Raw genomic sequence first — 45,752 nt, forward strand, 5'->3', positions numbered from 1 at the left:
GGGCTATTTCCCCCCCCCCCCTCCCTCCTCTTCCGTTCTCACCCCCCCACACCCCCGGCCGCCGGGGGGGTTTTTGTTCCCCAAACCCCCCCCTCGCACCCCGGTTTTGCCCCTTACCCCGTTGGTGTCGGTGCGAGCGGCCTGCAAGGCTGGCAAAATAGGGGATCGTCCGTTTTGCGAAGCCCCCTGCCATGCGTCTTTCCCGCTTCCACCTGCACACCACCAAGGAAACTCCCGCCGACGCCGAGCTGGTCAGCCATCGGCTGATGCTGCGCGCGGGCATGATCCGCAAGCTGGCATCGGGCCTGTACACCTGGTCGCCGCTGGGCCTGCGGGTGCTGCGCAAGGTGGAAACCATCGTCCGCGAGGAAATGAACCGCGCCGGTGCAGTGGAGCTGCAGCTGCCGACCATCCAGCCCAAGGAACTGTGGGAAGAAACCGGTCGCTGGGAAAAGTTCGGCGGCCAGCTGCTGAAGATCAAGGACCGCAAGGAGCAGGAATACTGCTACAGCCCCACCGCCGAGGAAGCCATTACCGACTTCGCACGCCAGGAGCTGTCCAGCTACAAGCAGCTGCCGGTCAATTTCTACCAGGTGCAGACCAAGTTCCGCGACGAAATCCGTCCGCGTTTCGGGGTCATGCGCTCGCGCGAGTTTCTGATGAAGGATGCCTATTCCTTCCATCTGGACGACGCCAGCCTGGTCGCCGAATACGAGAACATGAAGGCGGCCTACACCCGCATCTTCACCCGTCTGGGCCTGGAGTTCCGCGCGGTGCAGGCCGATTCCGGCGCGATCGGCGGTGATGCCTCGCAGGAATTCCACGTGATTGCCGATTCCGGTGAAGACGCGCTGGTGTTTTCCACCGGCTCGGACTACGCCGCCAATGTGGAAGCCGCGATTGCCGCTGATCCGGCAGCGCGCGGCGCCGCCAACGAAGAACTGCGCAGGATCGATACCCCCACCCAGAAGACCTGCGAAGAAGTCGCCGCGCTGATGGGCATCGCCCTGTTGCGCACGGTGAAGTCGATTGCGGTAATGACCACTGAGAATGAATTCGTGCTGGCCCTGGTCCGTGGCGACCACGAAGTCAACGAAATCAAACTGGCCAAGGTGGCTGGCCTGGCGGATTACCGCATGGCCAGCGAGGCCGAGATTGCCGATTATCTGGGCAGCGAGCCGGGTTTCCTCGGCCCCTTGAATCCGCGCAAGGCGATCCGTGTTGTCGCTGACCGCGAAGTAGCGGCAATGGCCGATTTCGTGGTCGGTGCCAATGAGAAAGGCCTGCATATTGCCGGCGTCAACTGGGGCCGCGACCTGGCCGAGCCGGAAGTGGCCGATATCCGCAACGTCATGGCCGGCGACCGGGCCCAGGACGGCGGTGAACTGAAGATTGCCCGCGGCATCGAGGTTGGCCACGTATTCCAGCTCGGCCGCCAGTATGCGCAGGCACTGAAGGCCACGGTGCTGGACCAGAACGGCAAGGCTGCGGTGATGGCGATGGGGTGCTACGGCATTGGCGTATCGCGCATCGTCGCCGCCGCCATCGAACAGAACCACGATGACGCCGGCATTATCTGGCCGGTCAGCATGGCGCCGTGGCAGGCGGTGGTATGCATGATCAACCCGAAACAGGACCCGACGGTAACTGCCGCCGCCGAAGCGCTGCTCGCCGAACTGCAGGCCGCTGGCGTGGATGCTGCACTGGACGACCGCGGCCTGCGTCCGGGCCAGATGTTTGCCGATATGGAACTGATCGGTATTCCGCATCGCATCGTGGTGTCGGAGCGCGGGCTTGCCGCTGGCACGGTTGAATACCGCGCACGCAACGCCGCCGAGGCGGAGAATCTGGACCAGGGCACGGTGATCAGCAAGATCATCGGCTGACGTTGATCGCTTATAACGCCGGGACATTGTCCCGGCGTTTTCATTTCCGGATAACATCGAAAACGCTATTAATCTGTCATTACCGCGATCAGCCCGGTATGCTTTGTTGCGCTGCCACGGAATGGCATACACCCCCCAACCCATTATCCGGAGTAGTTATTCGATGAGTATCGATCTGTCCCAGCTGTCGGCCAAAGAACTGGCCGTTCTTATCCGTGACGCACAGAAGCGCAAAACCGTTGTAGCCAAGCGCCAGCCGATTGCCAAGGCCCGCGCCCTGGTTGCCGCTGCGGCAAAGAAGGCTGGTTATACCGTCGAAGAGCTGTTCGGCACCGGCGCCGCCGTTGCAGTGAAGGCCCCGCGTGGCGCCAAGACCAGCAAGGGCGCCGCCAAGACCGGCCGCAAGCTGCCCAAGGTTGAGCCGAAGTACCGCAACCCGGCCAATGCCGCTGAAACCTGGACCGGCCGCGGCAAGCAGCCGCGCTGGCTGGCCGAATACACCAAGGCAGGCCGCAAGGTTGAAGATTTCCTGATCCAGAAGTAATTATTCTGGAATATGGATTACAAAACGCCGGCAGATTGCCGGCGTTTTCTTATTGCATTTCTGTATTCACAGTCGCCACAAATTGTTTATTGCAGGTACTCGCTGGCCAAACGAACGACAAGGTAGCCCGGGTAAGCACAGCGCACCCGGGAGCTTTGGATTCCGGTGATCCTGCAGACAATCCGCGGACAGCCCCGGGTGCGCTGCGCTTACCCGGGCTACACAATCACCAGCATCCTGCAACGCGGCGCTGGCAGCGCCGCCTGATTACCCCTGGCAGCAACCGCCCCAGTTACAGATTCTTGCGCGCCGGCACCAGCAGGTTACCGAACAGCAGGCCGGCCACCAGCGCCATCACCACATTGACCACGGTCAGCAGCGCCGATTCGCCGGCGCTCACATTCTGCTGCTGGATCAAACTCAACACCCCACGCAGGCTGGTACTGCCGGGCACCAGCATGATGATGCCGGGCAGACGGATGATCGCCCCCGGGCGCTGGACGATGCGTCCAAACAGATTGCCGGCGGCAGTCACCGTCATCGCCGCCAGGAAGATGCCGGCCGGCGCGCCCCATTGCTGTCCGCCGTAGCGGGAAATCGCATAACCCGCAACCGAGGCGGCCATTACCCAGAGGTAATCGCGCCTGCTGGCGCGGAACAGCATGGCAAAGGCAAACGAGGCCACCAGCACCGAGCCCCATTCCACCCAATTGGATTGCGGCCGCGAGGCGCGGATGATCGGCTCCAGGCCGATGGAATTGGCGATGGTCACCGCGATCATCGCGCCCACCGTGAGTTTCATGATGGTGGTCAGCGCGCCGGCGAAGCGCGCCGTACCGGACACCCAATGCCCGCTGGCCAGTTCATTGACCGAGTTGGTCAACGCCATGCCGGGCAACAGCACCACCAGCGAGGCGATGATGGTGGAGTTCATGTTCAGCGGCCCAATGAAACTGGCCACCAACACCGCCACAAAGCCCGCCAGCAACGCCGCCAAGGCTTCGCCGGCCTCGCGTGTGGCAACGCGGCGGTCGGTATAGAACAGCATCAGGCCGATCAGCAGGCCGGTGATGCCGGCGGTGGCGATATCCAGCCACGGCAGCCGCCACAACCCCGCCACGCCCGCCGAGCCCAGGGTGAACGAGGCCAGCAGCTGGATCTTGCTGCGCATGCCGCCATCCTTGTCGAGCTGGCGCAGCGCGGTGTGGCCTTGGGCGATGGACATCTGCCCGGCCGCCACCGCATCGGCGATCTGGTCGGCCATTGCAAGTTTGTGCAGGTTGGTATCGCCCGGGCCCAGGCGGATGACACGGGTGATGTCGCTGGAGCCGATGGCACGGGTGGGGTCGCTGAAACTCAGAATCAGGCCGGTCGGGTTCGACCACGGCTCACAATCCAGATCCAACTGCTGCGCCAAGGCCACCACGGCCGCCTCCAGACGCTGCGCGGTCGTGCCATAACTGTGCAGGCGCCCGGCCATCTCCGAAACGAAGGCCACACGTTGCGCATAGGTAGCCCGATTGGAAGCGGTGGCCGGGGCAGCGGCAAGGGTTTCGGCAGACATGGCCGCTAGTATCACCTGAAGCGGATGAAATATTCATCCGGGTTGAAGGGCGGACAGGGTATTCTCCGCAGTCAATGGTCACCATGAAAGACATTCCCCCACCCGATTGCGTACTTCCTCCCGATGCGGATGGCCTGCTCAGGCTTTCCGGCAACTGGACCTTGTCCACCGCGCTGCGCTCGGGCGAGGTCTTGCACGCGCAGACCGGGCAGGTGACCGGTATCGACGCGCGCGCCATCGACCGGTTGGATTCGGCCGGGGTACTGCTGTTGCTGCGCTATGCGCACAAGCTGGGGCTGCCGGATGAAGCGCTGCAGTTCCGCGACGATCACCAGGCGCTGGTCTGCACCATCGAAGAAGTCGCCGACGAACGACCCAAGCCGCAACGCGATTACGGCGTGGCCGCCGCGCTGGAGCGCCTGGGCCGCTCGGTGTATGCCATTGCCGGCAACATTGTGGTGCTGGTCAACTTCCTCGGCGAAAACCTGAGCAAGCTGGCACGCCTGGTCCGCCAGCCACGTCGCTTCCGGCTGACCGCAGCGGTCAACCAGATGGAAGAAGTTGGCCTGAACGCTGTGCCGCTGGTGGCGCTGCTGTCCTATCTGGTGGGCGCGGTGATCGCCTTCCTCGGTTCCACCATCCTGCGCGACTTCGGTGCGGAGATCTATGTGGTGGAGTTGGTCTCGATTGCCTTCCTGCGCGAGTTCGCGGTGCTGCTTACCGCCATCGTGCTGGCCGGGCGTACCGCCAGCGCCTTCACCGCACAGATTGGTGCGATGAAGGCACGCGAGGAAATCGACGCCATCCAGACCCTGGGCCTGGACCCGATCGACCTGCTGGTACTGCCGCGGGTGGTCGCGCTGCTGATCATGCTGCCCCTGCTTACCTTCATCGCGATGATCGCCGGCCTGGCCGGTGGCGTCACCGTCGGTGCATTTGATCTGGGTATTCCGCCGCAGATGTACTTGGCGCGCATGCACGACACCATCGAGGTGCGGCACATGCTGGTCGGCCTGTCCAAGGCGCCGGTATTCGCGTTGATCATCGCGTTGATCGGCTGCCTGGAAGGCCTGAAGGTGGAAGGCACCGCACAATCGGTGGGCGAACGCACCACCTCCAGCGTGGTGCAGACCATCTCGCTGGTCATCATCCTCGACGCGCTGGCCGCGTTGTGGTTCATGCACATGGGCTGGTGAGCGAATGAACACCCCTGAAGCCACCACCGTTGAAGACACCGAACTGGCCATCCGCGTGCGCGGGCTGGTGAATCGTTTTGGCAGCCAGACCGTGCACGACAGCCTGGACCTGGACGTGCGGCGTGGCGAAATCCTCGGCGTGGTTGGCGGCTCGGGCACCGGTAAATCGGTGTTGATGCGCTCCATCCTCGGCCTGCGCACGCCCGATGCCGGGCAGATTGAAGTACTGGGCGTGGATGCGCGCTCGGGCAATCCGGCCGACCGCCTGCGCATCGAGCGCAACACCGGCGTGCTGTTCCAGGACGGCGCCCTGTTCTCCTCGCTGACGGTTGGCGAGAACGTGCAGGTGCCGCTCAAGGAACATCACCCCGAACTCAGCGAACGCTGGCATTACGAACTGGCCCTGCTGAAAGTGAAACTGGCCGGCCTGCCTGCCGACGCCATCAACAAGCTGCCCTCGCAGCTGTCCGGCGGCATGCGCAAACGCGCCGGCCTGGCCCGCGCGCTCGCGCTGGACCCACCCTTGCTGTTCCTGGATGAGCCCACCGCCGGGCTCGATCCGATCGGCGCGGCCGCCTTCGACCGCCTGATCAAGACCCTGCAGGAAGCACTGGGCCTGACCGTCTTCCTGATCACCCACGATCTGGACACGCTCTACGCCATCTGCGACCGCGTCGCGGTGCTGGCCGACCACAAGGTCATCGCCAACGCCCCCTTGCCCGAAATCGAACAACTCGACCATCCGTGGATACGCGAGTACTTCCACGGCCCCCGCGCCCGCGCAGCGCGCGGCCTCCAGCACGAGCCCGCTTGATATGGAAACCAAAGCCAACTACGTCCTGATCGGTGCCTTCACCCTGCTTGCCGGCATTGCCCTGTTGGCGTTCGGGTTGTGGGCCGCCAAATATTCCTCCGACCGCACCTGGCAGGAGTACCGGGTGGTGTTCACCGAAGCAGTGACCGGTTTGTCGGTGGGCAGCCCGGTGCAGTACAACGGCATCGCGGTGGGCTCGATCACCGAGCTGACCCTGGCCCCGGACGACCCGCGCAAGGTAGTGGCCAAACTGCGGCTCAACTCCACCACCCCGGTCAAGACCGATACCCGCGCCAAAATGGCCATCACCAGCCTGACCGGGCCGTCGATCATCCAGCTCAGCGGCGGCATGCCGCAGGCGGCCGCGCTCACCGCGGTCAGCAAGGAACCGGTGCCGACCATCGCCACCACGCCTTCGGCACTGCAGAACATCACCGACGTTGCCAACCGCGTGGTCGAACGCATGGACGAGCTGCTCAGCGACGACAACGTCAACAAGATCTCGGCCACGCTCGCCCATCTGGAAACCATCAGCAGCGGCCTGGCCGACCGTGACCAGGGCACGCAGGCATTATTGGTGGAAGCCCGCGATGCCGCACGCAACCTCAACGTCACCCTCGGCTCCGCCAATGGCGCGATCCAGAACCTGGACCAGAACGTACTGCGGCAGCTGCCGGCCACCCTGGACAAGCTCGACACCAGCCTTGGCAAGCTGGACTCGGCCGCCGGCAACGCCGACGCCATCCTTGGCGAGAACCGCGCGGCCATCAACAGTTTTGCCAACGATGGCCTGGCCCAGCTCGGCCCGACCCTCACCGAACTGCGCGGTCTCATCCGCGACCTGCGCCGGGTCAGTGACCGGCTGGAGAACAACCCGGCGCGCTACCTGCTCGGCCGCGACGCCCCGAAGGAGTTCGAACCCAAATGAAGCGCATTTCCCTGATCAAGCTGCTCGCCCCGGCCTGCCTGCTGGCTTTGGCCGGCTGCTCCGTATTGGCCGGCGGCGACCGCCAGTCCATCACCATCTATGCGCCTCAAGTCAGGGTGCAGGCCGATCCCGGCTGGCCGCAGGTCAGTTGGCAACTGGCCATCGCCAAACCCAGCGCCGCCCGCCTGATCGACAGCCCGCGCATCAACGTGCGGCCGACGCCGGGCGAACTGGAGGTCTATCGTGGCGCGACCTGGTCGCAGCCGGCCACCGATATCCTGGAAGACACCTTGCTGCGCGGTTTCGAGGACTCGGGAAAGATCGACGCCGTTGCGCGCATCGCCACTGGCATCCGCTCGGACTACAAACTGACCACCGACCTGCGCCGCTTCGAATCGGATTACCGTGGCGGCGAAGTGCCGGCGGCCACCATCGAACTCAATGCAAAGCTCATCCACAGCCTGGACCAGCGCGTGGTTGCTGCACGCACCTTCGTCGTTGCCGAACCGGCTACCAGCGCCGAGATCAGCAGTGTGGCTGCCGCCTTCGAAACCGCGTTGAACAAGACCAGCAGCGAGCTGATCGGCTGGACCCTGCTCAGCGGCCAGCGCGATGCGGCACAGCTGCGATCTGGCGGAAAGTGAGATTGATGCGTTCGCCCGACACCCGCGCGGTCTTGGGCAGCGCATGCTGATAGTCGCGCTGGCACTGCCCGCGCATCAGCAGCAGGTCGCCGTGGCCGAGCAGGTATTCGAGCTTCTGCGCAGGAGCATCCCGACGCCGCAGTAGAAAGCGCCGCGGCGCGCCAAGGCTCAACGACGCGATCAACGGCGTCGCCCCCAGTTCAGGCTCGTCATCGCTATGCCAGCCCATGCTGTCGCGGCCATCGCGGTAGCGGTTCAGCAGCACGCTGTTGAAGCTGCCAGCACAGGCTTGCTGCAGCTGCTCGCGCAGCTCCTGCACAACCGGCAGCCAAGGATGTGGAGCGAAATCCGCGCCCGAATAGCGATAGTGCGCGTCCGCATCGCCCATCCAGCAGCTCAAGCGCGGCGAATCCAACCAGCGCCCGAACATGCGGATGCGGTGGATTTCCCAAGGCACCTGCGTGTGCAGGGCAAGCAGCAAGGCATCGGCCTGCTCTGCCGGCAACCAGGCAGGCAGATGCTGGACATCAACTGGAAACGACTTCTCATCGTTCGACATCAGGAAACGCTACCACGTGACTGAATTTGCTGACGCGACGCCAACCGCAGAGAATACGAGGCGCAATCAACCGCCGGAATTCCGATGCCCATCCGACATCCTAACTTGCTGAACGACCACCGATGAGTGCGAACCGCCTACGCCAGGCCGTGTACCCGCTGCTCCGCACCTTGTTTCGCGCCCTGCCATTGTCTGAAGGGCAACGTGACAAGCTGCGCGGGCATTTGATGGGGCAGCTTGGTCACTGGGTGCCGCAACCAGCTCTTGGCCGCCAAACTGAAACGCCCGGTTTGCAACTGCGCTGGCGCGCCGATGAAGCAGCAATCGGGTACACAGCCCAGCAGTTGCTGCCACTGCCAGCAGCCTCACCGGCAACCTTGATTGCGTTCTATCTGCCTCAGTTCCATACCTTTGCAGAGAACGATGCCTGGTGGGGAAAAGGATTTACCGAGTGGCGGAATGTCACCCGAGCGTTGCCGCAGTTCCAAGGCCACGTGCAGCCACGCCTACCCGCAGATCTTGGTTTCTATGACCTGCGCAACCCGCAGGTGATGCGCGACCAGGCAAAGCTTGCAGCCGACTACGGCATAGGGGCCTTCTGTTTCTACTACTACTGGTTCAGCGGCCGCAGCTTGATGGAGACGCCGCTGCAGCAATGGCTGGCCGATGACAGCATCGACCTTCCGTTCTGCCTGTGCTGGGCGAATGAAAACTGGGCGCGGCGTTGGGATGGGCGCGACGATGACATCCTGATTGGCCAACAACACAGCGACGACGACGATCTGGCGTTCATTGCGCACATCGCGCCTTACCTGCGCGACCGGCGCGCACTAAAAGTCGACGGGCTGCCGATGCTGCTGGTCTACCGCCCCAACCTGTTGCCTGATGCAGCCGCAACCGCGCAGCGTTGGCGGCAATGGTGCCGCGACAACGATATCGGCGAGATTCACCTGGCCTATGTACAGGGCTTCGAGCGCCCCGACCCACGCGATATCGGTTTTGACGCAGCAGTTGAGTTCCCGCCGAACATGAGCAACCCACGTTCATTGTCCGCCGAACAATGGCTGCTGAACCCGGAATTCAATGGCGACGTGCGCGACTGGCGCGAACTGGCCAAGCAAGCCGCTGCCCGACCGATGCCGGAGTACACGCTCTATCCCGGCGTGAATCCTGGCTGGGACAATGAAGCGCGCCGCTCGGGCCGAGGCCGCGTCTATCTGCATGCCTCGCCACGCGGCTACCTCGACTGGTTGCGGCAGACCATCCATGTGCGTCTGGCACCCATCGCGCAGAAGCAGAAGTTTGTGTTCATCAATGCGTGGAACGAATGGGCCGAAGGTGCCGTACTGGAGCCGGATGCACGCTTGGGCCACGCTTGGCTTTGGGCTACCCGTCAAGCGCTGGAAGCGGCACCAACACCTCCTACCCGCCCCTGCATTGTGATTCATGCGTGGTATCTGGATGCCCTTGAAGAGCTGCTTGAAGTGATCGGCCGCAGCGGTTTGGACGCCCGTATCGTCATCACCACCACGGCCGAAAAGGCGGTTGGTGTCCGCGACCTGCTGGGCAAGCACAACCTCGACCAGCGAGGTGAAGTCACGGTTTTCGAAAACCGTGGTCGCGATATCCTGCCCTTCCTGCACGTCGCAGATCGGCTGCTGAATGAAGGTGAAGAACTGGTACTGAAACTCCATACCAAGCGATCAACGCATCTTGAAAATGGCGATCAGTGGCGGCGGGAAATGGTCGGCGCGCTACTGGCCAACGACGCAGCGCCGCGGATCGTCGACGCGTTCCGAACCAACCCCAAGTTGGGCTTGGTTGCACCAGCAGGGCATCTGCTGCCGGTTGCTGGATTCATCGGCGGCAACGGCCCGCTGTTGTCGCATCTACAGGTTCGGCTGGGCCTGGTAGACAGCATCAAAGACCAGATGTTCGCATCCGGCAGCATGTACTGGGTACGCCTGCAGGCTTTGCGCCCGCTGCTTGATGCGCACCTGTATCCCAGCGAGTTCGAGCCGGAACGTGGTCAGATCGACGCTACGCTGGCACATGCGGTCGAGCGCGTGACTGGCGCGGCGACCGACGCCATGGGCCTGCAGATTCGCGACACCTCGCAGATGGGTGCCACAGGCGCACCAACACCTAGCGAATACGCCTACGCAAACCGCAGCTGAAACCGAGGCAAACGGGCTGCAGTGCAGCCCGCTTCTTTCACTCAAGCACGCCGGAACGACACGCCGGTCTTTTCTTCCAACTCGTCATCACTGACACCCGGCGCGGCTTCCACCAGCACCAATCCATCAGCGGTCACATCGAAGATCGCCAGATCGGTGATGATGCGATCAACCACGGCAACGCCGGTCAACGGCAGGGTGCAATCCGGCAGGATCTTGTGCTCACCGTTCTTGGCGGTGTGCTCCATCAGCACCACCACGCGCTGCACGCCGGCCACCAGGTCCATCGCGCCGCCCATGCCCTTGACCATCTTGCCCGGCACCATCCAGTTGGCCAGGTCGCCCTTGTCGGTGACCTGCATCGCGCCCAGGATGGCCAGGTTGATGTGGCCCCCACGGATCATCGCGAACGAGTCGTGGCTGCCGAAATAACTGGCACCGGCACGCGCGGTGACGGTCTGCTTGCCCGCGTTGATCAGATCAGCATCTACTTCGGCTTCGGTCGGGAACGGGCCGATGCCGAGGAGGCCGTTTTCGGACTGCAGCCATACATCCACGCCTTCCGGGATGTGATTGGCCACCAGGGTCGGCAGACCGATGCCCAAGTTCACGTAGGCACCATCGGTCAGCTCGCGCGCGGCGCGCTGTGCCATTTCGTCACGGGTCCAGGCCATCTCAGTTCCCCTCCTGACGCACGGTGCGCTGCTCAATGCGCTTCTCCGGCGTTGCGTTCAATACGATGCGATCGACGTAGATACCGGGCAGATGGACCTGATCCGGATCGATGGCGCCCACCGCCACGATTTCCTCCACTTCCACCACGCAGACCTTGCCGGCCATGGCACAAGCCGGGTTGAAATTGCGCGCGGTCTTGCGGAACAGCAGGTTGCCGGCTTCATCGGCCTTCCATGCCTTGACCAGTGATACGTCGGCCTTGAGCGCGGTTTCCAGCACATAGTGCTTGCCGTCGATCTCGCGGGTTTCCTTGCCTTCGGCGACGATGGTGCCGTAGCCGGTGGCGGTGAAGAACGCCGGGATGCCGGCGCCGCCAGCACGCAGGCGCTCGGCCAGGGTGCCCTGCGGGTTGAATTCCAGTTCCAGCTCGCCGGCCAGGTACTGGCGCTCGAATTCCTTGTTCTCGCCCACGTAGGACGAAATCATCTTCTTGATCTGGCGGGTTTCCAACAGCTGGCCCAAGCCAAAGCCATCGACACCCGCGTTGTTGGAAATAGCGGTCAGGCCCTTGACCCCGCTGTCGCGCAGCGCGGCGATCAATGCCTCGGGAATGCCACACAGGCCAAAGCCACCTACGGCAAGGGTTTGCCCATCGGCCACGATGCCGGCCAGGGCCTCGGCGGCGCTGGCAAAAACCTTGCCGCGTTGCCGGGTCGGGGAGAGATCGCTCATCGCATCACACTCACAGTGCTGAAGATGCCCATATTCTAGCCATACCGCAGGGGCAACCCCCTTGGACCTTCGGCCAGCGTGTTTTGCGCGCCCTGGAACTTTCATCCAGCGTGCAGACAGCCTACGAACGCGTAGCCGACTAAACTAGGTGATCTTTCACCCAGCAGGATGCATGCATGCCCCTCCCCGCGTTCAAGGCCTACGACATCCGTGGCCGCGTGCCCGAAGAACTCAATGAAGACATTGCACGCAGGATCGGCAAGGCCTTGGCCGCCGAACTCGGCGCCGGTCCGGTGGTGCTGGGACATGACGTGCGCCTGACCAGTCCTGCGCTGCAGGACGCGCTGGCTGCCGGCTTGCGCGGGGAAGGTCGTGACGTCATCGATATCGGCCTGTGCGGCACCGAAGAGGTCTATTTCCAGACCGGCCACCTGCAGGCAGCCGGTGGCGTGATGGTCACCGCCAGCCACAACCCGATGGACTACAACGGCATGAAGCTGGTGCGCGAACAAGCGCGCCCGATCAGCTCGGATACCGGCCTGTTCACCATTTCCGATGCAGTGGCCGCAGACGACTCACAACCGCAGCCCGCGCGTGCCGGCCAGACCGACCAACATGACAAGACGGCCTACATCCAGCACCTGCTCAGCTACATCGATGCCAGCCAGCTCAAGCCGCTGAAGCTGGTGGTCAACGCTGGCAACGGCGGCGCCGGCTCCATCGTCGACCTGCTGGCAGCGCATCTGCCATTGGAGTTCGTGCGTATCTGCCACGAGCCCGATGGCAGCTTCCCCAATGGCATCCCCAACCCCTTGTTGCCGGAGAATCGCGACATCACCGCCAAGGCGGTGCGCGAGCACGGTGCCGATTTTGGCATCGCCTGGGATGGCGACTTCGATCGCTGCTTCTTCTTCGACCACAACGGCCGCTTCATCGAGGGCTATTACCTGGTCGGGCTGTTGGCGCAGGCAATTCTCGCCCGCAATCCCGGCGGCAAGATCATCCATGACCCGCGCCTGACCTGGAACACGGTCGAAATGGTGGAAGCCGCTGGCGGCGTGCCGGTGCTGTGCAAGAGCGGCCATGCCTTCATCAAGGAAAAGATGCGCGCTGAGAACGCCGTCTACGGCGGCGAGATGAGCGCGCACCACTACTTCCGTGAGTTCGCCTATGCCGACTCGGGAATGATCCCGTGGCTGTTGATTGCTGCACAGGTCTCCAGCAGCGGCTTGTCGCTGGCCGAACTGGTTGAAGACCGCATGGCACGCTTCCCGTGCAGTGGCGAAATCAACTTCAAGGTTGCCGACGCCAAGACCGCCGTTGCCCGGGTAATGGCACACTTCGCCGCGCAATCGCCGGCAGTGGATCACACCGACGGCATCAGTGCCGATTTCGGCAGCTGGCGTTTCAATCTACGCAGTTCCAACACCGAGCCATTGCTGCGATTGAATGTTGAAACCCGAGGTGATGCCGACCTGCTGGCTGAGCGCACCGCCGAAATTTCCACCTTGATCACCGCCTGAGAGTTCTCATGAGCCAGATCCTGCCCGTCATTCTTTCCGGTGGTTCAGGCACCCGCCTGTGGCCGCTGTCGCGCGAAGCCTATCCCAAGCAGTTCCTGCAGCTGGCCGGCGAGCACAGCATGCTGCAGTCCACCTGGCTGCGGGTGGCCGATGTCGCTACGCAGGCCCCGCTCGTGGTGGCCAACGAAGCACATCGTTTTGTCGCCGCCGAGCAACTGCAGCAGGTCGGGACCACGCCATCGGCCATTCTGCTTGAGCCGGTCGGCCGCAATACCGCACCTGCCATCGCAGCTGCGGCACTGGAGGCCTGTCGTGACGGTGCCGACCCGCTTTTGCTGGTGCTGCCCTCAGACCATCTGATTCGTGACACGGCGCATTTCCACAGCGCCATCCTGGCAGCTGCCGATATTGCTGAGCAGGGCAAGCTGGTTACCTTCGGCATCCAGCCGACTGCGCCGGAAACCGGCTACGGCTATATCAAGGCTGTCGCCGGTGAAGGCGCGCGCGCCATCGAGCGCTTCGTCGAAAAGCCCGACCTGGCAACTGCACAGGACTATGTCGCCTCGGGCGAGTACTACTGGAACAGCGGCATGTTCCTGTTCCGTGCCTCACGCTACCTGCAGGAGTTGGAGCGCCTGCAACCGCAGATTCTCGCAGCCTGCCGCAGTTCTTGGGAAAAGGCGCGGCGTGATGCCGACTTCATCCGCCTGGATGCAGAAGCATTCAAGACCAGTCCGTCCGATTCCATCGACTATGCGGTGATGGAAAAGACGGCCGATGCGGCTGTGGTCCCGTTGGACGCCGGTTGGAGCGATGTTGGCTCGTGGACCGCACTGCGCGATGTTTCCGAGCAGGACGCAAACGGCAACGCCCATCGCGGCGATGTCATCGCCATCGACTGCCATGACACCTTCGCTTACGGCGAGCGCCTGATCGCAATGGTCGGCCTGGACGATGTGATCGTGGTCGAAACCGACGATGCGGTATTGGTTGGCAAGTCCGACCGCATGCAGGAAGTGAAGGACGTCGTGGCGCGCCTGAAGGCCGATGGTCGTAGCGAGGCCACCTGGCACCGCAAGGTCTATCGCCCGTGGGGCGCCTATGACTCCATCGATCACGGCGACCGCTTCCAGGTGAAGCGCATCACCGTCAAACCCGGCGGCACCTTGAGCCTGCAGATGCACCACCACCGCGCCGAACACTGGATCGTGGTCAGCGGCACCGCAGAAGTCACCCGCGGCGATGAAGTGCTGTTGCTGGCTGAGAACCAGAGCACCTACATCCCGCTGGGTGTCACCCACCGCCTGCGCAATCCTGGCAAGCTGCCGCTGGAGTTGATCGAGGTGCAGTCGGGCAGCTATCTGGGTGAGGACGATATCGTGCGCTTCGAGGACACCTACGGGCGCACCTGAGGTCGTCAACAGGCTGTATACAAAAACCCCGGGGAAACCCGGGGTTTTTGTTCTATCGATGCTTATGCAGCACTGCCTGGTCCTGCATGAAGCCGCGCATCAGACCTTCGCGATTTCGCCCATCACCTGCCGCAAACCCTCCTGCCAAGCCGGCAGGGTGATACCGAAATCGTGCTGAAGCTTGCGGTTGTCCAGCACCGACCAGGCAGGCCGCTTCGCCGGTGTTGGGTACTCCTTGCTGGAGATCGCATGCACAACCGGAACCTTGGCGAGCACACCCGCAGCCAATGCCTCAGCAAAGATTGCCTCGGCAAAACCATGCCAGCTGGTCTGCCCTGACGCGGTCAGATGCCAGGTGCCCGACAGTTTGCCCGGGTGTTGCAACACCTGCGCGGTGACATCGGCAATCAAAGCCGCCGGTGTCGGCGTGCCCACCTGATCTGCCACTACCCGCAGTTCATCGCGCTCAGCGCCCACGCGTAACATCGTTCGCAGGAAGTTGCCGCCGTGCGCTGCATACACCCACGCGGTGCGGAAGATCAGATGACGGCCTCCAGCTGCACGCACCGCCTCTTCACCATCGCGCTTGCTGGTGCCGTAAACACCCAGCGGCTCAGTCGCCTCGTCTTCAGCATAGGGCGCCACGCCCTGACCATTGAACACGTAGTCGGTGGAGTAATGCACCATCGGCACGCCATGTGTCGCACACCACCGGGCAATCACGCCCGGTGCCTGTGCGTTGGCCCGGAATGCGGCTTCGGGCTCCTGTTCTGCCTTGTCCACTGCTGTGTAGGCAGCTGCGTTGACCACAGCCGAAGGCTGCAGCCGTTCCAACAACGGCGGCAAGCTCTCGGGGACGTCAAAGTCCGCGACCTCGCAGGAACTACCATCGGCCAGCTTGCCGCTGCGCGTGGTGGCCACAACCGGACCGAGCGGTGCCAGCGCGCGCAACAACTCCTGCCCCACCTGCCCGTTTCCGCCAAAAACCAGTACGGTCATGGCACGTAAACCGGCAGGCGGTCTTCAGCGATATCTTTGAGAAAAGGAGCGTTTTCATCTTTGGCGGACAACGTCGGATCGCTGATTGGCCAGTCGATGCCGATTTCGGCGTCATTCCAGCGAACGCCAGCATCAACCTCCTTCAGATAGACCTCAGTGCACAGATAACTGAACACCGCGCGTTCGGACAGCACTGCAAAGCCATGTGCGAAACCTTCCGGTATCCAGAACTGGCGTTTGTTCTCAGCACTCAGAACGACGGCCTCCCACTTGCCAAAGGTCGGCGAACCACGGCGGATATCCACCGCCACGTCATACACCTCGCCCTCCAGCACGCTGACCAACTTGCCCTGCGGGCGCGGCCACTGGTAGTGCAGTCCGCGCAACACACCTTTACTGGAAGCAGAAACATTGCTCTGCACGAACTTGTCAGGCAGACCAAGCCCTTTGAAGCGCTCAGCATTCCAGGTTTCAAAAAAGAAACCACGCTCATCACCGAACACCGCCGGTTCAATGACTACACAGCCGGGCATGGCGGTTTCAATTACTTTCACGGAACAATTCCTCGCTGAACGAGCTTCTGCAGGTATTGCCCATAACCGTTCTTGGACAGCGGCGCGGCCAATGCCAGAAGTTGCTCCGCCGTAATCCAGCCTTGGCCATAGGCAATCTCTTCAGGGCAGCAAACCTGCAGGCCCTGACGGGTCTGGATGGTCTCGATGAAGTTGGATGCCTCCAGCAGCGACTGATGCGTGCCTGTATCCAGCCACGCAAAGCCACGACCAAGAGGCTCCAGCTGAAGCTTTCCTTCGTCCAGATACACCTGATTGAGATCGGTGATCTCCAGCTCGCCGCGCGGCGATGGCTTCAATGCAGCGGCGTAGTCGCTGGCATTGCCGTCATAGAAGTACAGGCCGGTAACCGCATAGTTGGAGCGCGGGTTCTGTGGCTTTTCAACGAGTCCGACAACTTTGCCACTTCCATCAAATTCAGCAACACCATAACGTTCCGGGTCGTTAACCCAATAGCCAAATACCGTGGCTCCGCTGGCTTGTGCGTCGGCTCGATTCAGCACATCGCGCAACCCATGGCCATGGAATATGTTGTCACCGAGCACCAGGCAGCTGGGCTTGCCACCAACGAAATCGCGGCCAATCAAATACGCCTGCGCCAAGCCATCCGGGCTCGGCTGCACCGCGTACTGGATGTCCATTCCCCACTGCGAGCCATCGCCCAGCAGCTGCTGGAACAAGGCCTGCTCGTGTGGCGTGTTGATGATCAGCACTTCACGGATGCCCGCCAGCATCAACACGCTGAGCGGGTAATAGATCATCGGCTTGTCGTAGACCGGCAGCAATTGCTTGCTGACGCCCTTGGTGATCGGATACAGGCGCGTACCAGAACCGCCAGCCAGAATGATGCCTTTACGTTGCGTCATGGTTGTTTCCTTGTTGGCCCGCACATCCGCGCGGGCGCTGGATCATAGGTATCAGGCGTCGGTGCCGATGCGCTGCAGACGGTAGCTGCCGTCCAGCACGCCGTCTACCCATTGCTGGTTCTCCAGGTACCAGTCCACGGTGAAGCCGATGCCCTGCTCGAAAGTGTGCTTAGGCTCCCAGCCCAGTTCGTCCTTGAGCTTGGATGCGTCGATTGCGTAGCGGCGGTCATGACCGGGACGATCAGTGACGTAGGTGATCTGCTCGGTGCGTGGCTTGCCATCGGCACGCGGACGGCGCGCATCCAGCAATGCACAGATCGCCTGTACCACCTCGATGTTCTGCTTTTCGGAGTTGCCGCCAACGTTATAGGTTTCCCCTACTCGGCCCTTGGCCAAGACGGTGCGGATCGCCTCGCAATGATCGGCAACAAACAGCCAGTCACGTACCTGTTTGCCATCGCCATAAACCGGCAGAGCCTCACCAGCCAACGCCTTGGCGATCACCAGCGGGATGAGCTTTTCCGGGAAGTGGTACGGGCCGTAGTTGTTCGAGCAGTTGGTGGTCAGCACTGGCAGACCGTAGGTGTGGTGGAATGCACGCACCAGATGGTCGGAGGCCGCCTTGGAGGCCGAATACGGGGAGTTCGGGGCAAAGGGCGTGGTCTCAGTGAACTTGCCGGTCTCGCCGAGCGTGCCGTAAACCTCATCAGTGGACACATGCAGGAAGCGGAATGCATCGGCCTTGTCAGCAGGCAGTGCCTTCCAGTAATCGCGCACAGCTTCCAGTAGCCCCAGTGTTCCAACCACATTGGTCTGGATGAAGGCACCGGGCCCGTCGATCGAGCGATCCACATGGCTCTCGGCGGCAAAGTTCAGGACTGCGTCAGGGCGGTGCTCGGCCAACAGGCTTGCCACCAGCTCGCGGTCACCGATGTCTCCGTGCACGAACTTATGGTCAGGATTGCCCTCCAAGCTGTCCAGCGTCTTCAGGTTGCCTGCGTAAGTCAACGCATCCAGGTTGATGATACGGACGCCCCTCGCAGCAGCTTCCAATACAAAATTTCCGCCGATAAAACCGGCGCCGCCAGTCACAAGCCATGTGGTCACGCGTTGTATCTCCTGATTTACTGCTGCAAAAGCAGCGAACAATTCCTACAAGGATATAACGCCAGCGCCTGTTGAGCCGCACCATTGACAACTAAACCCTGTCCGTCAAACTTTGTCCGGACATTTGGCCGCCTACATAAGTCACCATACGCATTCGCACGGACCTATCAACCCGGCTAGAATCGAGAAAATTTGTCCCCGGCCCGCGCCGGCCCCCCATCAGCAACCGAAGGACCCCGCAGCACATGAAAATCCTCGTCGCGTACAAGCGCGTGGTGGACTACAACGTCCGCATTCAAGTCAAGCCGGATGGTTCCGGCGTGGTCACCGATGGCGTCAAGCTCTCGCCGAACCCGTTCGATGAAATCGCCCTGGAAGAAGCCCTGCGCCTGCGCGACAAGGGCATCGCCACTGAAGTGATCGTGGCCACCATCGCCCCGGCCGACGCCCAGGCACATCTGCGCAACGGTCTGGCGATGGGCGCCAACCGAGCCATCCACGTGGTCACCGACCAGGCCATCCAGCCGCTGACCGCCGCCCGCACCCTGCTCAAGCTTATTGAGAAAGAACAGCCGGACCTGGTCATCCTCGGCAAGCAGGCCATTGACGACGACGCCAACCAGACCGGCCAGATGCTGGCCACGCTGTGGGCGCGCCCGCAGGCGACCTTCGCCTCCAAGGTCGAGATCGCAGACGGCAAGGCCACGGTCACCCGTGAAGTCGACGCCGGCCTGGAAACGCTGGAAGTCGATCTGCCGGCGGTGATCACCACCGACCTGCGCCTGAACGAGCCGCGTTTCATCAAGCTTCCAGACATCATGAAGGCCAAAGCCAAGCCGCTGGAAACCCTGCAGCTAGCCGACCTCGGCGTTGAAGCCGCTGACACGTTCAAGACCACCCATTATGCCGCGCCGTCCAAGCGCAGCAAGGGCGTTATGGTGAAGGACGCTGCCGAACTGGTAGCCGCACTCAAGCAGAAGGGATTGCTGTAATGGCCAAGATTCTCGTCATCGCCGAACACCTGGACGGCAAGCTCAACAGCGCCGTCGCCAAGACTGTGTCGGCAGCAACCGCCGTGGGCGGCGACATCCACGTGCTGGTGCTGGCCGCCGACCCGGCCGCCATCGCCGCGGAAGCCACGCAGATTGCCGGCGTCAGCAAGGTGCTGACCATTACCAATCCGGCCAATGAACACGCACTTGCGCAGGTACAGGCCCCGCAGATCGCCAAGGCCGCTGCTGGCTACAGCCATGTGTTCGGCCCGTCGACCACCACCGGCAAGGATGTGATGCCGGCCGTAGCCGCCCTGCTTGGCGTAAACCAGGTCTCGGACCTGATGTCAGTGGAAGGTTCCCATACCTTCAAGCGTCCGATCTACGCCGGCAACGCCATCATCACCGTCGAAGCCCCGGCTGATCAGGTGGTCGTGGCTACCGTGCGCGCAGCCTCCTGGCAGGAAGCTGCCAAGGGCAACAGCGCCCCGGTCGAAGCGATCAGTGTTGATGCTGCCCTGCCGAGCCACACCCGTTTCATCGGTCTGGCTGCCGGCAAGAGCGATCGCCCGGACCTGCAGAGCGCCAAGCGCGTTGTCTCCGGTGGCCGTGGCGTGGGCTCGGAAGAGAACTTCAAGGTGATCTACGCGCTGGCCGACAAGCTCGGCGCCGGCGTCGGTGCCTCGCGTGCCGCGGTCGACGCAGGCTACGTGCCCAGCGACATGCAGGTCGGCCAGACCGGCAAGATCATCGCTCCGGAGCTGTATATCGCTGTCGGCATCTCCGGCGCAATCCAGCATCTGACCGGTATCAAGGACGCCGGCACCATCGTCGCGATCAACAAGGACGGTGATGCGCCGATCTTCGAGATCGCCGATATCGGACTGGTGGGGGATCTGTTTACGATCCTGCCGGAGCTGGAAACAGAGCTATAAAGATACTCAGTCGCCGGCCCAGCCAACGCGGGCCGGCAAAACACCAGATGCAGGACAAACAGGCCTTCTCACAGATGGCTATGCCACTCCACCTTCCAGACCTGTGCACCGAACGCGTGCGCTGCTGCCAGCCCAACCTCAGAGTCTTCCAGCACCAAACACTCGGAAGGCCTCAACCCCAGTACCTGAGCGGCGTGGAAATAGGGTTCCGGGTCTGGCTTCTGCTTGGTGACATCTTCACTGGTGACCACAAGATCGAACAATTCAGCCAGTCCTTTAGCTGCCAGCAACGGCTCCACGGAACCGCGTGATGCTGAAGTCACCAAAGCAATCGCTGCCGAAGGCTTAAGCAATCGCAGCAACCCTACAAGCTCTTCGTTTACCGGGACCTGAGGCGACAGATCCCGGTAAATTTCCCGCTTGCGCTGCGCCACCAACTCATGCACATGTGGGTGCTGAGGCAGTACGTGCTGCAGCATTGGTCGCCACGCCAGTCGCCCAACAGCAGAGCTAAGCAAGCCCTGATCGTAGACAATTCCGGTTTCGTCCAATGCCTGTCGATAGGCCATCAAGTTGGCTGCATGGGTGTCAACCAGCGTTCCATCCAAATCTACCAACATCGCCTTAACCACGTTCCGCCTCCGGATAAAGCCTGTCGTACTCGCGCACAAGAATGCAGAGACAGCCGAAAAAAGCCAACCCGGCATCACGGTTCGCGCGCAGTTGGTAGGGAATCAACCTGAGATAGTTGATCCATTCATGCAGGAAAATTTGGCGCATGACATCAGCACCAAAACGACTGGTAAGGCAATTAACTACACTGGTGTAAATGCACTCATATTGGAAGGAGCGGTGCAACCCTACGGTCAATCTCTTGCCCGATAGCGTGGCGCGCGGTGATTTGTGGAGCGCTTCGTATCCCAGGTGAAGCGACTGCAGCAGCTTCGCAAAGTCGATCAAAGGCGATTGGAAACCATTAACCGGATTCGGATCAATCAGGAACCAATGCCCGTCCCGAGCGGTACCGTTGAGCATGATGTTTTCAATGGTCAAGTCGCCGTGGATGCTTGCTTGCCGACGGTCGGTGAACTGCGTGACAAACCAATCGACGTCGAACATGACATCTAGACGACTCAGATCAAATAGCTCCCCGTTAAGCTCGATCTCGCCCAATTCAAAAATATCATCGAATTCCTGTCGAATCTGACGGAAATTCTCTAGCACCTTGGTTCTGACATAGTCGACCACGACAGCATTTACAGCGTCGGCCTGATAGGTCTTTTTGTGGAATTCCACCATCCGATCAATGACATCGGCTAGCAACCCGGTTGATACGTGGATCGGTTCGCTATGAATCCCCTCGTAAAGATCGCGACTACCACCTATATACGCCATATCGTAAAAGTAGTCGTCGGCCGCGGAATGGGTTTCGATCACCTGCACCAGTGGTAAAAGCGCACCATTGTCCTCCAGCCAGTCACGCTGGACGGAGAGCTTGGGAGCCAAGCCTCGTGTGGCGAACTTTCTCACCCGTAACGTGCCTTCCACCTCAACCAATGCTGTAATGGCGCCTGAGCCACCATGAAACACTCGGTATAACAGTACGTTGTCAATACCGCGCGTTTCAAACTCGGAAAGCATGCCGCCGTGGCCACCGTAATGGCGGTCGAGGTAAGCATGGTACTGGTCCAAAGATCTGAACGCCTGGTTGCGCGTCCTTTGATTCGCACCCGAATACACAGCCACTCGCGTTGCCGAACGCAGGATGCTTTTGATGCCAGCCAACGCGTTGAAGCCCGATAGGTAGGCGTAAACCAAGATCAATGGAATAGGCAGGGTCAGATAGACCGCCAGCCAAAGGTCATGGTAGCCCAGCACTGGCATGAGAGGGCCTTCCACAGCGCGCACATAGACAGTCAGGAAAGCGTCCAGCCACGCGTCACCGCTCGCCCGGGAAAACAACCAAAGCGACGTCAAATAGACACACCACATGCACGTCGTCAACAACCAGAAACGCGTACTGCGCAGCAACCAACGCGAAAACAGCATTTGTGCACTGGCATGACAGAAGTGCAGGATCGCAGCTTTCACACGGTCATTAAAGATAGCCGAGACGCGCCACAGCAAACGCCGACCCCATTCCGTTCGCGATACCAGGTACAAGATCGCTACCAAAACGGTCAAACCGCCGAAACTGGCCATTACCAAGCCACGACCATGCCCCGCACCGAACATCACGGCAACAAGTAAAACCACGACTGCCAGATCAATCAGACGTTCGACAAACACGGTCGCCAGAACCGTCGAGAAGCGCGCTCTCACTGTGTACGCCAGCAAGCCGGCACGCATCAGCTCACCGATACGCAACGGCAATAACGTATTGACCAAGTAGCCTATGCTCAACGCAGATAACGGCCGCAGATTGGACACATCCACACCGGAATGGGAAAGCAAAATCCGCCAGCGAACTGTACGCAACACATGCGCGAACAGTAGCGTCAAGACTGCGATAGCCAGCCACCATAGATTCATTTCATCGGCTCACTAAGCCCCAACAACTCCGCACCACGAGTAACAGCGCCCCTATACTCATCTGGCGTCCCGAAGGGTATATGACTATCCAGATCGAAGCCACGCACTTTCCCGCCCTGATGCACGATCTCGTTGTACAGGCCGCTCACGAATAATTCCGGATAAGGACAGTCACGGGCGTATGCCTCGGCAGCGGATTCTATTAACGCCATGTCGCGGAACCCATAAATACCAGCAATCGCACGATCACTAATTGCGACCTTTTCCATCGTACGCTCCAGCAGATCATCCTCGCCATAAGCGGCGAAAGAGAAATGCGGAATAGTGGAGCGGAAATGCGAAAGAAAGCCCTCATTGCCGGCCGCGAGGGATGTCACGGCTTCACCAAGCCGCGAATAGTAGAACGCATGATCGCAATCATTGACGATAATGCTGCCCTTGCCTACCAACGGCCGGGCCTTCAGCACGGTTTCAAGCGCCCCAGAGGTCACCTCGGGAACCTCCACTATCTTTGCGCTTGGAAAATACTCCTTCACCCTAGAACCGATGTCGAATTCTTGAACATGTTCTTGCAGCACCACGTAAACCAGGTGCACCTGAGGCAACTCCCTGAGAATACCGAGTGTCGCCCAGTAGAAGAAAGGTTTACCTGCGAGCTCGATCAAAGGTTTGGGCAGGATCTGGCCATCTTTGCCGAAACGCGAGCCACGCCCTGCCATCGGCATCACCATGGAAACGGCATCAGACATCAGCCACCCTCCAGGAATATCCAACGACCGGGACCTGCCTGTACTCAGCCTCGGGAAACTTACGACGCCTGAACAAGGCAGACAGTGCGATTCCCAACGTCTGGAAGGATTGACGGAACAGTTTTACATTTGACACCTGATCATCTTCTCGCCAAGTGATCGGCACAAATTCCAATTTACTACCACGAATTATTTGCGAACACAACATGACACAATTGAATGTCAGATTATCGGGGTACTTTAGAACCTCCGGAATCCGGACGCTCGCCATGCGGTAAAAATTCAAACCCGCGCCCAAATCATGAACAGCCTTACCCAAGCACATCGAATAAATAGAGTTAAATACAAAGTTTCCAAAAATACGGAAGCGCGAATAACCAGGAGTATTCGATCCACGCATGAAACGACTTCCCAGATAGGCATCAACATCGCTGTTCTGCGCACGTTCGATCACTTCACGAAAATCAGCGATCGTCCCCTGATCGTCGCCATGCAGGACGACAAGCCAATCGAAGCCCTCCCTGAGAGCATATTGAAACGCGACTTTGTGCGAGCCGCCCAACCCGTAATTAGCATCATTGAGCAATAGTTTGAAGCGCCCATCGCCTCGCCCACGGATATGCTCGGCTACAACCTCGCGCGTTCTGTCAGAACTGCCATTGTCAACGACGATTACCTGCTCGATACTGGACAACGTCCAACCCGCCTCCAACTGCGCCAACACCCGCGGAACCTGTCGTTCACAGTTATAGGCTGGCACGAATACGAGAACCCGACCATTCATATTTTACTTCCCTGAAATCCAACGTGACACGAAGTAGTTACAGATGAGCGATGCCGGTGTCACCAAAATTTTGGCAATCAAACCAACAACGGCCATTTCCATGCCGATCAGCCCGCTACTCAGCCGTGAAAGCCATTCGATCACCAATGCCCAGAAAACAATATTGACTTCTGTGTATGCAAAATAACCGAGCAACCCTCGCAGATCGCGATCCTCATCAGAAAAAATGAATTTGCGTGAAACCATAAAAACTAACATCGCAGCAATACTGGCACTGATGAAGTTAGCAAATCCTGGCAGCAACCCTGCACACCGTACCAGGAGGTAAAACAGGCACATATCCAAGCACCACCCCAGCCCAGAGACAGCCACGAACTGCAGGGGTTTGGAACTCAATGGCAACATCCGCCGTCGCAAAATCACTGAGACTCCACTCTGCCATCCCCGTCCCGCTGCGACCCAAGCAACAGGGGAAGCTCACTGTAGTCGTGTGGCCCGGGTCGCGCGCACTCATCGGCCAAGGAAACAGTCATGCTGCGAGTGGGAATCTGTGCGAACCATCCGTCGGGCGGAATCGGCACCGTTACATACCGCCCCTTGATCCGTGGAATTGCGTCGCAAAGGCTCTGCGTCCAGGTTTCAACCGAATCAAAGCGACGCGTGGACTGGGTGAACTCAAATCGCGGGGATGCAGTCACCAGGAACGGCACGGCCAGCAATACAGCCAACCACCCGCCTAGGCGCAACCGGCACAAAGTAATTATGACACTGGCAAACAGCAACAGGTTCAGACCGACAAAGTAACGGTCGGGAAAGGAACTGGCGTAGCCATTGAAAATACTAGTCAAGCCCGAACGCATTCCGATCATAGCCAGAAAATATGCGCTCGTGGATCCCCACAGGAAGGCCAAAGAATATCCTCGCGAGATATCCGGCACACTCTTTGAGTGTCGCGTCGCCCAGACAATGGCAGTGGTAGCGAAAACCAATATGCCCAGCACAATCAGCGACCATGTATCGCTCAGCGCGCTGTAGAAATAGAAAACGAACGGATACAATATCGATCTCGCAACTGCGAACTCGATATAAGCCTCATGCTTTATTGGCAGATTTGCGCCGCCCTTGCTGGCAAAAGAAGCTCCAGTTAGCATCAACAGCGGAATCAACGCAGTAGCTAGAACGGCGATGGCCAATGCAAGCTCGGCATTGCTACGGCGCTCGCGGAAGTACCGAATAAGCAGCAAGGTGCCGCAAGTGAGCGCCACCGCAATGCCAACCGGGAAAGTCAATCCGGACACAAGAGAAAAACCAAGGGCTGCGAAGGTCCAGCCCAGCCCTCGATCAGGCCCCATCAGCCTAAGCAGCAGCATCACCTGCAAGAGCGGGAAGAAGAACCCCAAGTTTAGGATACGCCCGTAAATCTCGTTGGCATCGTCACCAACCGGAGCAAGCACAATTGCCACCAAAATGGCCGCTAGTGCCCCTACAGGTATCCTTCCCTTAAGGCTGGAGTACGTAGTAACCACAACCGTCGCCAGAAACAAATTGGCCAAAACAAAATAAACCAATGGCAGATAAAACAGGTTCCCGTCAAGAAAAATCGCTAAGATCCATTGCCCGACCTGGTAGAGAATGACAAAGCCAAGTACCGGAAAAACCCTTGAGCCTAACGCAGTTTCGTAGAAGCCATTGGACAACAGGCTGGCGGTCCACTTTCCATCCTCGCCGTACAGCGTCGGATACACGACCGGATCAAGATTCCGGAGACTGAACAAAATGAATGCTAACGCAAACAGCCCCAAACATGCTGCGATCGCTTTGCTTCTCGGCGGGAATCTCAAATACCTGACCACGCTACTGGAATTCATCTCGACCGAACTCTCTCTTCAACCTCATACACCAACCGGACATTTGATCTCACATCTAATTAGTGAGACAAGAAAACACTAGCAGACTGCGCTCCCCACAGCCGTACGGCTGCGGGGCTCACAATTCTTTCAGAGGTTACTTATACGCGAGACGGAGCTTTGGGGTTGCTCGGGTCGAAGTCAGATCCGGCAACGTCATGTCGGCCTCCGACCCATAGAGCCAGAGCGCCACATCATGACTACCTTCAACCTTCGACAACTTCACCATCAAAGAGTCTTCCGCCTGCACCGGAAGCGCATTATCCAAGCGGATATCAAGGTATGCGTTGTCAGACGAACCAACCAAGGAAGTCATGCCGCTCGCGCACTGCGACCCCTTGCACAATTCGACCGCAACGCTTCCGTCCGAGGCCCCGCCAAAATTACCGATCTGCACACCCACCTTGCTAATTTCGCCGGCAAGCGATGCCTTGACCGTCAGCGATACTGCACCACCATTCCCAAGCAACAACGGCTGCTCGATCAATGCACCTACCGGAAGCTCCTGCGCACCAAGGGCTGGCGGCGGCGCAGATTCCTGCACATCCGCCCCATTGGCCGCACCTTGATTAATTGGTTCCGAGCTTGGGCTCGAACACCCGACGACCAGCATGGCAAGCGCTGTTACTACGCCATAACGGACTACCTTCACGTCAATCTCCATTTAAAAAAACCGCTTGTTGGATTGCTTCAACTTGATTGAACCACGCGTAATGATCGACAGCCTGCTGCCTCGCTCGCGATGCCATCTGCGGATACCCATCAGATACCATTTCGATTGCTCGCGAGATTGCATTGTACCAATCGATGCTGTTCGCCAAAAATCCATTCTTCCCGTCTTCAATCGCAGACGCGTAGCTATGAATCGGCGTTGCTACAGTGAGCGTCCCGACTGCAGCGCTCTCAAAATACTTCAGCTCAGATTTGCAGTTTGTGAACATATTGTCCAGCAGAGGAACAATATTGATCTCCACCAACGACATCACGCGTTGCAGGTTGATGAAGTCGTGCAACGGATAGACCTCAATCCGGTCAGCTACGCTCGCCAACTGACCTGATATGTCCAAGAAACCGACCACAAGCAGTTTGACTCTGCTGTTCTCGGTCATGATTCGCTCCAGTGCCGAACCAACCATCGAGAAATCGTGGTTGTGGGTCGGAGTTCCACTGAAATAGCCAATATGGATGTCGTCTGTGCGGCGGAACGAGGAAGCTTCTTTCTCCGCGTAGATGCGGTCGGATATTCCCAACTGCTCCTTATTCATGAAATTCGGCACAACTGCTGCCGGCCGACCAGTGAATGCCTGCAGCTGAGCGGCAAGATAACTATTTGTCGTAATCGAGCTGTCGCACATACGCGCCACCGCGCCGATGCGCGAGATATAAGCGAACCAGTGGTCCCATACCCCCGGATGCTTGAGATCCTGCGCAAGCGTCATCAGGATCAATTGGACATAGTCGACGTTGAAGACCAGATCGTCCACATCAAACAGCACACGTTTGCCTAACGACTTCGCACGCGTGATCAGGCCAGCCAGCTTGGCGTTGTAGCGCATGCGACAGACGACGATCACGTCGACGGCGTCGACAATCTCATTGAAATGATCCGCATCCGAATTGAAGAAATAGGAAGCACTGATGTCAGGCGTGCCGTCCATGAGCGCACACGCCATATTGTACGCACGGTAGCGGAAGGTACTGGTATCCGCCTCCTCGTAGAAATAGGCCACTCGTCGTCGACGCGAACACAGTGCCCGGAAACGCTCATCGAAGCGCTGCTTCCAGGGCGCACGGTAATCGCTATGCGGCTCGTTAACGTAGAACATTTTCTGCCAATACCTCAGTCACTTGGAACAACGCCTTTTCCCAGGAGTCAGCAAGGCCGATCTTCCCAGCCGCGATGTCGCCACACTCAATGCGGCCGACAGCTTCCTGCAACGCAGCCACCAGGGATGCCTTGTCCACTTCGGCAGTCAATATCGACGGCGAGTACATGCTCAGGTCCTGTTTGACACCGAATCGATTGGTGACAACGGTAGCGCCGACTGCCGCCAAGTCGAGCGGTGGATAGCTCGGGTGTGGTGTCGCCATCAGGCAGAAGCCCAAATCGATCGTCCGCACGAACTTGCCATAATCCGACCAGCCCAGTGTGGGCATGATCGTTGGCTCCACACCCCCCAAGGTAAGTGCGGGAACATCTTTGCCAACAAGGATGATTTCCCACTTTCCAGGATCGAGCACCCCACTGCGTACCGCTTCGTCCAATACCTCAATCCCTCGATAGAAGAGATTGCGCAGATTGTTAGGACGCGCATAGAAGAACAGACGGAAACGCTCGCCTTCAACAGGCACCCTACGCCCCCCTTCCTTTGCCGCCGGGAAGGCTGGCTCGAAGAAGAGCGCTCCATTCTCCAGGTGCGGCAACCCACTCGTTACTAAGTGGTCACGCAACAATTTGGTATTGAGGACAACCGCAATATCCTGGCGGGAAATTGTTTCTGAACAACGGACCCAGTCATCACCATAGGGATAGAACATGCGCTCGTCTTCCTGCAACAGGTAGATCACGCGAGAAGGCGGGATGCTGCCCAGGACTGAAGCTGTCGTCCACCATGAAGTGGTCAGGAAGTAATCGTTGGGACAGACATCAAGCTGGCTATCGGGATCAGCTATATCTATGAAACTAAATTCAACATTGCCGTTGTACTCAACACCGTTGCAACGAAGCACCTCCTTGAAGCTTGGCTGAAACGGTTCCTGTGTGCGCGTTATAACGCGCAGCACCGCACCGGTACGCTTCGCCAACAATGCCGCCAGGATGATCGACGTACCTACGCCACCAAACAAACTGCCACTGTTGATGCTATCGGTCACAAGATTCAGGCGAAGCTTCGGCCCCGGCGCCTGATAGACCGGCAACGGCGATACTCCCCCAAACCTCTGGCTCACAAGGCGCGCCGCAGCAGCTGACGCCCCAACCTCGCTAGGCTCCCCAGTCTTCTGGACCATGAACTGCTCTACCGGACTCTGTTTGACCAGTACAGTGCGTCCGCTAACCCTCTCCACCACGCGCAACACGGCCGCGCGCAACCCGTACTGACGACGGTACCAGACAAACTTCTCGATCGGATTCACTCTTTCTCCTTGCTGTCAATAGCCGGATGCCGCAAGCGTTCACTTGTCGCCGGCTCTACTTCCTTCATCTCGCCCACTTCGGGATCTAACGAGAGCTTGCCATTATCACTTGCATCCCCTTTCGGCGAAACCTCAACAGGCTGTTGAGGCTCTTGAGGCTGTTGAGGCTCTTGAGGCTGTTGAGGCTGTTGAGGCTGTTGAGGCTGTTGAGGCTCTTGAGGCTGTTGAGGCTCTTGAGGCTCTTGAAGCCCTTGAAGCCCTTGAAGCCCTTGAAGCTCTTGAGGCTCTTGAAGCTCTTGAGAACCCGCAGCCGCTCCATCGAGCCTTGCTTGCAGTATCAGGTTCTCCCCAGATATCCGGACAATTTCCGCTTGTTTGGAAAAAATGGCTTCTTCCAAGTCCCTGATTCGCTGCTGGACAATGGAGCGACTGAAAACCTTTTCGTCCTCTGCGCTGGCTATCACCCCGACCAATCGGTCAAAGCCATTACGTAGTTCATCGACCAAGGGGACCAATGTCGAATCAAAACGACGTTCACTCAAGCCGGCCGCGGCATTCGCATTCTCGACCTCCTGTGAGAGTGCCCGATTCGAAAGCAACAGGCCGGCAACCTCGTTACGTCGTCGGTCCAGCAACTCCAGCAGACCAGTGCGCTCCATCTCCGCGCGACGTTCCAGATATTGCTTCGCCATCTCCCCAGTGTCGGCATCATTGAAATGCGTTACGTCAGTCTCGTGCTTAAGACCCGAGTCGATGCCATGCCGATGCTCCTTGACACGAGTGAGCTTCATCGACTTGGCCAGACCAGCAATAACCTTTTCCGGATCTGAGACCAGTTGATCGAAATCCAACAGAACCGGTCGACGCCCCACCAATTGGGCCGCACAAAGATGCAGGCTCAACCAAGCCAGACGGTCATTGTGCGCCTCACCACATTTGTTGACCTTGGCGTTGGACAACGCGATCGAACGCGCGGCACGCACAACAAATACGTATGAGACATCGAATCCACGACCTTTGAAAAACCGCTCCCAAAACGGAAGCGTGAACACAAACCTCGGATCCTTCAGGCCAATGATCGGACCCTGCAACTCCTCGGCCAACAGCGCCTCTGCACGCCTCTCAAATGCCTGCCAATGCTCATCGCCCAGCGCCAGTACACCTGGCTCCGGGTAGTAATCGAAGTCACCGAAATTCACCCTCGCGGCGGCAAGCAGTGCGTCATTCAAATCGTTGAGCGACTGCAGTTCGAAAAAAATCGGGTTGTGGGTGTTTTTCTCCGGATCGACGAAACGGGAAGGGTCACCAAAGTGCACACCCAAGCCAGCCAATGCCTGGCAGGCTGCAGAGGTACCGCTACGCGGCGGTCCGACCACCAGTACTACGCGTCGCCGGGTCGCATGCTTGCGTTGCTTCACGATATTTCCCTGTTTGCTCATTGTCTTCAGGCCAAATTGCTCTCGGGAATGCGTACAAGATTGCAGGCAGGCTCTTCAGCCAAATCGTAGAACCCCGCCTTGCGCCGGTCGGTGGAACGATCTTGGATCCGAAACTGCACAGCATCCATGATTCGATGCATGAAGACGTTCTCACCATCCTCCAGGACACCATTGCAGCCCGCATTGGTGAAGTAGGCTCCTGGTAGAAATCGGGACTTGAAACGAAAGCGCACTTGGTAGCGCTCCCCCGCCAGTACGGCCTCGATCCCATCCCCCTCGGGGTGCGAGGACATGCCGAAGATCTCGACGCCAGTTGTCGACTTGATCATCATGCCGAAGTGAACCAGCGTGGCATCTTGTTGGAAGTCGACGTCATAGCAATAGACATAATCGTCACCGGGCTTGAGGACGTTGATCTTCTCGCCGGCCAGATTCTCGATTCGCACGTTCGATATCAGTGCACCCCGACTGACGTAGCTGACCTGGCTTTCCGACTGTAGACCTGGCTCGTAGCGCTCGGACAAATCCGTTGCTGCTACCACAGCCGGCATAGAACCAGCCATCGCGACACGGGTTTCATCCGCGCCAATGCCCTTTGCCTTGACTCCGGGCGCCACTGCAGACAACGCCTGAATCATCGCCCTGACTTCCTCCCGCTTTTCCACCGGCGAGTAGATCAGGCGCTGATACATCGCGACCGTAGTCTTCGGATCGGATGCAAGCAGCAACTCACCGGCTTCGAGCAGGAGCGCCCGGTCGCACAGTTCGATGATGCTCGACGCGGAATGGGAGACAAACAATATCGTGCAACCCCGCGCCTTGAGCTCTTCAATACGCGAAAAGCACTTGCGCTGGAAGGCCTCGTCGCCCACCGACAATGCCTCATCGACCACCAAAATGTCAGGCGTTGTATTGATAGCCACGGCGAATGCCAGACGGATATACATACCACTGGAGTATGTCTTGACAGGCTGATCGATATGCCCACCGATGTCCGCGAAGGCGATGATGCTCTCGAATTTGTCGTCGATCTCCCGTCGCGCCATGCCCATCAAAGAGCCATTGAGGTATACATTCTCGCGCCCAGTGAATTCCGGATTGAAGCCGGCACCCAGCTCCAACAGCGCCGCGATACGCCCCTTGATGCTTATGCTGCCTTCGCTGCAACGCAATGTGCCGCAGATCATCTGAAGCAGGGTCGACTTTCCAGATCCGTTGCGTCCAATAACACCTACTGTTTCGCCGCGATGGATGTCGGCACTGACATTATTGACCGCGCGGAACTCCTTACCCCACTGGCGGCCGCGCGACACCCCTTGCAACAACCGATGGTGTGGCTGCGCATACACTTTGAATACCTTGCCAACGTTGGACAGGCGGATTGCAATTTCAGAGGACATCAGCAAAACCATCCCTGGTGGCAGAGAAGCAGGCGAAACCGACGAGTGCCACGATCAACGCAGCAATTGTATAGACCCCGAGCGCGCTCCAATCCGGCACCACGCCCCACAGGCAAACATTGCGCGCCTGGTCGATGATCAGAGTCAGCGGGTTGAGCTGAAACAGCACACGGAATTTTTCCGGCACGAGCTCTACAGGAACGATAGCCGAAGACAAGAACAGCATCGCCGTAGAAAGCGGCGTGACGACTTGCTGGATATCACGGATGTACACCGTCAGCGCTGACAACAACCAACCAATACCGATGGCCATGATCACCAGCGGCAGGAACACAAGCGGCAACAACAACATGGTCCACTGCAGATTGCCATGCATGACCAAATGGAACAGTGCGAACACCACGAAATTCATCGTCGCGTGGAACAACGCAGAGAGCACCATTTGCCAAGGCAAGATTTCCAGCGGAAAAACGATCTTCTTGACGTAATTCGAGTTCGAGATGATTAGCGTCGGTGCACGGATCATGCACTCGGATAGAAAACCGTGCGCAATGATGCCGATGAAGATGATGAGCGAGAAGTCCGCCGTGGAGTTTGAGCCTGGCCAGCGGGATTTCATGATCTCGCCAAAAGCCAATGTATAGACCGCGAGCATCGCAATCGGGCTGGCCAAGCTCCAGATCAAACCGAAGGTTGCCCCACGGTACCGCCCGAGTACATCGCGTTTGGCCATTTCCAAGGTAAGCGCCCGATGGGTGGTAAGCGCCGACCAAGGCGTGGCGATTTTTTTATTCTGATTGTTCATTTGTCTACGATCAGCCCAACGCGCCAGTGAGGTCCGCCTGCAAATCATGCAGATCCTCAACCCCCACACTCAGCCTCACCAAGGCATCACTGATGCCCAGCTGTTCGCGGCGAGCCACCGGAATCGAGGCGTGCGTCATCACAGCAGGGTGGTTGACCAGACTCTCCACGCCGCCGAGTGACTCGGCCAGGGTGAACAGCTCAGTCTTCTCGCAGAAACGCTTGGCTGCTTCAAAGCCGCCCTTGAGCACGATCGAAACGATGCCGCCGTAACCGGCCATCTGCTTGCCCGCCAGTTCGTGCTGTGGGTGCGAGGCCAGGCCCGGGTAAATCACCTTTTCCACTGCCGGGTGGTTTTCCAGCCACTTGGCCAGTTCCATCGCATTGGCGCAATGCGCCTTCATGCGCAGCGGCAAGGTCTTCAGACCACGCAGTGCAAGGAAGCTGTCGAACGGGCCCTGCACGCCACCAATGGAGTTCTGCAGGAAAGCCATCTGCTCGGCGAGCTCGGCGTTGTCGCCGACCACCACCATGCCGCCGACCATGTCGGAGTGGCCATTGAGGTACTTGGTGGCCGAATGCAGCACCAGGTCCGCCCCCAGCTCCAGCGGACGCTGCAGCATCGGCGAGGCGAAGGTGTTGTCCACCACCACGATCAGGCCGTGACGCTTGGCGATGGCAGCCACCGCGGCGATGTCGACGATCTTCAACATCGGATTGGTCGGGGTTTCAATCCACAGCATCTTGGTCTTCGGCGTGATCGCCGCTTCGAACGCGGCCAGATCGGTCAGATCGACGAAGCTGAAATCCAGCGCAGCGGTGCGACGGCGCACACGTTCGAACAAGCGGAAGCTGCCGCCGTAAATGTCATCCATCGCCACCACGTGGCTGCCGGCGTCCAGCAGCTCGATCACGGTGGAGCTGGCCGCCATGCCCGAGGCGAAGGCGAACCCACGCGTGCCACCTTCCAGCGAGGCCACGCAGCGCTCGTAAGCGAAGCGGGTTGGATTGTGGGTACGCGAGTACTCAAAACCCTGATGCTCGCCCGGGCTGGACTGGGCATAGGTAGAGGTCGCATAGATCGGCGGCATTACTGCGCCGGTGCTGGGGTCAGGCGACTGCCCGCCGTGGATGGCCAAGGTGGCAAGCGACAAGGCGCGCTCGCCCTCCTGGCTGCGTGAATGCTGATCCGTCATGATGGCTTCCAGCTAAAGGGGCGAAATTCTATCAGTGCTGTCTGAATCTACCGTTGCCCCCTCTTGCAAGGGGGCCGGTCGGGTTTACTGAACCCGGCGACGCAGGTAGTTCAACAGGTCGATACGGGTGATCAAACCGAGGAATACGTCACCATCGGTGATGATTGCCACCTGGCCGCGGTCAAATACCGGCAGCAGCGCCTCGATCGGCGACTTGACGTCCAAACGGTCGAGCTTGCTGACCATCGCCACCGAGACCGGGTCGCGGAAGCGGGCTTCGTCGCCGTACACGTGCAGCAGTACGTCGCTCTCATCGATGATGCCGACCAGTTGACTGCCATCCATTACCGGCAGCTGCGACACGTCGTACAGCTTCATGCGCTGGTAGGCGGTGGTCAGCAGATCCTTCGGGCCCACCACCACGGTGTCGCGCTGGCTGTACGGGCGCAGGATCAGGTCGCGCAGATCGCCGAACTGCGGGCGCTCCAGGAAACCGTTGTCCAGCATCCAGTAGTCGTTGTACATCTTGGACAGGTACTTGTTGCCGGTATCCGGCACCAGCACCAGCACCTTCTTCGGCGTGGTCTGCTCATGGCAGTACTTCAGCGCCGCGGCCAGCAGGGTGCCGGTGGACGAGCCACCGAGAATGCCCTCCTTGCCCAGCAGCTCACGCGCGGTGTGGAAGCTCTCCGCATCACTGATGGCGTACGCCTTCTTGACCCGACTGAAATCGGCGATGTCCGGCAGGAAATCCTCGCCAATGCCTTCCACCAGCCAGCTGCCGGACTTTTCGTTCAGCGTGCCGTCGTTGATGTATTCGGCCAGGATCGAGCCGACCGGATCGGCCAGCACCAGCTCGGTCTTCGGTGAGAGCTTGGCGAAGGCGCGCGACAGGCCGGTCATGGTGCCGGAGCTGCCGCAACCGAACACGATGGCGTCCAGATCGCCGCCCATCTGCTCGATGATCTCCGGGCCGGTGCCGAATTCATGCGCGGCCGGGTTGTCCGGGTTGCCGAACTGGTTGATGAAGTAGGCGCCCGGGGTACGGTCAGCGACGGTCTTGGCCAGGTCCTGGTAATACTCCGGGTGGCCCTTGGCCACGTCCGAGCGGGTCAGCACCACTTCGGCGCCCATGGCCTTGAGGTTGAAGATCTTCTCCCGGCTCATCTTGTCCGGCACCACCAGGATCAGCTGGTAGCCCTTCTGCTGCGCCACCAGCGCCAGACCCAGGCCGGTATTACCGGCCGTGCCTTCCACCAGCGTCGCACCGGGCTTGAGATCGCCGCGCTTTTCGGCCGCTTCGATCATCGACAGGCCAATACGGTCCTTGATCGACCCGCCCGGGTTTGCGCTCTCCATCTTGAGATACAGCTCGCACACGCCGACATCCAGGCGCTGGGCCTTGATGATGGGCGTATTGCCAATGAGTTCGAGGATGGAGGAATGGATGGGCATCGGTTTGGTTCAGATCGCGCCGCACAGCGGCCGGACCGATGATTATCCGATGGTTGTGCCCGAAAGTCAGGTAATCACGCCTTCAGGCATCACAACCACGCTGCCAAGTGACGCGGACAATGACGGCCGACGAGGAGGCCGCCACCGTCCGCGACATAAACGGTCAAGCGTGGGGAAGGATCAGTTGATGCTGTTTTCGTAAATCCGCAGGAGCTTCTGCTTGGCCAGCAGTTTTTCCCGTTTCATCTGTCCCAAGGTGACCCCGTCGATCGGGAGTACACCCAGCTCCGCGTCCATGCATTTCTTGTTCAGCTTCTTATGCTGTTGGTAGAGCTGCTTGAACTCCGGGTTGGCCTTGGCCAATGCGTCGATTTCACTCTGCGGCTGCCCTTCGAACATGACTACCTCCTTCATACAGAAACAAGAACGCCCCGGCCTGACGGCACGGGGCGTTGCTGGATTGGAAAGCCGGGCCCGCCCACCGCAGCACCACCAACCGTCCTCCGGCCAACCTGCCAGGAGCTTTCGGTTACTGGTTCGCGCCACGCTTGCACCGGCTCGGCCCTCCGTTGTCCGGACGACGATAGTGCCGCCCGGACAATTGACCCTACGCCTGCAAAAAGGTTCCGGCAAGGCCTCTACGGAATCGTTTACTGAATATTCAAACCACGCCGCATTCAGCCCCGAACGAATGACAAAAACCTAACAACTTCAGCCATTTAAGTTTGTCACGGCGCGATTATGACTTCCGCCGAACGGGCCCGGGTGGAGGCCGCTTTCTTGCCCGTCACCTGGATCCGGCTGGCTGCCACACCGCCCGCCACCAGTGCGTCCTTGAGTGCCTGTGCGCGCCGCTGACCAACGCCGTTGGCGCTGTCATAGGCCTCGATCACCACCCGTCCCTTCTTGCCGATGTTCAGGTATTCGGCCAGCGCTTTGGTCTGGTTGCGGGCGCCGCCGGACAGCGCCGCCTGACCTGCCGCAAAGGCATCGCCGCTGAAGGTGTAGACCTCCCCCCGACCATCGAACTTGGAGGCCGGCAACTTCTGCCCAGAGACCAGCTCGGCTTCTTCGCGGGCCAGCTTGGCCGCGTTCTGCTGGGCCGCGCTCAAACGCTGCTGCTGGCGACCGGCAACGCTGGTCAGCGCGGTTTCCGCATCCTGACGGGCCAGCGTCTCGGCCTCGGCAGCCAGGCGCAGGCGCTCGGCCTCTTCGGCCTGGATCTGGGTCTGTACCCGCAACTGCTCCGCTTCCTGACGGGCACGGGCGGCATCGCGGCGGCTGGCCTCGATCAGCAGTTCACTGCGGGTACGCTCCAACTCGCCGACCTCACGTCGCGCCAGCGCCGCGCGGCTGGCCGCCTCGGCAATCGCGACGCGGCGCTCAGCCAGATAACGGGCATCGTCCAGTTCCTTGCGCTTGGCCTTGGCCAGCGCCGCGATGGCTTGCTGGGCCTGCAGCTTCTCGAACGAGGCCACATCGGCCGTGGCCATATCGGCCTGCAGCACCATCAGCCGGTGATTCAGCGCACCCACCGCCGGGTCTTCCGCCGCCAGCGCCAACAAGGGCACAGCCAACAGGCCGACAACCACCAGATTCCTGATCCGCATCAACGTCCCTCCCCTGTCGCCAACTGGCGTTGCAGCTGTGCAACCTCGGCCTTGCGCTGGGCCAACTGGGCCTGCGCGACCGCTTCCTCGCTCTGTGCCCGGGCCAGATCGGCATCGGCGGCAGCACGTAGCGCCAGGATCGGCGCCTGCTTGCGCAGGCGGCGGTCGCTGGCAGCCTGCTGAGCCTGACCCAGCTGCTGGCGGGCCATGGCCATCGTGTCCGGCGCGTACTGATCGGCGTCGGCGCGATCGGCTTTCTCGACTGCCTGTTGTGCGGCAAGCAATTCCATTGCGCCCGGATCCTGCGCCAATGCGCTGCCGCATAGCACGAATGTGCAGGCGGTAGCACACAGGAATCGTCTTAATTGTGCGAAGCTAGATTTCATTGGGGAGCCGTGGCTTGGGTGACTGAGCGCGGCCATTGTGGTCAAGCCAGAGGCGTGCTTGCAACGGCACGCCGCCGTTTGTTGGGGAAAATTTCGCATGGATATCGGCTATTTCTTGAAGCTGATGACCGAAAAGAATGCTTCGGACATGTTTTTGACTACCGGAGCGCCGGTTTACATCAAGATTGAAGGCAAGTTGTACCCGCTGGGCAATACCGGCCTGCCACCGGGGATGGTCAAGAAAATCGCCTATTCGCTGATGGACGAAGGCCAGGTACCGCAGTTCGAGCGCGACCTGGAGCTCAATATGGCCATCGCCCTGGCCGACGCCGGGCGTTTCCGCGTCAACGTGTTCAAGCAGCGCGGCGAAGTGGGCATGGTCATCCGTGCGATCAAGAGCCGCATCCCCAGCATCGAGGAGCTCAACCTTCCGCAGGTGCTGAAGGACGTGATCATGACCCCGCGTGGGCTGGTGCTGGTGGTCGGCTCGACCGGCTCGGGCAAGTCGACCTCGCTGGCCTCGATGATCGACCACCGCAACAGCACCTCGACCGGGCACATCCTCACCATCGAGGACCCGATCGAGTTCCTGCACAAGCACAAGCAGTCCATCGTCAATCAGCGCGAGGTCGGCCTGGATACCCACGCCTTCCACAACGCGCTGAAGAACGCGATGCGTGAGGCGCCGGATGTGATCCTGATCGGCGAGATCCTGGACGCCGAGACCATGGAAGCGGCCATCGCCTTCGCCGAAACCGGGCATCTATGCCTGGCCACGCTGCACTCCAACAACGCCGACCAGACCATCGAGCGCATTCTCAACTTCTTCCCGGAAAGCGCGCACAAGAACGTCTTGATGAACTTGTCGCTGAACCTGCGTGCGGTGGTATCGCAGCGCCTGGTCAAGGGCAAGGACGGCCGTCGTCGCCCGGCCACGGAAGTGTTGCTCAACACGCCGATGATCCGCGACCTGCTGCGCCGTGGCGAAGTCCACACCATCAAGCAGGCAATGGAAGAGTCGCTGGAAGAAGGCATGCAGAGCTTTGACCAGTGCCTGTTCCGGATGGCCAAGGACGGCATCATCGAGCAGGAGGAAGCGCTGCGCGCAGCTGACTCGCGCGATGGCCTGGCGCTGAAGTTCCGCCTCTCCGAAGGCAGCAGCGGCGAGCATGATCCGTATGCGGACTTTGCGGTGTCGGCACCGGCAGCGATTACGCACGGATTCTGAACTGACGGTTCGCGCAAAAAGCCCCGCATTGCGGGGCTTTTTGTTTGGGGTGCTACCGCCGCGAGCTGGCCCGGATTGTTGTGGCTTTTGTGGGAGCGGCGTCAGCCGCGAAGCTGACAATCCATCCAAAGCAGCAGATCACCTGATGCCGGCGAAGTTGGAGTACGGCACCATCAGTGGCTTCGCGGCTGACGCCGCTCCCACAACCATCCAGTCGGGCTAAACCGCGTCGATCTGGTTTTCGGGGCGGGCTGCATCAAATGCCGGCAGCATCAGGCAGGCTGCTTCAATCCGCTGCAGGGTCGGATACGGGCTCAGATCCAGATTGAAGCGACGTGCGTTGTACAGCTGCGGCACCAGGCAGCAGTCGGCCAAGCCAGGCTCAGCGCCATGGCAATAGCGGCCGGTGTCGAACGAGCTCGCCAACATGGTTTCCAACGAGGCGAAGCCAACCCGCATCCAATGCAGCGTCCACTCATCGCGCTCGGGCTGCGGCACGTTCCATTCGCGGTCAAAGAACTGCATCACCCGCAGGTTGTTCAAGGGATGGATGTCGCAGGCCACCTGCTGCGCCAGTGCGCGTACGCGCGCGCGGCCACCCGCGTCCGCCGGCAACAGGGCCGGCTCGGGGAACACCTCGTCCAAGTACTCAAGGATGGCCATCGACTGGGTCAGTACACGCTCGCCATGACGCAGCGTCGGCACCAGCTCCTGCGGGTTCAACGCAGCGTAATCCGGCGCATGCTGCTGACCACCGTCGCGCACCAGATGTACCGGCGTGAGCGCGTACTCCAGACCCTTCAGGTTCAAGCCGATACGCACGCGATAAGCGGCACTCGAGCGCCAATAACTATAGAGCGTCAGCCCTGCTTCCATGTCAGATTCCCCCTCACGTGCCACCACAATAACGGCTGGCGGTGAGGATTCCTTCACCACCAGCACAGTCAACGCGCCAACTGCTTTATCAGGGACGCGAAGCCTGCTCGATGCGCTGCTCAATCGCACCAAAAATGCTGACACCGTCACGGTCCAGCATCTCGATGTGCACCACGTCACCAAAACTCATGAACGGCGTTGACGGCTTACCGTCGCGCAGGGTTTCGACGGTGCGTTGTTCGGCAAAGCACGAGGCGCCCAGTGCGGTGTCTTCGTTGGCGATGGTGCCCGAGCCGACAATGGCACCTGCCGACAGCGGACGGGTCTTGGCCGCGTGCGCCACCAGTTGGGCGAAGTTGAACTGCATGTCCACGCCGGCTTCCGGCGCACCGAACCACTTGCCGTTGATGTGGGTCACCAGCGGCAGGTGCAGCTTGCTGTCCTGCCAGGCAGCGCCCAGCTCGTCCGGGGTCACGAACACCGGGCTCAGCGCCGAGCGCGGCTTGGACTGCAGGAAGCCGAAGCCCTTGGCCAGCTCACCCGGGATCAGGTTGCGCAGGCTGACGTCATTGACCAGGCCGATCAGCTGGATGTGACCAGCAGCCTGCTCCGGCGTCACAGCCATCGGCACGTCATCGGTGATGACCACGATCTCGGCTTCCAGATCGATGCCGTAGTCCTCGCTGATCACCTTCACCGAATCGCGCGGGCCATAGAAGCCGGCACTGGTGGCCTGGTACATCAACGGATCGGTGTAGAAGCTTTCCGGCACTTCGGCGCCGCGCGCCTTGCGCACCCGCGCCACGTGCGGCAGGTAGGCACTGCCATCGACAAACTCGTAGGCCCGCGGCAGCGGCGCTGCCAGCGCCTGCATGTCCACGGCGAACTCACCTTCAACGGTGCCGGCATTGAGCTGCTCGGACAGCGCGTTCAGGCGCGGCGCCAGATTGGACCAGTCTTCCAGCGCCTGCTGCAGGGTGGCGGCAATGCCAGCGGCCCGTACCGCACGGGTCAGGTCACGCGAAACCACGATCAGAGTGCCGTCGCGGCCGCCATCCTTCAGGGAACCAAGCTTCATGGGAGTGTCCAGTCTGCGGAGAAATAAGTTTCAATTGTAATGAATAAGCCAGCTACCACCAGCCTCACCAGTCGAATGCTGAACGGGCGTTTTTGTGCCAGCCGAAACATTCCCTTAGACTAGCGCGGTCTGCCAGCGGCCGTCCGTTTCCCTCAGGGATCGCCGGCGGTGCAGGATCAGCGGCCATCTGGCCCATCCGCCCGCCCGCCCCCACTCCGACGCCTATCGTCACGCATTCCAGCCAGCGCACCGCGTTGGTTGCATCCCAGATCTTGCAGCGCGGTTTACGGGAACGCTCCGAGATCAGCTGGTCTTCAATGATCAGCAACGCAAGCCCCTGCGGGCGCGCGTTCTTCAAGTTTCGGAGTACTCCATGTCGTTTGAAAACCTGGGCCTTGCGCCCTTCCTGCTGCGCGCGCTCGCCGAGCAGGGCTACGAAAACCCGACCCCGATCCAGGAGCAGGCCATTCCGCTTGCGCTGGACGGCCGCGACCTGCTGGCCGGCGCCCAGACCGGTACCGGCAAGACCGCCGCGTTCGGCCTGCCGCTGCTGCAGCACCTGGCAACCTCGCCACAGAGCGTGGGCAATGGCCCGCGCCGTCCGCGCGCCCTGGTGCTGGCACCGACCCGCGAACTGGCCACCCAGGTGCATGACAGCCTGCGTGGCTACAGCAAGTACCTGCGCATCCCCAGCGCCTGCATCTACGGTGGCGTCGGCATGGGCAACCAGCTGGACATGCTGCGCCGTGGCGTCGACCTGCTGGTCGCCTGCCCGGGCCGCCTGATCGACCACCTGGAGCGTCGCAGCGTCGACCTGTCGGGCGTCGAGATCCTGGTGCTGGACGAAGCCGACCGCATGCTCGACATGGGCTTCCTGCCCTCGATCAAGCGCATCCTGGCCAAGCTGCCGCGCCAGAATCGCCAGACCCTGCTGTTCTCGGCCACCTTCGAAGACAGCATCAAGCAGCTGGCGTTGGAGTTCATGCACAACCCGGAGCAGATCCAGGTCACGCCGAAGAACACCGTTGCCGAGACCATCACCCACCGCGTGCACCCGGTGGATGGCGCGCGCAAGCGTGAACTGCTGCTGCACCTGCTGGCCAAGGATTCCCGCGTGCAGACGCTGGTGTTCGGCCGCACCAAGCACGGCTGCGACAAGCTGGCGGATTTCCTGGAGAAGTCCGGCATCAAGACCGCGGCAATCCACGGCAACAAGAGCCAGGGCCAGCGCCTGCGCGCACTGGCTGACTTCAAGGCCGGCCGCGTGACCGTGCTGGTGGCCACCGATATCGCTGCCCGCGGCATCGACATCAACGAGCTGCCGAAGGTCATCAACTACGACCTGCCGATGGTGCCGGAAGACTACGTGCACCGTATCGGCCGTACCGGCCGTAACGGTTCGACCGGTGAGGCTGTGTCGCTGGTTGCCCAGGACGAAGCCAAGCTGCTGCGCCAGATCGTGCGTCTGCTCGACCGCGACATGGACATCCGTGACGTGCCGGGCTTTGAGCCGCACACCCCGATTCGCTGGGGCAACAGCGCACCGGGCAAGGCTGAGCATCCGGGCGGCCACAAGGCACCGCGTCGCGGCAACGGCGGCCATGCGGCACGTCGCCCGACCGGCGATGCACCGCGCGGCGGCCGTGGCGGCCAGCCGCAGAAGCCGGGCGGCCAGCGCAATGCCGGCAATGGCCAGCAGCGTCGTGATGCGCACCCGGGTGGTGGTCAGCGTCGTGGTGGTGGTGGCGGCCGTGGCCAGAGCCGTACCAGCGCCTGATTCCAACGTCTTGTTGGGATGAGATGAGTTGCAAAGAAAGGCCGCCCCCTTGAGTAGGCCTTTCTGGTTTATGGGTGTTGAGTTTTTGTTTTGTACGACGGTCAAATCAGTGGCAACAGCGCCCCTCATCCGCCCCTGCGGGGCACCTTCTCCCGCATGCGGGAGAAGGGAGGGCTCGTCATTGCCACGGCGAGAATCAGGCACCGCGCTTGCCCCGACCGGCGGTGACCAGACGCTTTGGCTTTGGCTTTGGCTTTGGCTTCGGCTTTGGCTTCGGCCTTGGCTTCGGCCTTGGCTTTGTGGCCCTGGCTTTGTGGCCCTGGCTTTGTGGCCCTGGCTTTGGCCCTGGCTTTGGCTTATCCCTTCTCCCGTTTACGGGAGAAGGTGCCCCGCAGGGGCGGATGAGGGCAGCTTTTCGCTTTTGCGATACCCGCTGCATGCATAGACAAAGCAGGACAGCACGGTGCTACGCACCGCCCCCTCACCCCAACCCCTCTCCCGCATGCGGGAGAGGGGCCAAAGCCTTACTCCCCGCGCTGACGCGGGGTACTCAGGTGGTTCGCCTGCAGCAAGGCATTGAGCAACAACCGCTCGGTGCCATGCCAATACTTGCGATGCGCCGGATCATCGGCAAACAACACCACATTGCCACTCCCGGTCGGCACCACCTGCAGATAGCTCGAACCCGAGACCGGCGCACGATTGGCATCGGACAGATAGCCATTCACCACCGGCGCGCGGTCAATGTTCACCACATTGAGGAAGGCATTCTTCACCGGCTCGAATACCAGCCCGCCTTCCTTGTTGACCCAGATGCGACGCTGCTGCACACCAAAGCCCAGCGGATGGGTCGGATCGATATCAGCGCTCAGGATGTTGCCGCTGACCCGACCCAGCGCGAACACATCACGCACCGTACCGAAATCCAACCGCTCAGCCTCATCCTTCTTGTCGCCTTCGCGCAGCTTGGCTTCGGCAAGACCCTTGTCGATCGCCCAGCGCGCGCCGCTGCCATACACCACCAGCGAACCACCGGCGGCAATCCAACGCTTCAGCGCAGCCACACCGGCATCACTGACGTTGGCATAGGTACCACCCGACAGCACGATCGACGTATAGCGCGCCAGATCAACGCTCGCCAGCTGCACAGGATCAAGCTTGGTCGACGGCAAGCCCAGCGAGGTATCCAGCGAGAACCAGGTTGAACCAATCTCGGTCGCGGACACGCCCTCGCCCATCAGCAGGGCGATGCTCGGCGTGCGCAATACCCGCACATTGTCGCTGCCCAGATCGATGCCGCTGGCAGCACGGCCACTGGCCAAGGCGTAAACCGTGACACCGGCTTCCTGCGCACGCGCCAGCACCTTGGCCTGCAACGATTCGGCGTCCAGGGTCTGGCCCGCAACCGGAATCACCACCGCACCATGACCGAAGGCCACATCACCGTTCGCAGTAGCGGCAGTGAACGGCTGGTGCGCGGTGCGCACACGCACGTTGTCGCGCAGCAGCCCGCCCAGCAGGCGGAAGCTGCCAAAGTCACGTGCATCGGCCACATAGGCGAAGCCGGCACGGCCGCCGCTGATTCCACCTTGCGCCGCAGGCACGGCGTCCACCGTCGCGCCGCTCGGCAAGGCACCACGACTGCCCGCATAGCGAAGGCCGTAAGCAGGCGCCACGGCATACGAAGTGCCGCTGTAGAACACATCCCCCTTCACCGCCGGCGTGAACTCGAAGATCGAATGTGCGAGGCGGAACTGCGGCTGCCGTGCCGGCACCACGTATGCCGAACCGGCCTGGAAGCGTTTGCCATCCACGTCCACATCGCGCGCCAGCGCATGCACCTCGATGCGATGCTGCAACAGTACCGCCAGCAGCTTGCGGGTCAGCGTGGCATCAGCAGCATCACCAAACACCCAGTCGTGCACCGGATAGGCGGCCGCCTGCTTCAAGGCGCTGCGAAAAAACTCCTTCTGCAGCGCGAACAGGCGATCACGGTCTTCCACCACACCACGCACGCTGGCCAGGCCGGTAGCTACCTGGTTGCGGACGGTGAAGTTGAAATGCAGCGGGCCATTCACCGATTCCTGTACCAGGCCACGCGAACTTGCCTGCTCCACTGTCACACCTACCGCACCGTGGAAATCCGGATAGGTCGAACCATAGATCGGCGAGAAGTTGTCGAAGTTCTCGCCGGTGTAATACAGCGAGCCAAGATCATCCAGGGCCTTGGCATGGAAACGTGCCAGCCACTTGTTCGCCTCGTACGAAGACTTGGGCAGCAGCGGGCTTTCCATGCTCTTTGGTGACGGCTCGAAGTAATACGTGCTGTCCTTGCCCATCTCATGGAAGTCGATCTGGATATTCGGATACCAGCGATGGAACTGCGCGACCTTCGGCCAGCTGTCGGTCTGCGCCAACGCCAGCCAATCGCGGTTGAGATCGGTGAAGTAGTGATTGACGCGACCACTCGGGAACGGCTCGACGTGCTCCTTGTCGGCCGGATCAGCAGATGGCGGACGCGAACCCCATGCGTTATGCCAGTTGGCGGCACGGTCGCGTCCATCCGGGTTCTGTGCAGGATCGATCACCACAACAGCCTGATCCAGCCAGCGCGCGGTTTCCGCATCCTGGTTGGCGGCCAGGTAGTAAGCGGTGAGCATCGCAGCTTCACCGCTGGAGGTTTCATTGCCGTGCACGCTGTAACCCAGCCAGGCCACTGCCGGTGCATCGGCGCCGGGCAAGGGCTGTGCGGGATCGATCAGCGCCTGCCGTTGTGCGGCGATCTCGGCGCTGCGCGCGTGGTTGCGTGCCGAAGTGATGGTCATCAACAGCAGCGGGCGCTGCTCGTAACTTTGACCGATGACTTCGACCTTGACCTTGTCCGATACCCGCGCCAGTTCGTTGAAGTAGGCCACCAGCTGATCATGCCTGGTGTATCGACTGCCGATTTCGTAGCCGAGGAACTGCTGCGGTGAAGGCACCTTCGCATCGAATTGCTGTGCGGTGGGGAAGTAGTAGCTGTTCTGGGCATAAGCCGGTGACAGGCTGACAAGTGTTGCCAGCAACAGCACTGGCAGCAGACGTGAAAAGCAGAACGACATGGGTGTAGCACTCCCCTATTGCATGAACGTTGTTGCGAATATTTGCTGTCAGCACGACCTGTAGTGGGGGGGGGGGGGGGGGGGGGGGGGGGGGGGGGAGCGGCGGGGGGCCCCCGGGGCGGGCGAGGGGGGCAGCGGGCGGGGGCCCCGGCGCAGCGAGGGCGGGGCGA

The 45,752-nt window shown here is 60.5% G+C and carries 41 protein-coding genes and 1 pseudogene; 13 read left to right on the top strand and 29 right to left on the bottom strand.

The annotated features are described in order from the left end of the window. Positions 1-191 precede the first annotated feature (191 nt). Entirely contained in the window at positions 192-1,886 is a 1,695-nt protein-coding gene (locus tag ACVOL0_RS09325; protein ID WP_481548844.1) for a proline--tRNA ligase, read from the top strand. A 163-nt stretch (positions 1,887-2,049) separates the two neighbouring features. Continuing rightward, positions 2,050-2,427, top strand: a pseudogene (locus ACVOL0_RS09330) (H-NS histone family protein); the annotation flags it as partial. A 295-nt stretch (positions 2,428-2,722) separates the two neighbouring features. On the opposite strand, the gene ACVOL0_RS09335 reads toward ACVOL0_RS09330, so the two are convergent. Then, the gene (locus ACVOL0_RS09335; RefSeq protein WP_481548845.1) at positions 2,723-3,994 is read right to left on the bottom strand and encodes a threonine/serine exporter family protein; all 1,272 of its coding nucleotides are present in this window, start codon (positions 3,992-3,994) and stop codon (positions 2,723-2,725) included. Positions 3,995-4,077: 83 nt separating this feature from the next. Between ACVOL0_RS09335 and ACVOL0_RS09340 the strand changes: the two genes are divergently transcribed. Genes ACVOL0_RS09340 through ACVOL0_RS09355 form a run of 4 tightly spaced genes read left to right on the top strand, consistent with a single transcriptional unit; the run spans position 4,078 to position 7,576 of the window. Continuing rightward, the gene (locus ACVOL0_RS09340) at positions 4,078-5,190 is read left to right on the top strand and encodes an ABC transporter permease (RefSeq protein WP_481548846.1); all 1,113 of its coding nucleotides are present in this window, start codon (positions 4,078-4,080) and stop codon (positions 5,188-5,190) included. Positions 5,191-5,194: 4 nt separating this feature from the next. Continuing rightward, positions 5,195-6,004 (top strand): ABC transporter ATP-binding protein, encoded by an 810-nt coding sequence (locus ACVOL0_RS09345; RefSeq protein ID WP_062169448.1) that lies wholly within the window; start codon positions 5,195-5,197, stop codon positions 6,002-6,004. A 1-nt stretch (position 6,005) separates the two neighbouring features. Further along, complete coding sequence (locus ACVOL0_RS09350; RefSeq protein ID WP_481548847.1) at positions 6,006-6,932, top strand: MlaD family protein; 927 nt, start codon at positions 6,006-6,008, stop codon at positions 6,930-6,932. Further along, a complete protein-coding gene (locus ACVOL0_RS09355; RefSeq protein WP_481548848.1) occupies positions 6,929-7,576 on the top strand; it encodes an ABC-type transport auxiliary lipoprotein family protein in 648 nt (215 codons plus the stop codon). The genes ACVOL0_RS09350 and ACVOL0_RS09355 overlap by 4 nt, the downstream gene beginning before the upstream one ends. Here ACVOL0_RS09355 and ACVOL0_RS09360 read toward each other — a convergent pair. Continuing rightward, positions 7,530-8,135, bottom strand: coding sequence for an alpha-ketoglutarate-dependent dioxygenase AlkB family protein (locus ACVOL0_RS09360; protein WP_481548849.1), 606 nt, complete (start codon positions 8,133-8,135; stop codon positions 7,530-7,532). The two genes, ACVOL0_RS09355 and ACVOL0_RS09360, sit on opposite strands and share 47 nt — an antisense overlap. Positions 8,136-8,257: 122 nt before the next feature. On the opposite strand from ACVOL0_RS09360, the gene ACVOL0_RS09365 reads away from it, so the two are divergent. Continuing rightward, positions 8,258-10,312, top strand: coding sequence for a glycoside hydrolase family 99-like domain-containing protein (locus ACVOL0_RS09365; RefSeq protein WP_481548850.1), 2,055 nt, complete (start codon positions 8,258-8,260; stop codon positions 10,310-10,312). 41 nt (positions 10,313-10,353) lie between these two features. Here the strand turns inward: ACVOL0_RS09365 and ACVOL0_RS09370 are convergent, their stop codons facing one another. Both ACVOL0_RS09370 and ACVOL0_RS09375 read right to left on the bottom strand, forming a co-directional pair. Continuing rightward, a complete protein-coding gene (locus tag ACVOL0_RS09370) occupies positions 10,354-10,986 on the bottom strand; it encodes a CoA transferase subunit B (RefSeq protein WP_481548851.1) in 633 nt (210 codons plus the stop codon). A 1-nt stretch (position 10,987) separates the two neighbouring features. Next, positions 10,988-11,719: a CoA transferase subunit A gene (locus ACVOL0_RS09375; protein WP_282266866.1), complete on the bottom strand. Its 732-nt coding sequence runs from the start codon at positions 11,717-11,719 to the stop codon at positions 10,988-10,990. A 176-nt stretch (positions 11,720-11,895) separates the two neighbouring features. On the opposite strand from ACVOL0_RS09375, the gene ACVOL0_RS09380 reads away from it, so the two are divergent. Both ACVOL0_RS09380 and ACVOL0_RS09385 read left to right on the top strand, forming a co-directional pair. Next, positions 11,896-13,242, top strand: coding sequence for a phosphohexomutase domain-containing protein (locus ACVOL0_RS09380; RefSeq protein WP_481548852.1), 1,347 nt, complete (start codon positions 11,896-11,898; stop codon positions 13,240-13,242). A gap of 8 nt (positions 13,243-13,250) precedes the next feature. Further along, positions 13,251-14,654, top strand: a complete 1,404-nt coding sequence (locus ACVOL0_RS09385) for a mannose-1-phosphate guanylyltransferase/mannose-6-phosphate isomerase (protein ID WP_481548853.1) — start codon at positions 13,251-13,253, stop codon at positions 14,652-14,654. A 99-nt stretch (positions 14,655-14,753) separates the two neighbouring features. On the opposite strand, the gene rfbD is transcribed toward ACVOL0_RS09385, so the two are convergent. Genes rfbD through rfbB form a run of 4 tightly spaced genes read right to left on the bottom strand, consistent with a single transcriptional unit; the run spans position 14,754 to position 18,198 of the window. After that, positions 14,754-15,653, bottom strand: a complete 900-nt coding sequence (gene rfbD, locus ACVOL0_RS09390; protein ID WP_481548854.1) for a dTDP-4-dehydrorhamnose reductase — start codon at positions 15,651-15,653, stop codon at positions 14,754-14,756. Beyond that, positions 15,650-16,207, bottom strand: a complete 558-nt coding sequence (rfbC, locus tag ACVOL0_RS09395; protein WP_481548855.1) for a dTDP-4-dehydrorhamnose 3,5-epimerase — start codon at positions 16,205-16,207, stop codon at positions 15,650-15,652. Before rfbC ends, rfbD begins: the two co-directional genes overlap by 4 nt. Continuing rightward, positions 16,204-17,091: a glucose-1-phosphate thymidylyltransferase RfbA gene (gene rfbA, locus ACVOL0_RS09400; protein ID WP_481548856.1), complete on the bottom strand. Its 888-nt coding sequence runs from the start codon at positions 17,089-17,091 to the stop codon at positions 16,204-16,206. Before rfbA ends, rfbC begins: the two co-directional genes overlap by 4 nt. A 51-nt stretch (positions 17,092-17,142) precedes the next feature. After that, entirely contained in the window at positions 17,143-18,198 is a 1,056-nt protein-coding gene (rfbB, locus tag ACVOL0_RS09405; RefSeq protein ID WP_481548857.1) for a dTDP-glucose 4,6-dehydratase, read from the bottom strand. 245 nt (positions 18,199-18,443) lie between these two features. Here rfbB and ACVOL0_RS09410 point away from each other — a divergent pair, with 245 nt between their 5' ends. Both ACVOL0_RS09410 and ACVOL0_RS09415 read left to right on the top strand, forming a co-directional pair. Then, entirely contained in the window at positions 18,444-19,190 is a 747-nt protein-coding gene (locus ACVOL0_RS09410; RefSeq protein WP_481548858.1) for an electron transfer flavoprotein subunit beta/FixA family protein, read from the top strand. Then, complete coding sequence (locus ACVOL0_RS09415) at positions 19,190-20,125, top strand: electron transfer flavoprotein subunit alpha/FixB family protein (RefSeq protein ID WP_481548859.1); 936 nt, start codon at positions 19,190-19,192, stop codon at positions 20,123-20,125. The genes ACVOL0_RS09410 and ACVOL0_RS09415 overlap by 1 nt, the downstream gene beginning before the upstream one ends. A gap of 68 nt (positions 20,126-20,193) precedes the next feature. Here ACVOL0_RS09415 and ACVOL0_RS09420 read toward each other — a convergent pair whose 3' ends face one another. From ACVOL0_RS09420 to ACVOL0_RS09500, 17 genes are all read right to left on the bottom strand, one after another. Further along, positions 20,194-20,745, bottom strand: coding sequence for an HAD family hydrolase (locus ACVOL0_RS09420; protein ID WP_481548860.1), 552 nt, complete (start codon positions 20,743-20,745; stop codon positions 20,194-20,196). Between the two features lie 4 nt (positions 20,746-20,749). Continuing rightward, positions 20,750-22,657, bottom strand: coding sequence for a lysylphosphatidylglycerol synthase transmembrane domain-containing protein (locus ACVOL0_RS09425; protein ID WP_481548861.1), 1,908 nt, complete (start codon positions 22,655-22,657; stop codon positions 20,750-20,752). Continuing rightward, positions 22,654-23,406, bottom strand: coding sequence for a glycosyltransferase family protein (locus ACVOL0_RS09430; protein ID WP_481548862.1), 753 nt, complete (start codon positions 23,404-23,406; stop codon positions 22,654-22,656). Before ACVOL0_RS09430 ends, ACVOL0_RS09425 begins: the two co-directional genes overlap by 4 nt. Then, positions 23,399-24,190 carry a glycosyltransferase family 2 protein gene (locus tag ACVOL0_RS09435; RefSeq protein WP_481548863.1) on the bottom strand — a complete coding sequence of 264 codons (792 nt, stop codon included), beginning with the start codon at positions 24,188-24,190 and terminating at the stop codon, positions 23,399-23,401. Before ACVOL0_RS09435 ends, ACVOL0_RS09430 begins: the two co-directional genes overlap by 8 nt. Positions 24,191-24,193: 3 nt before the next feature. Next, positions 24,194-24,586 carry a GtrA family protein gene (locus ACVOL0_RS09440; RefSeq protein WP_481548864.1) on the bottom strand — a complete coding sequence of 131 codons (393 nt, stop codon included), beginning with the start codon at positions 24,584-24,586 and terminating at the stop codon, positions 24,194-24,196. A 23-nt stretch (positions 24,587-24,609) separates the two neighbouring features. Next, a complete protein-coding gene (locus ACVOL0_RS09445; protein ID WP_481548865.1) occupies positions 24,610-25,935 on the bottom strand; it encodes a hypothetical protein in 1,326 nt (441 codons plus the stop codon). Positions 25,936-26,194: 259 nt separating this feature from the next. Then, positions 26,195-26,749 (bottom strand): hypothetical protein, encoded by a 555-nt coding sequence (locus tag ACVOL0_RS09450; RefSeq protein ID WP_481548866.1) that lies wholly within the window; start codon positions 26,747-26,749, stop codon positions 26,195-26,197. 1 nt (position 26,750) lies between these two features. After that, positions 26,751-27,923: a glycosyltransferase gene (locus ACVOL0_RS09455; protein WP_481548867.1), complete on the bottom strand. Its 1,173-nt coding sequence runs from the start codon at positions 27,921-27,923 to the stop codon at positions 26,751-26,753. Next, on the bottom strand, positions 27,910-29,232 hold the full coding sequence (locus ACVOL0_RS09460; RefSeq protein WP_481548868.1) for a rhamnosyltransferase WsaF family glycosyltransferase: 1,323 nt from the start codon (positions 29,230-29,232) through the stop codon (positions 27,910-27,912). Before ACVOL0_RS09460 ends, ACVOL0_RS09455 begins: the two co-directional genes overlap by 14 nt. Next, complete coding sequence (locus ACVOL0_RS09465) at positions 29,229-30,650, bottom strand: hypothetical protein (protein ID WP_481548869.1); 1,422 nt, start codon at positions 30,648-30,650, stop codon at positions 29,229-29,231. Before ACVOL0_RS09465 ends, ACVOL0_RS09460 begins: the two co-directional genes overlap by 4 nt. Before the next feature lie 26 nt (positions 30,651-30,676). After that, positions 30,677-32,071: an ABC transporter ATP-binding protein gene (locus ACVOL0_RS09470; protein WP_481548870.1), complete on the bottom strand. Its 1,395-nt coding sequence runs from the start codon at positions 32,069-32,071 to the stop codon at positions 30,677-30,679. Further along, positions 32,061-32,876 carry an ABC transporter permease gene (locus tag ACVOL0_RS09475; protein WP_481548871.1) on the bottom strand — a complete coding sequence of 272 codons (816 nt, stop codon included), beginning with the start codon at positions 32,874-32,876 and terminating at the stop codon, positions 32,061-32,063. The genes ACVOL0_RS09470 and ACVOL0_RS09475 overlap by 11 nt, the downstream gene beginning before the upstream one ends. A gap of 10 nt (positions 32,877-32,886) precedes the next feature. Further along, positions 32,887-34,071: a cystathionine gamma-synthase gene (locus tag ACVOL0_RS09480; protein WP_481548872.1), complete on the bottom strand. Its 1,185-nt coding sequence runs from the start codon at positions 34,069-34,071 to the stop codon at positions 32,887-32,889. Between the two features lie 84 nt (positions 34,072-34,155). Continuing rightward, a complete protein-coding gene (locus ACVOL0_RS09485; RefSeq protein WP_481548873.1) occupies positions 34,156-35,526 on the bottom strand; it encodes a pyridoxal-phosphate dependent enzyme in 1,371 nt (456 codons plus the stop codon). A gap of 180 nt (positions 35,527-35,706) precedes the next feature. After that, positions 35,707-35,925 carry an HP1242/YdcH family protein gene (locus ACVOL0_RS09490; RefSeq protein WP_481508019.1) on the bottom strand — a complete coding sequence of 73 codons (219 nt, stop codon included), beginning with the start codon at positions 35,923-35,925 and terminating at the stop codon, positions 35,707-35,709. 329 nt (positions 35,926-36,254) lie between these two features. Beyond that, the gene (locus ACVOL0_RS09495; RefSeq protein ID WP_481548874.1) at positions 36,255-37,136 is read right to left on the bottom strand and encodes an OmpA family protein; all 882 of its coding nucleotides are present in this window, start codon (positions 37,134-37,136) and stop codon (positions 36,255-36,257) included. Then, entirely contained in the window at positions 37,136-37,522 is a 387-nt protein-coding gene (locus tag ACVOL0_RS09500; protein WP_481508021.1) for a DUF4398 domain-containing protein, read from the bottom strand. The genes ACVOL0_RS09495 and ACVOL0_RS09500 overlap by 1 nt, the downstream gene beginning before the upstream one ends. 97 nt (positions 37,523-37,619) lie before the next feature. On the opposite strand from ACVOL0_RS09500, the gene ACVOL0_RS09505 reads away from it, so the two are divergent. Beyond that, positions 37,620-38,750, top strand: a complete 1,131-nt coding sequence (locus ACVOL0_RS09505; RefSeq protein WP_481548875.1) for a PilT/PilU family type 4a pilus ATPase — start codon at positions 37,620-37,622, stop codon at positions 38,748-38,750. A gap of 219 nt (positions 38,751-38,969) precedes the next feature. Here the strand turns inward: ACVOL0_RS09505 and maiA are convergent, their stop codons facing one another. The 3 genes from maiA to ACVOL0_RS09520 form a co-directional block, all read right to left on the bottom strand. Continuing rightward, positions 38,970-39,626 (bottom strand): maleylacetoacetate isomerase, encoded by a 657-nt coding sequence (maiA, locus tag ACVOL0_RS09510; protein ID WP_481548876.1) that lies wholly within the window; start codon positions 39,624-39,626, stop codon positions 38,970-38,972. An 88-nt stretch (positions 39,627-39,714) separates the two neighbouring features. Continuing rightward, positions 39,715-40,704, bottom strand: a complete 990-nt coding sequence (locus ACVOL0_RS09515; RefSeq protein ID WP_481548877.1) for a fumarylacetoacetate hydrolase family protein — start codon at positions 40,702-40,704, stop codon at positions 39,715-39,717. Positions 40,705-40,768: 64 nt separating this feature from the next. Next, positions 40,769-41,062, bottom strand: a complete 294-nt coding sequence (locus ACVOL0_RS09520) for a hypothetical protein (protein WP_282266806.1) — start codon at positions 41,060-41,062, stop codon at positions 40,769-40,771. 15 nt (positions 41,063-41,077) lie between these two features. Here ACVOL0_RS09520 and ACVOL0_RS09525 point away from each other — a divergent pair, with 15 nt between their 5' ends. Next, positions 41,078-42,481, top strand: a complete 1,404-nt coding sequence (locus ACVOL0_RS09525) for a DEAD/DEAH box helicase (RefSeq protein ID WP_282266803.1) — start codon at positions 41,078-41,080, stop codon at positions 42,479-42,481. 524 nt (positions 42,482-43,005) lie between these two features. Here the strand turns inward: ACVOL0_RS09525 and ACVOL0_RS09530 are convergent. Then, positions 43,006-45,582 carry a M14 family zinc carboxypeptidase gene (locus tag ACVOL0_RS09530; RefSeq protein WP_481548878.1) on the bottom strand — a complete coding sequence of 859 codons (2,577 nt, stop codon included), beginning with the start codon at positions 45,580-45,582 and terminating at the stop codon, positions 43,006-43,008. Positions 45,583-45,752: the final 170 nt, after the last annotated feature.

The sequence above is a fragment of the Stenotrophomonas sp. STEN021 genome (genome assembly GCF_056760175.1).

What these genes read in the sequence shown, in the direction of transcription:
- ACVOL0_RS09325 (WP_481548844.1), top strand. Translation starts at nt 192, where the DNA reads ATGCGTCTTTCCCGCTTCCACCTGCACACCACCAAGGAAACTCCCGCC.
- ACVOL0_RS09335 (WP_481548845.1), bottom strand. Translation starts at nt 3,994, where the DNA reads ATGTCTGCCGAAACCCTTGCCGCTGCCCCGGCCACCGCTTCCAATCGG.
- ACVOL0_RS09340 (WP_481548846.1), top strand. Translation starts at nt 4,078, where the DNA reads ATGAAAGACATTCCCCCACCCGATTGCGTACTTCCTCCCGATGCGGAT.
- ACVOL0_RS09345 (WP_062169448.1), top strand. Translation starts at nt 5,195, where the DNA reads ATGAACACCCCTGAAGCCACCACCGTTGAAGACACCGAACTGGCCATC.
- ACVOL0_RS09350 (WP_481548847.1), top strand. Translation starts at nt 6,006, where the DNA reads ATGGAAACCAAAGCCAACTACGTCCTGATCGGTGCCTTCACCCTGCTT.
- ACVOL0_RS09355 (WP_481548848.1), top strand. Translation starts at nt 6,929, where the DNA reads ATGAAGCGCATTTCCCTGATCAAGCTGCTCGCCCCGGCCTGCCTGCTG.
- ACVOL0_RS09360 (WP_481548849.1), bottom strand. Translation starts at nt 8,135, where the DNA reads ATGTCGAACGATGAGAAGTCGTTTCCAGTTGATGTCCAGCATCTGCCT.
- ACVOL0_RS09365 (WP_481548850.1), top strand. Translation starts at nt 8,258, where the DNA reads ATGAGTGCGAACCGCCTACGCCAGGCCGTGTACCCGCTGCTCCGCACC.
- ACVOL0_RS09370 (WP_481548851.1), bottom strand. Translation starts at nt 10,986, where the DNA reads ATGGCCTGGACCCGTGACGAAATGGCACAGCGCGCCGCGCGCGAGCTG.
- ACVOL0_RS09375 (WP_282266866.1), bottom strand. Translation starts at nt 11,719, where the DNA reads ATGAGCGATCTCTCCCCGACCCGGCAACGCGGCAAGGTTTTTGCCAGC.
- ACVOL0_RS09380 (WP_481548852.1), top strand. Translation starts at nt 11,896, where the DNA reads ATGCCCCTCCCCGCGTTCAAGGCCTACGACATCCGTGGCCGCGTGCCC.
- ACVOL0_RS09385 (WP_481548853.1), top strand. Translation starts at nt 13,251, where the DNA reads ATGAGCCAGATCCTGCCCGTCATTCTTTCCGGTGGTTCAGGCACCCGC.
- rfbD (WP_481548854.1), bottom strand. Translation starts at nt 15,653, where the DNA reads ATGACCGTACTGGTTTTTGGCGGAAACGGGCAGGTGGGGCAGGAGTTG.
- rfbA (WP_481548856.1), bottom strand. Translation starts at nt 17,091, where the DNA reads ATGACGCAACGTAAAGGCATCATTCTGGCTGGCGGTTCTGGTACGCGC.
- ACVOL0_RS09410 (WP_481548858.1), top strand. Translation starts at nt 18,444, where the DNA reads ATGAAAATCCTCGTCGCGTACAAGCGCGTGGTGGACTACAACGTCCGC.
- ACVOL0_RS09415 (WP_481548859.1), top strand. Translation starts at nt 19,190, where the DNA reads ATGGCCAAGATTCTCGTCATCGCCGAACACCTGGACGGCAAGCTCAAC.
- ACVOL0_RS09420 (WP_481548860.1), bottom strand. Translation starts at nt 20,745, where the DNA reads ATGTTGGTAGATTTGGATGGAACGCTGGTTGACACCCATGCAGCCAAC.
- ACVOL0_RS09425 (WP_481548861.1), bottom strand. Translation starts at nt 22,657, where the DNA reads ATGAATCTATGGTGGCTGGCTATCGCAGTCTTGACGCTACTGTTCGCG.
- ACVOL0_RS09430 (WP_481548862.1), bottom strand. Translation starts at nt 23,406, where the DNA reads ATGTCTGATGCCGTTTCCATGGTGATGCCGATGGCAGGGCGTGGCTCG.
- ACVOL0_RS09435 (WP_481548863.1), bottom strand. Translation starts at nt 24,190, where the DNA reads ATGAATGGTCGGGTTCTCGTATTCGTGCCAGCCTATAACTGTGAACGA.
- ACVOL0_RS09455 (WP_481548867.1), bottom strand. Translation starts at nt 27,923, where the DNA reads ATGTTCTACGTTAACGAGCCGCATAGCGATTACCGTGCGCCCTGGAAG.
- ACVOL0_RS09470 (WP_481548870.1), bottom strand. Translation starts at nt 32,071, where the DNA reads ATGTCCTCTGAAATTGCAATCCGCCTGTCCAACGTTGGCAAGGTATTC.
- ACVOL0_RS09475 (WP_481548871.1), bottom strand. Translation starts at nt 32,876, where the DNA reads ATGAACAATCAGAATAAAAAAATCGCCACGCCTTGGTCGGCGCTTACC.
- ACVOL0_RS09480 (WP_481548872.1), bottom strand. Translation starts at nt 34,071, where the DNA reads ATGACGGATCAGCATTCACGCAGCCAGGAGGGCGAGCGCGCCTTGTCG.
- ACVOL0_RS09485 (WP_481548873.1), bottom strand. Translation starts at nt 35,526, where the DNA reads ATGCCCATCCATTCCTCCATCCTCGAACTCATTGGCAATACGCCCATC.
- ACVOL0_RS09490 (WP_481508019.1), bottom strand. Translation starts at nt 35,925, where the DNA reads ATGTTCGAAGGGCAGCCGCAGAGTGAAATCGACGCATTGGCCAAGGCC.
- ACVOL0_RS09495 (WP_481548874.1), bottom strand. Translation starts at nt 37,136, where the DNA reads ATGCGGATCAGGAATCTGGTGGTTGTCGGCCTGTTGGCTGTGCCCTTG.
- ACVOL0_RS09500 (WP_481508021.1), bottom strand. Translation starts at nt 37,522, where the DNA reads ATGAAATCTAGCTTCGCACAATTAAGACGATTCCTGTGTGCTACCGCC.
- ACVOL0_RS09505 (WP_481548875.1), top strand. Translation starts at nt 37,620, where the DNA reads ATGGATATCGGCTATTTCTTGAAGCTGATGACCGAAAAGAATGCTTCG.
- maiA (WP_481548876.1), bottom strand. Translation starts at nt 39,626, where the DNA reads ATGGAAGCAGGGCTGACGCTCTATAGTTATTGGCGCTCGAGTGCCGCT.
- ACVOL0_RS09515 (WP_481548877.1), bottom strand. Translation starts at nt 40,704, where the DNA reads ATGAAGCTTGGTTCCCTGAAGGATGGCGGCCGCGACGGCACTCTGATC.
- ACVOL0_RS09525 (WP_282266803.1), top strand. Translation starts at nt 41,078, where the DNA reads ATGTCGTTTGAAAACCTGGGCCTTGCGCCCTTCCTGCTGCGCGCGCTC.
- ACVOL0_RS09530 (WP_481548878.1), bottom strand. Translation starts at nt 45,582, where the DNA reads ATGTCGTTCTGCTTTTCACGTCTGCTGCCAGTGCTGTTGCTGGCAACA.